This is a genomic window from Clostridium sp. AF34-13 (genome assembly GCF_003477845.1).
In the GTDB taxonomy this organism is placed as follows: Bacteria; Bacillota; Clostridia; order Lachnospirales; family Lachnospiraceae; genus Butyribacter; species Butyribacter intestini.
The window spans coordinates 115343-165213 of sequence record NZ_QUEB01000005.1 but is presented as its reverse complement, the minus strand read 5'-3'; the positions used below and the strand labels follow the sequence as shown (position 1 = coordinate 165213).

Annotated in this window: 31 protein-coding genes and 1 riboswitch (1 of these 32 cut by a window edge); of the genes, 25 read left to right on the top strand and 6 right to left on the bottom strand. The window is 37.2% G+C overall.

The genetic code is table 11. The features are described from left to right. Window positions 1-620 precede the first annotated feature (620 nt). Window positions 621-860: a hypothetical protein gene (locus DWZ63_RS06030; protein WP_055944931.1), complete on the top strand. Its 240-nt coding sequence runs from the start codon at window positions 621-623 to the stop codon at window positions 858-860. 151 nt (window positions 861-1011) lie between these two features. Here the strand turns inward: DWZ63_RS06030 and DWZ63_RS06025 are convergent, their stop codons facing one another. Continuing rightward, window positions 1012-2202 carry a serine hydrolase gene (locus DWZ63_RS06025; RefSeq protein WP_055944929.1) on the bottom strand — a complete coding sequence of 397 codons (1191 nt, stop codon included), beginning with the start codon at window positions 2200-2202 and terminating at the stop codon, window positions 1012-1014. A 465-nt stretch (window positions 2203-2667) separates the two neighbouring features. Here DWZ63_RS06025 and DWZ63_RS06020 point away from each other — a divergent pair, with 465 nt between their 5' ends. The 5 genes from DWZ63_RS06020 (at window position 2668) to DWZ63_RS06000 (ending at window position 9541) form a co-directional block, all read left to right on the top strand. Then, window positions 2668-3099, top strand: a complete 432-nt coding sequence (locus DWZ63_RS06020) for a hypothetical protein (protein WP_022013221.1) — start codon at window positions 2668-2670, stop codon at window positions 3097-3099. Between the two features lie 82 nt (window positions 3100-3181). Continuing rightward, window positions 3182-4102, top strand: coding sequence for a hypothetical protein (locus tag DWZ63_RS06015; RefSeq protein ID WP_118499130.1), 921 nt, complete (start codon window positions 3182-3184; stop codon window positions 4100-4102). Between the two features lie 620 nt (window positions 4103-4722). Then, window positions 4723-7548, top strand: coding sequence for a glycoside hydrolase family 3 protein (locus DWZ63_RS06010; protein ID WP_118499128.1), 2826 nt, complete (start codon window positions 4723-4725; stop codon window positions 7546-7548). 77 nt (window positions 7549-7625) lie between these two features. After that, on the top strand, window positions 7626-8891 hold the full coding sequence (locus DWZ63_RS06005) for an AAA family ATPase (protein ID WP_118499126.1): 1266 nt from the start codon (window positions 7626-7628) through the stop codon (window positions 8889-8891). Then, on the top strand, window positions 8891-9541 hold the full coding sequence (locus DWZ63_RS06000; protein WP_055944914.1) for a retron system putative HNH endonuclease: 651 nt from the start codon (window positions 8891-8893) through the stop codon (window positions 9539-9541). Before DWZ63_RS06005 ends, DWZ63_RS06000 begins: the two co-directional genes overlap by 1 nt. Here the strand turns inward: DWZ63_RS06000 and DWZ63_RS15645 are convergent. Next, window positions 9534-9860 carry an ATP-binding protein gene (locus DWZ63_RS15645; protein ID WP_055944911.1) on the bottom strand — a complete coding sequence of 109 codons (327 nt, stop codon included), beginning with the start codon at window positions 9858-9860 and terminating at the stop codon, window positions 9534-9536. The two genes, DWZ63_RS06000 and DWZ63_RS15645, sit on opposite strands and share 8 nt — an antisense overlap. Before the next feature lie 334 nt (window positions 9861-10194). Here DWZ63_RS15645 and DWZ63_RS05990 point away from each other — a divergent pair, with 334 nt between their 5' ends. From DWZ63_RS05990 to DWZ63_RS05970, 5 genes are all read left to right on the top strand, one after another. Further along, window positions 10195-11541, top strand: a complete 1347-nt coding sequence (locus DWZ63_RS05990; RefSeq protein ID WP_118499124.1) for a transposase family protein — start codon at window positions 10195-10197, stop codon at window positions 11539-11541. Window positions 11542-11821: 280 nt separating this feature from the next. Then, a complete protein-coding gene (locus tag DWZ63_RS05985; protein ID WP_118499122.1) occupies window positions 11822-13741 on the top strand; it encodes a methyl-accepting chemotaxis protein in 1920 nt (639 codons plus the stop codon). Between the two features lie 512 nt (window positions 13742-14253). Continuing rightward, the gene (locus tag DWZ63_RS05980) at window positions 14254-17178 is read left to right on the top strand and encodes a cellulase family glycosylhydrolase (protein WP_055944902.1); all 2925 of its coding nucleotides are present in this window, start codon (window positions 14254-14256) and stop codon (window positions 17176-17178) included. A 466-nt stretch (window positions 17179-17644) separates the two neighbouring features. Then, window positions 17645-19219, top strand: coding sequence for a DEAD/DEAH box helicase (locus DWZ63_RS05975; RefSeq protein WP_055944899.1), 1575 nt, complete (start codon window positions 17645-17647; stop codon window positions 19217-19219). Between the two features lie 21 nt (window positions 19220-19240). Continuing rightward, a complete protein-coding gene (locus DWZ63_RS05970; protein WP_055944896.1) occupies window positions 19241-19963 on the top strand; it encodes a metallophosphoesterase in 723 nt (240 codons plus the stop codon). 60 nt (window positions 19964-20023) lie between these two features. Here the strand turns inward: DWZ63_RS05970 and DWZ63_RS05965 are convergent, their stop codons facing one another. Further along, entirely contained in the window at window positions 20024-21991 is a 1968-nt protein-coding gene (locus DWZ63_RS05965) for a sugar-binding domain-containing protein (RefSeq protein WP_118499120.1), read from the bottom strand. Window positions 21992-22169: 178 nt separating this feature from the next. Next, entirely contained in the window at window positions 22170-24788 is a 2619-nt protein-coding gene (locus DWZ63_RS05960; RefSeq protein ID WP_055944888.1) for a response regulator, read from the bottom strand. A gap of 621 nt (window positions 24789-25409) precedes the next feature. Between DWZ63_RS05960 and DWZ63_RS05955 the strand changes: the two genes are divergently transcribed. Further along, window positions 25410-26069: a hypothetical protein gene (locus DWZ63_RS05955; RefSeq protein ID WP_147354234.1), complete on the top strand. Its 660-nt coding sequence runs from the start codon at window positions 25410-25412 to the stop codon at window positions 26067-26069. A 20-nt stretch (window positions 26070-26089) separates the two neighbouring features. After that, complete coding sequence (locus DWZ63_RS05950; protein WP_055944881.1) at window positions 26090-26341, top strand: hypothetical protein; 252 nt, start codon at window positions 26090-26092, stop codon at window positions 26339-26341. Window positions 26342-26712: 371 nt separating this feature from the next. On the opposite strand, the gene DWZ63_RS05940 is transcribed toward DWZ63_RS05950, so the two are convergent. Then, complete coding sequence (locus DWZ63_RS05940; protein ID WP_118499118.1) at window positions 26713-28107, bottom strand: glucosaminidase domain-containing protein; 1395 nt, start codon at window positions 28105-28107, stop codon at window positions 26713-26715. A gap of 197 nt (window positions 28108-28304) precedes the next feature. Further along, window positions 28305-28400, top strand: a riboswitch (SAM riboswitch). 222 nt (window positions 28401-28622) lie between these two features. Here DWZ63_RS05940 and metK point away from each other — a divergent pair. The 9 genes from metK (at window position 28623) to DWZ63_RS05895 (ending at window position 42543) form a co-directional block, all read left to right on the top strand. Continuing rightward, window positions 28623-29810, top strand: a complete 1188-nt coding sequence (gene metK / locus DWZ63_RS05935) for a methionine adenosyltransferase (RefSeq protein WP_022013239.1) — start codon at window positions 28623-28625, stop codon at window positions 29808-29810. 659 nt (window positions 29811-30469) lie between these two features. Beyond that, window positions 30470-32935, top strand: coding sequence for a cellulase family glycosylhydrolase (locus DWZ63_RS05930; RefSeq protein ID WP_055944873.1), 2466 nt, complete (start codon window positions 30470-30472; stop codon window positions 32933-32935). 137 nt (window positions 32936-33072) lie between these two features. After that, complete coding sequence (locus DWZ63_RS05925) at window positions 33073-34509, top strand: CCA tRNA nucleotidyltransferase (RefSeq protein ID WP_347474832.1); 1437 nt, start codon at window positions 33073-33075, stop codon at window positions 34507-34509. Between the two features lie 367 nt (window positions 34510-34876). Next, window positions 34877-37024: a glycoside hydrolase family 13 protein gene (locus DWZ63_RS05920; protein WP_082440759.1), complete on the top strand. Its 2148-nt coding sequence runs from the start codon at window positions 34877-34879 to the stop codon at window positions 37022-37024. Between the two features lie 7 nt (window positions 37025-37031). After that, on the top strand, window positions 37032-37301 hold the full coding sequence (locus DWZ63_RS05915) for a hypothetical protein (protein ID WP_022013779.1): 270 nt from the start codon (window positions 37032-37034) through the stop codon (window positions 37299-37301). Window positions 37302-37594: 293 nt separating this feature from the next. After that, entirely contained in the window at window positions 37595-38551 is a 957-nt protein-coding gene (locus DWZ63_RS05910; protein WP_055944867.1) for an ABC transporter permease, read from the top strand. After that, entirely contained in the window at window positions 38545-39339 is a 795-nt protein-coding gene (locus DWZ63_RS05905) for an ABC transporter ATP-binding protein (protein ID WP_055944864.1), read from the top strand. The genes DWZ63_RS05910 and DWZ63_RS05905 overlap by 7 nt, the downstream gene beginning before the upstream one ends. A gap of 96 nt (window positions 39340-39435) precedes the next feature. Further along, entirely contained in the window at window positions 39436-40344 is a 909-nt protein-coding gene (locus DWZ63_RS05900; RefSeq protein ID WP_055944860.1) for an alpha/beta hydrolase, read from the top strand. A gap of 111 nt (window positions 40345-40455) precedes the next feature. Then, window positions 40456-42543, top strand: coding sequence for a methyl-accepting chemotaxis protein (locus DWZ63_RS05895; RefSeq protein ID WP_055944857.1), 2088 nt, complete (start codon window positions 40456-40458; stop codon window positions 42541-42543). A 170-nt stretch (window positions 42544-42713) separates the two neighbouring features. Here DWZ63_RS05895 and DWZ63_RS05890 read toward each other — a convergent pair whose 3' ends face one another. Next, window positions 42714-44642, bottom strand: coding sequence for a GGDEF domain-containing protein (locus DWZ63_RS05890; RefSeq protein ID WP_055944854.1), 1929 nt, complete (start codon window positions 44640-44642; stop codon window positions 42714-42716). A gap of 537 nt (window positions 44643-45179) precedes the next feature. On the opposite strand from DWZ63_RS05890, the gene uvrA reads away from it, so the two are divergent. The 3 genes from uvrA to DWZ63_RS05875 all read left to right on the top strand — a co-directional run. Further along, complete coding sequence (uvrA, locus tag DWZ63_RS05885; protein WP_055944852.1) at window positions 45180-48023, top strand: excinuclease ABC subunit UvrA; 2844 nt, start codon at window positions 45180-45182, stop codon at window positions 48021-48023. An 83-nt stretch (window positions 48024-48106) separates the two neighbouring features. Further along, window positions 48107-48697 carry a 5'-deoxynucleotidase gene (gene yfbR / locus DWZ63_RS05880; RefSeq protein WP_055945642.1) on the top strand — a complete coding sequence of 197 codons (591 nt, stop codon included), beginning with the start codon at window positions 48107-48109 and terminating at the stop codon, window positions 48695-48697. 462 nt (window positions 48698-49159) lie between these two features. Continuing rightward, window positions 49160-49871, top strand: partial view of a class I SAM-dependent methyltransferase gene (locus DWZ63_RS05875; protein WP_055944849.1) — the 5' portion only. It continues 167 nt past the right edge of the window; the window shows 712 of its 879 coding nt (coding positions 1-712); it begins with the start codon at window positions 49160-49162; its stop codon lies off the right edge, out of view.

Genomic DNA, 49871 nt, shown 5'->3' with positions numbered 1-49871 from the left:
ATTCATGATAAGTCTCCTTTTTTAGAAATAAGTAACAGTTCAGCCTTGCATTTCTTACATTCATAAACCTGCCAGCGAGCTGTCAGTTGCTGCTTTGCAGCTTTTGTTTACTCATTTCAGAAATGAAAGGCTATTCTACCATAAAAAGCTACTTAACAATACAATGAACAAGCTCATTGTATTGCCAATTATCTTTTTATGGCTGAACTGTTACAGAAATAATATTATAGGTAATTGCGAAACTAACTATATGTTATATCTGCACAATTTAATCAAGATTTATGATAGTTTCGCATTTATCTGAAATAATACAATGTTTAGTTAAATTTGTAATCTGCATCATAATATATAATATACTATACTTTTGTGCTGCGTACCATTCCAAATTGAATTGAAATTTAGCTGAGTAGGGATTAAATGTATTTGTTATTGTTTGTGTCTGCGGTGTTGCAGGCGGAAAATTCTTATATTTAATATAAAGACAGAAAATTTGCCACTTGATATTATAAATATAATATTGTAAAATAAATATAAGTAAAAAGTTGGAAAAAAGCAAATCTGAATCTTGTATCGTCTGGCAGATTTGTTTAGAAAAAGATGGTGCAGAAAAGAGGCGAAGGATGAAGATTACAAATATTCCGGACATCAACGACTTTTTTAAGGTGGTTGACAAATGCAAAGGGCGTGTAGAACTTACATCATCAGAGGGAGACAGAATCAATCTTAAAAGTAAACTTACACAGTTTGTGGCAATGGCTCAGCTTATGAACACGACATATGTAAAAGAACTTGAGATAGTAGCATCAGAACCCGAAGATGCAAACAGACTCCTTGATTATATGATGAAAGGAAAAATCTGATACATTTATTTTATATGAATAAGGATAATGAATAAAAGTAAAAACAGAGAGTATGAACATTTAATTCATACTCTCTGTTTTTACTAAGATAAGTGCTGAAAATAAAGAATTAATATGTTTCAATAAATTATGGTCAGGAATACTGATAGTGTTATAGTGCCGAATAAACAATATCTCTTATAACCTGAATATCCCTGTAGCCGTTGCCGCCGCATTTTTGTATTACATAAATGATGGCAAGATTTTCTTTTGGGTCCATTGCGACATAACTTCCAAGCCAGCCGTCCCATCCAAATTCACCCTCTGAGCCAAAACTCTGGCTTGCAGGAACATCCATCATTACACGCATGAGATTTCCGTAGCCGTAGCCTTTGATAGTATCCCAGTCATACATTTCAAGCTGTTTTGGTGTGAGATTGTTTCTTGTCATTATCTCAACTGTTTTTCTGCCGAGTATGCGTACATTTCCAAGCGTTCCCTTACCAAGCATCATATTTACAAATTTTGAATAGTCATCTATCGTAGAGACAAGTCCTGCTCCGCCAGACTCAAAAAGCGGTTTCTTTTTGTGCATATATGTAAGTCCCAAGTGCTGCCAGGTGCAAGGCTCCATTGTCTGTGTTTCAGGCATATACTGGTAGTTTTGCATAAAACGGTTTTGTTTTTCTATAGGAACATAAAAGTCAGTTTCAGTCATTCCTAGTGGCTCAAATATTGTTTCCTTAAGGTATTCGCCATATGTCTTGCCGGTTACGACTTCAATCACCGCACCTAGAACATCGGCACAAAAACTGTATCTCCAGCCCTCGCCCGGCTGAAATTCAAGTGGCTGCTCACCGATAAGTACGGCAAGGTCATATGTAGATATAGGATTTCCGGCTTCGACATCGGCATAATACTTATCTATCATATTTTGCATTTCTTTTCCGGCAGGGAATGAAGCATCAGGGTAAGTAAGACCTGCTGTCATATTGAGAAGATCCTGAATGACAACTTCTCTTTTTGCAGGAACATAGCCTTTTTCAGTGAGAACAGTCTGGTTTTTAAAACTAGGGATAAAGTTGCTTACCGGGTCTGAGAGAGCGATAATTCCTTTTTCAACAAGTGTCATAACGGCAACTGCCGTGACCGGTTTTGTCATAGAATAACATCTGAAAATTGAATTTCTTTCCATCGGAATATGATTTTCTTTGTCTGCTTCGCCATATTCATTTCTGTAGACTTCCTTGCCGTCTTTTATAATACAAATGGCTGCTCCGACATTGCAATCAGGGTCTTTTGAGTTTCCTATAAGTGTTGATGATATGGCATCATCAAGTCTTTTTAAAATTTCTTTATTCATGGTTTTCCTCGATTCTTATTTAATGTACTCTAGAAATTCTTTATTCAGAAGATTTCGGGAGTATATTTTATTCATGCGAAAGCAGAGTGAGTATGGAACAAATAAATTTGTTCCATCTGAGCGTGCTCGCAAGGGCTTTGCCCTCATTTCAGAAATGAAAGGCTATTCTACCATAAAAAGGTACTTAACAATACAATGAACAAGCTCATTGTATTGCCAATTATCTTTTTATGCCTGAACTGTTACATTAAAAAAAATAAAATTTTTATATTTTATATTTTATCACAACATGATGGAAAAAAATACTGTATTTTTGACATTTGAATAGTAGTATAAGTTAGATAAAAAAATACATAATACTTATAAAGTGTTAATGGTTAAGTAATTATGAAACTACTTATAGGTTATATTTGTACAATTTAATCAAAGATACCGAGAGTACATGGTATTACAAAGGAGGTTCATATGATGGGGACAGGTATGAATCATTTTCAGGTTTATCTGATAATGTTTTTGACGGGTGGTTTTCTTTATTGTGGAATTGAAATTTTATACCGGGGATATTCCCATATTTCAATGCTGCTGGCAGGCGGATTATGCTTTATGCTCGTAGGAGCTGTTGAAAATTTGTTAGGTGATGGGGCATCGCTTATAGGGCAGATGATTATATGTGGTCTTATGATAACCGGTGTTGAATTTGTAGTCGGTATGATAGTCAACAGGCAGATGCATCTTAATGTGTGGGACTATTCCGGGCAGCAATACAATCTTAAAGGGCAGATATGTCTGCTATATACAAATTTATGGATTTTATTGTCATGTCCGGTGATAGTATTGCATGATTACATGGAATATATACTTTTGGGAAGTCAACTGCCGAATTATAAGATTTGGTGACATTTTAATAGGTCATTGCGAAACTACTTATAAGTTGTTTCGCAAACGCCTAATGATAGTTTAAGAATGAAAGGGGATTTTTATGGGGAAGTTTATAACTAATTCTTTTAAGTTAAGAAAAGCAGATGAGAGTAGGAAGAATGTTCCTTTTGAATATTATGCCGTTTTTTCGGGAAAGGAATTTAATATTCCAGTCGTCGATGTTTTTAGGAAAGGAAAAATATTTGGCAGCAGTCTTGATTTTGCAAAGGTGGTTTTTCTGCCTGTTGGGGCAAAATCTTATGAAAATGCGTTAGATATGGGACAAAAGATTGTAACATCAATAAAAAAGAAAATAAGATATGGGACTATGTCATCAATCGAGGAAAATGATGATATTTTGACAAGGGACATAAGAGGTTATCTCTATGATATTTTTGATGTTATGGAGATGATGTCATCGGCAGTAAAAAGCTGTGGGTTTAAGATGGGAGAGGATGTTGTATTTATGCTTGATGCGGGAGCAGGGAGATTATATAGGAAAGAAGCGGATATGTATTATTTTCCGGGGGAGAGTTTTAAGAGAAAAGATAAGTTAAATACCCAGGGAGATGAGAGGAAAACATGGCAGAATTATATAGAAAAAGAGGTCGGCTGTCAGTGTGAGGGAGTGGAGTATAGGACTTGCTGTGACAGCCCTGCTTTCAGTATGGAAAGTCTGTGTGACAGGGAAGTGCCTGACTATGAGAGAGGTGTTGACAGAGCTTTTTATCCGATGGTGTCAATGTATGAGAGAGACAGTGAGGATATTATGGAAAATATTCTGCCTGAGACACCTGATACAAAGGCGGTGTCTGTTCTTCGCACAGCTTCGGAGATGACAGATTATTATAAAAAGCTGTGCGACAGATTTCCGGTGATTGCTATATCCGGGGCACTTGCCGTGAATGATGTAAAGGGGTGGGAGATACTTGATGATAAATTGGGGGACAGTGTGGTTTTTCTGGATGAGGGTGTTTTCTAATGAATATAAAGAACGGACGCCGTGAATAAAGGTATTATTCCACGCTCATGGACGCTTTCGCTCGGAGAACATTCGCCGCGGTACATAAGCGAGCTTCAAAACGCTCGCCAAGTACCGATGATGTTCTAACACCATTCGGTCGGAATAATACCCCTTATTCACGGCTGTGTATCGCAAGGATTTATATATAAAGTTTGATATTATTAAATTTTGGTATTACATAAAAATAGTAAACGAAAATTACCTTTATAAGCAGGCAGCATAGCCTGCTACAAATAGCCGTTTGACAAAAAATTTAGTTTTTAGAAAAAGTTGAGATATAAATATACAAAAAATAATAAGTTTATGGTTTTATTTTGGGATGAGATATATTAGAATACATTATGATTTGTGTGGAAATTTCTGAGATGTGATGGTAGAATTGTAGGTTTGAACAGTAACTATAATATTCGGAAATAAAAAAATTTGAGGAAAAAGTATATATATTTACTGAGGATAGCGTGAAAAATAAAATTTTTCACACTCAGGATTTGTGTCTGCGTACACTTGACACAAATCTTATATATGAAATATAGATTAGTTCACATTATACAAAAAATGTGTGCAGAAATGAGGTTTTTATGTTTGAGTTAAATGAGAAAAATTATGCGAAAGCTGCCAGACAGGCTGTAGCTGAGGGATGTGTACTTCTTAAAAATGAGGGCGGTGTGCTGCCGCTTGTTAAAGGGACAAAGACTGCGGTTTTTGGTATTGGAGCTTTTTATTATTATAAGGGCGGTCTTGGCTCAGGTGGTCTTGTTAATACAAAGTATGTTGTCAGTATTCTTGATGCTTTGAGAAAAAGTGAGGATATTAGTGTGGACGAGTGCATTTGTGAGGAGTATGAAAAGTGGATAAAGGAAAATCCTTTTGATGAGGGTAACGGCTGGGGAAGTGTTCCATGGTCGCAGAAAGAGATGCCTTTGTCAGAGGAGTTTATCTGTGAAGCTGAAAAGAGAAATGATGTGGCAATCGTTATCATAGGAAGAACAGCAGGTGAGGATCAGGACAACAGAGCCGATGAGGGCAGTTATTATTTGACACAGACTGAGCGTGAGCTTATTAAGAATGTTACTGAAACTTTTGAAAAGAGTGTTGTTTTGTTAAATGTCGGAAATATAATCGACATGAAATGGGTGGACGAGTATAAGCCGTCTGCTGTTATGTATGTCTGGCAGGGCGGTCAGGAGGGCGGCAACGGTGTCCTCGATGTTCTTGACGGAACGGTTAGTCCGAGCGGAAAGCTGACTGATACCATTGCTTATAATATAGAAGATTATCCGTCAGCATCATATTTTGGAGATGCTGACAAGAATTATTATGTGGAAGATATTTATGTAGGTTATAAATATTTTCAGACTGTTGCCGCCGATAAAGTGATGTATCCGTTTGGTTTCGGTATGTCATATACGGATTTTGAGATAAGCGGCAGTGTAAAAAATGTTGATGAAAACAGCGTTGTTGTGGATACAGCCGTGAAAAATACCGGTGATTGTGAAGGAAAAGAGGTTGTACAGGTTTATATCGAAGCTCCTCAGGGAAAACTTGGAAAACCGGTGCGTACATTTGCCGGATATGCAAAGACTAAAGAGTTAGCTGCAAATGAAAGTGAAAATATAAGTATCTCATGCCCTAAATCATATTTTGCATCGTATGATGACGCAGGTATTACAGGACATAAGTCTGCGTTTGTGCTTGAAGCCGGTGAATATAAAGTTTATGTGGGAAACAGTGTTGCTAAGGCTCAATGTATCGGAAGTTTTTCGCAGGAATTTCAGGTGATAGAACAGCTTGAGGAAGCACTTGCACCGATTGAGGAATTTGAAAGGATGCATCCGGTTTCAGAAAACATTGAAGAACAGACAGTAGAAAATAGTAATGAGAATATTGAAATACAGTCTGCAGAAAAAAATCAGAAAAATTCATGTGAATACAGTATGGGATTTGAGAAAGTTCCTTTAAGAACCATAAGCCTTTCGGATAGGATTGAGAGTGAGATGCCTGAGGAGATATTATTTACAGGTGATGAGGGGTATTCGCTTAAGGATGTTGCAAATGGAAAGATAGATATTGATACATTTATCGGACAGCTTTCGGATGAAGACCTCATGTGCCTTATGAGAGGTGAGGGAATGTGCAGTATGAAAGTAACCCCTGGAACTGCTGCCGCATTTGGTGGTCTTACACCGTCGCTTGAAAGATTTGGAATACCTGCACTCTGTTGTGCTGACGGACCGTCGGGAATAAGAATGGACTGCGGAACTAAGGCATTTTTACTTCCTATAGGAACATTACTTGGGGCAACTTTCAATGATGAACTTATCGGGGAACTTTTTGAATATTTCGGTGCCGAGATGAAATATAACCGCATTGATACTATTTTAGGACCGGGCATGAACATACACAGACACCCTTTAAATGGAAGAAATTATGAGTATATTTCGGAGGACACGATTCTTACCGGAAAGATATGTGCGGCAGAGCTTAAAGGACTTCACAGAGCGGGTGTGGAGGGAACGATAAAACATTTCTGTGCAAATAATCAGGAATTTCGCCGTGCTGATGCAATGGGTGTGATTTCAGAGAGAGCACTCAGGGAAATTTATTTAAAATGTTTCGAGATAGCGATAAAAGAGACTGGATGCAGCTCGGTAATGACTACATACGGACCATTTAACGGACTCTGGACATCAGGGAATTATGACCTTTGCACAACGGTTCTCAGAAAAGAATGGGGATTTGACGGTATTGTTATGACTGACTGGTGGGCGGTTGCAAACTGGGAAGGAGAAAAGCAGGACAGAAAGAACAGGGCTGCAATGGTTCAGGCTCAGAATGATATATTTATGGTATGCCCTGATACTGAAAATGAAAATGCCATCGACAATATAAAAGCACAGTACACGATAGGTAATATAACAAGAGGGCAGCTTCAGAGAAATGCAAGGAATGTACTTAAATTTGCACTTAGAAGTCTTGCAATGCAGATAAAGCTTGGAAAAATTGACCTTGCGGAGTACGCACCTGAATGGGATACAAGTTTCAGACCTGACGGAGAACTTGAAATAATCATAGCAAAAGGCAGCCATATCGAGGTATCAGCCGAACTTGCAGAAAAGGTGCTTTATGATGATGGAATTTACTTTAATATAGCAGATACAATGGCAGGAGATTACAGTGCAGTTATAAATATAACTTCACAGCATAACGAGTACACGCAGATACCTATATCCGTATTTATAGACAATGATTATCGTGGAACTATCACATTCCAGGGAACGAATGGAAAAGAAGATGAGAATGAAATTTCCATTGGAAAACTTGGAGAAGGAGAACATTATGTCAGAGTGGCTTACAGACCGCATGGCATAACGATGAATAAGATTGTTATAAAGAAGAATGATTAGAGTGGTGTTTGATATTTGCCTGACATGATAACATATGATATTATTTTTGTATTGACGGTGATTTAAGGAGAAGATGTATGAACTTATCTAATGTTAAAATAAAAAATTTTCGTAATATTGAAGAACTGGACATTAAATTTAAACCCGGATTTAACTTGATTAAGGGGAAAAATGGAAAAGGAAAAACATCTGTTTTAGAGGCGATAGCTGTCGGTCTTGGAGGTTTTATAGGTGGAATAGCAGATGTTTCCACAAGGCATTTCAATATTGATGAGGTAAGAACTGAATATTTAAAGATAGGTGACGGTTCTTACAGCAAAAAATATCATGTACCTACGGAAGTTACGATAGCAGCACAGTTATACGGTGAAAAATATCAGTGGACGAGAGGAAAGAGCAGTATTAAGGCATCGAGAAGTACAACACAGCCAAGAGACATATGCCGTAAAGCGGAAGAAATGGCTGAGGATGATAATGTAGAACTTCCTATTCTTGCGTATATAGGGGCGGGCAGAGTATGGAATCAGATGAGACAGAAATGGGAGAATCCATTTAGAAAACATTATTTCAGAACAGTGGGATATACAGATGCACTTATTGAGGCATCTAATGAAAAATTGTTGATGAGCTGGTGTGTCAAGATGGAGCAAATATCATGGCAAAAAGAGAAAAAAATAGCAGAGTACGAAGCTGTTAAAGCCGCAGTAGCTAAATTTATGGATTTTATGGAGGAAAAAGAGGGGCATATTGTATTTTATGATAAACAGGAAGAACAGATGATGTATAAGTCGGATGAACTGATACAGCCGATAGAACATCTCAGTGCAGGTTATCAGTCTTTAATTTGGACAGTATTTGATATTGCATATAGAATGGCAGTACTAAATCCATCAAAGCTTGACAAGATTGCAGAAACAGCAGGCGTTGTTCTGATTGATGAAATTGATATGCATTTACATCCCAGATGGCAATGGAATGTTGTTGGGGCATTGATCAGCACATTTCCAAATGTTCAATTTATTGCGGCAACTCATGCACCAATATTATTTGCATCACACAAAAATATATGGATTATAGATGTGGATGAGGAGGAAGTAAGGTATTCAGAGTCGCATTATGGTATGGATGTTAATACTTCTATGCAGTATTATCAGAATACAAGGGAAATCCCGGAAAAAGTAAGACAAAAAGTTGAATTATTTAATGAAAAAATGGATGATGAAAAATATGAAGAAGCTGAAGTTATTTTAAAACAACTTGAAATAGAAACAGCTCCGGCTCATCCGTTGTTAGTAGAACTGCGTACAAGATTTGAATTTGAAAGTACAGATTGGGAGAAGTAATGATATATATAAAGAAAGGGAAAGAACCTGCATCCTTAACTAAATATAAAAAACAAAAATTTGCTTATTATGATGGGTATAAAGAAAAAGATGATTTACGAAAAATGCTTTTAAAAGAGCAGGGGTATCTGTGTGCTTATTGTATGAGGAGAATTGATATAGAGCACATGAAAATAGAACATTGGTTTCCTGAAAATGAGCTGAGTGATATAGAAAGATTAGACTATAGAAATATGCTTGGATCATGTGAAGGGCATATTGATGGAACAAACGGAAAAAAAGATGATACATGTGATTCGCATAAATCAGGGGATAAAATAACAGTAAATCCATTGGATAGAAGTACATTGTGTTCTATAAAGTATAATTCTGATGGAGAAATTTATTCAGATAATGAGATTATTGAGAAAGACATTGATGTTGTATTGAATCTGAATTCTGAAAAGCACCTGCTTAAGCTAAATAGAAAAAGTATGCTAAAGCAGGTTAGAGAAGAATTGTGTAAAATGCAAAAAAGAGGAATATGGGGCAGAAGTGTGTTGGAAAAAGTAAAAAACAAATACATAAATGCAGATGAAAACGGTTATAAAAAAGAATATGCGGGTGTTGCAATATGGTATATAGATAAAAAATTAAATAGTACTACATAAAAATAATAATCTGTATTTTTTTTCCATCATCGCTTTTAGCATGAATCGTTCCGCCATGCAGTGTGACAATGCTTTTTGCGACAGAAAGACCGATTCCTGAGCCACCCGGGGCAGAACCACCGGGACCTCCGTTTGTGTCTCCATCAGGCTTTGCAGGAGGAGTGCCCTGCGGCATCCCACTTGGTGGAGTCATGTTATCGCTTGTGTTTACGGTCTCTGCATTTGCATTTTTGGCGGTCTGTTCAGGAACAAGCTGTATTGTACCTATGACAAGAGCAGACGATAATCCCATTGCTAATATACCTTTCCAATTTCTCATAAAAATCACAACCTTTCTAAATTTTGGTGACAGTTTAAAAATGTAAGGCTAAACTGTCTATGCTTTTGTTTTTTGATATTTCATGTGCATTAAAATTATCTGTTGTTTACACTGTAAGTCTGAGCAGCAGGGTAATATGTTGTTTGGTTATATCCGTATAATACAATGCAAAGTTAAAATGAACTTAAAAAGTAACAGCTCAGCCATAAAAAATTAAAATATCAGCGATGAAGAATAAATTTTTTTCGCATTAAAAATCGCTAGTATTTAACAAAATATCTTCTGATGATGTAAAATAGTTATAAAAAGTTTACGCATTGGGAGGTATTTTGATATGAACAAAAAGGAAAAAAGAAAAATCAAAGAAAAAGACAGAGGTATTGTAGATATTGCTGTTATAGCAAATCATTTTTTTAAAGACCTTCTAAAATGGATAAATGAAATGAACGATCCTAGGCAACGGGGGTATATTAAATACGAACAGTCAGATTTTATTATACTTGGTATTCTGAAAAATATATGCGGTGTGGAAACAATGAGGCAAATGGATGAAAAATTTAATAAAGAAAACTGCATAAAAACATTGAAAATGATATCTGGGGACAAAGAATTATCAGAAATGCCACATTACGATACAATAAATTATTATCTTGAAAAATTATCTCCAGAATGTTTAAGAGGTTTAAGGAAAAAGATGATTTATAGTCTGATACGGAGAAAAAGTTTTTATAAACATCGTTTATTAGATAAATATTGGAGAATAATACTTGATGGGACAGGACAGTTTTATTTTAAAGAAAGGCATTGTGAAAACTGTCTGTGTGTGAAAAGAAAGGTATCAGATGGTAGTACGAGAATATTTTATTATCAAAAAGTTCTAGAGGCAAAAATAGTAATGAGTAATAAGGTTGTCTTAAGTCTTGATACAGAATTTATAGAGGGTGAACAGGAAAATATAAGCAAACAAGATTGTGAGCAGAATGCAGGAAAAAGAATTTTAAGCAGAATAAAAAAAGAATATCCAAGACTGCCAATTTGTATACAAGGTGATGCATTATATGCAACAGAGCCGATAATGAAGATATGCAGAGAAAACAAATGGGTGTATATATTTACTCATAAAGGAACAAGACAGAGATTGTTACAAGAAAACTATGAGCTGTTAGAAGAGGGAAAAGACAAATATATCATTGCCAATGTATGCCAAGAAAAAGGAGAAGGAAAATTTGCAAACAATGTAGGAAAACTGGCCGGAAAAACAGAACAAATGAATATATTAGAGTATAGTTTTGAAACAAAAGAAAAGAATGGATTAAAGAGGAAGAGAATGGAATGGGTAACGAATATAGAGATAACAAGGAGAAATTTAGAAAAACTGATAACAGCAGGAAGAGGGAGATGGAAAATAGAAAATGAAGGATTTAATAATCAGAAAAATGGAATATACAAGATATCCCATATAAATAGCCGAAACAGTAGGGCAATGAAAAATCACTATCTGCTAACGCAGATATCAGATATAATAATGCAGCTTTATCTGTCGTGGAATAAATACATAAAAGAAATAAAACAGAGCATAAAAAATACATCTTTAAGGTTATTGGAAAGTTTTCGAAGAGACCCAATAATAGATGAAGATGTAAAACAAATCACCAAATATATAACGATACATTTGGAATAAATATATTATACACAAAATAAATAAAAAAATCCATATAAAATTTGGGAAACTATGCCTTGTGACTGTGGATAAAGACATGAAATCAATGTGGAAATGTTGAAATAGAAAAATATTGTAAAAAAATGAGATATTGTAGATGATTACAAAAATTTATTCTTCACTGCTGTTAAAATATGAATTTAAATGGAAATATTTAAAGATATATAGTATAATAAAAAAGACAGGTGTATTCCTATCGGCAGATATCTAGAGTACATTAAATAATAAAGGGGGAAAATACATGAAATTAAGCACTAAAATAAGTATTGTATTCAGTTTGACAATTATTATACTGGTTTATATTATCGGTACAGAGGCATGTTTATATAGTTATAGTTCAACTATTTCTCTTGTGGAAAAAAATTCAAGGTCATCGGCAAAGACAACAGCAAGGGATATAGAAGCACTTTTGCAAAATTACAAAAACATTGCTAAAGCTTCAGGTTCCGATATTACATTGATTGGAAATGTTCCTAATGAAGTAAGAGTGAAAAAGGTTGAACAGCTTGCAAAACAATATGGCTTTACGAGCGGAAATCTGTTAAATAAAAAAGGTGTGAGTATTAAGGATGGCACAGACTTTAGTGATAGAGATTATGTAAAAGCAGCACTTAATGGAAAAACCAATATTTCAGATGTCACATTAAGTAAATATACAAATACATATGGGATAAGCATAGCAGCACCACTTATATCATCTGGCAGGATTATAGGTGTGGTTTATTATAGAGCTGATGTTGATTTTATGAATGATATTGTAAAACACATTTCTGTAGGTCAAGGAAGTTATGCTTATATACTTGATGAAAATAACAATGTCATTGCACATAAAAATGAAAAATATATAATGAACGATAAGTATAAGGAGATGATTCCTAAAGATATTAAAAACTGTATATCTTCACAGAATGGCAGCATGACCTGTTCTTATGGCGGTGATAAATATATATGCGGCTATTCAAAGATAGATAAAACGGCAAATTGTCGTGTTGTTATAGCATCACCGGAATCAGCATATAATTCGGATATACTCAGATTTGTCAAAAAACTTGTTATAAGTGATATTATAGCACTTATAGTAGCCATAATAGTAGCACTTATAATAGCAAGAGTGATAAGCAGACCAATAGTAAGGGTGAAAAATCTATTGTCAGCATTGGCACAGGGAGATTTGTCAGTGCAGCTTAACGATACCAAAAATAAAGATGAGCTTGGCATACTTCAAAATTCGGCGGTATCGCTTAACAGGATGCTTTCGGATATGCTTACACAGTCGGGGGATGTTCTTTCAAAGATGGCAGCATATGACCTTACATCCGAGGATATGAGAGAATATCCGGGTAAGTTTAATGAGCTTGCAGCTTCGATAAATTCAATCAAGGCTATTTTAAGCAATATGATATTAAATATACAAAATTCATCTGTCAATGTTGACGGTGGTTCAAAGCAGCTTGCAGAGGCGGCTTCAATGCTGTCGGAGGGTACTATGGCACAGGCATCTTCATTACAGAAACTTGTTACGGATGTGGAAAATGTAGCACAGAATATAAATGCAAATTCCGATAAGACTATTTTTGTTAATGAAAGTCTTGGTAATCTTGACAGCGAGATAAAAGACGGAGATCAGAAAATGCAGGAACTTTCCAATGTCGTAAGAACAGTTGAGGAAATGTCCGAGGACATCAAAAAGATAGTAAATACGATAGACGGTATTGCTTTCCAGACCAATATCCTTGCATTAAATGCTTCTGTAGAAGCAGCAAGAGCAGGAGAAAGTGGAAAAGGTTTTGCTGTTGTAGCACAGGAGATTGGTACACTTGCCACAAAGAGCAGTGATGCTTCTAAAAAGACGGCAGAGCTTATAGAAAAATGTATAAAAGGAATAGAAAGTGCAAAAGAGTATGCAGATATAACATCAGATTCACTTGCAAAGATTGTGTCAGATTCAAACAATATTGCAAATGCATTTGATGAAATGTCTAAGGCAAATGAGATACAGGCAAAAAATGCCAACGATATAAGAAATGAGATAGAAAATATATCTCAAGTAGTTCAATCCAATACGGCTACGGCACAGCAGACGGCAGCCTCAACGGAGGTTCTTTCAGAGCAGGCGGCGGCACTTAAGGATATGACAGGAAGATTTAAGGTTGATTACTAAAAATTAGTTTAACGATATCAGTAAAAGTTTTGAGATACCTGGTGGTTTACAAAAGCATATATATCATAATAAAAGATTAAGCCGTAAAAAGACATAAAAATATACTATTTATGACATTGTTATGACTTGAAAATTTACTTTAATATAGTCAGGGAATTCAAAACAGTCTTAAATATTAAATTGCTGATTACAACCATATTGTAAGCAGCAATAGTGATGGAGCTGTTACATTATTATGTGGCAGCTTCATTGCGTATGTGAACGGTAAATAAAGATGACTTTTAGTATAGTCAGCAAAAAGTATCCTGTTTGCCGCAAAACGGCAGATTTGTTAGTTTTTTAATGTAAAACACAACTGATTATCAAAATGAATTGTTAAATAAAAAATGTTAATATAAATTAGGATGATACGTGGACTGACATCACACGCAGGTCGGGTGACATGTCGTATCGAAGGTAGAAAAAACAATATTTGGGCAAAACAATAAAATATGACAAAATAGGAGGCATTTATGAAGAAATCATTAAAAAAGATAATGACATTTGCTCTTTCGGCAGCAATGGCAGTTACCGGTATGTCAGGTACAAGCTTTGCATCTGCTGCAACAAAGACAAATGAAGGCGGAGCAGTTATGGCTTCATCAACAAACGAGGTTGAGACGCCTGACAATCCATCACCATATACAGACCTTTCAGCAGGTGAGATAATATCAGAAATGGGAACAGGATGGAATCTTGGAAATACATTAGAAGGACACCAAAATTATGCGGTTGGGGAAACTGTATGGCAGGGTGCAAAAACTACAAAGGCATTTGTAAAATATGTACATGATGCAGGCTTTAATACAATCCGTATTCCGGTCACATGGGGAAATATGATAAATGCTGACTATTCAATCAATGAAGAGTGGATGAACAGGGTTCAGGATGTAGTTGATTATGCTACAGCAGAAAATATGTATGTTGTATTAAATATTCATCATGACGGTACAGACAATAATTCAGATTATAAGGGTACTTATGGTGATGAAAAATATAGTCATGGCTGGCTTGACATTACATCTGATGATGAGACAGTATGGAGTGGAGTTAAGACAAAGTTTGCAGGAGTGTGGAAGACGATTGCAGAAAGATTTAAAAATTATGATGAGCATCTTATACTTGAATCAATGAACGAGGTATATATTCATGGTCAGGGCTGGACGGCAGATGCGGAGTCAATATCTAAACAGAACAAAAAGATAAATGAACTCAACCAGATATTTGTTGACACTGTGAGAGCAACAGGCTCTAACAATGCCAAAAGATGGCTTACGGTGTGTTCATTAAATACAAATATCAAATATGCATTAGGAAATTATTCAACAAGCTTTGAAATTCCAAAGGACAGTGCGGCAGGAAAAATTATGGTAACTGTTCATGATTATGATGCATATAACAAAAATTCGGTAAATGAAGCAACAGATGCATCGTATGCAAATCAGTTTAAACAGCTTAAGAGTAAATTTGTAGACAAAGGTGTGCCGGTGCTTGTAGATGAGTATGGTTTCCAGACAAAGATTATTCCGGATGCAAGAGCGTGCAAATTTGAGGGTGTAAACTACCTTGCAAAGAAGTACGGAATGGTTGTTGTTGCATGGGACAACAACGGAGCAGGCTCAGGAGAGTCGTTCAGAATTTTAAACAGATACTTTAATAAGCCATATTCCGTAAAGACGGTATCCGCTATTATGAGAGGATACTTTGTAGATACAGAGGCTCCTCAGTACAGATTTGATGCTTCTGACGGAGAACTTGCGATTATAAAAATGACATCTGTCAAAACAGATACAGATGATGTGACTCTTAAAGTTGGAGAGAAAAAGCAGATAACAGCAACAACAGAACCTGCCGGGAACAATGATGTAGTTCTCTGGAAATCTGATGATTCCAGTGTAGCTTCAGTTTACAATGGAAAGATTACGGCTACTGGTGTCGGAACAACAACAATCCATGCATATTCACAGGCAGATGCATATGACAGCAGTACAACGACAAAAGTTGAAAAGACAATAAAAGTAACTGTTGAAAAGACAGACCTTGCAAAAGCAACAACAGCTATTACTACGGATTTTGACTCATATAAACTTGAGGAAAAACAGTCTGCATTTATAAATGCCATTGCGAAAGCGGCAGACGGAAGTGCAAATGGTGCAGCAATAAGATATTCTTCATCAAATGAAAAGATTGCAACTGTATCACGCAATGGAAAGATAGCAGCAACAGGTACAGGTGTTGCAGTAATCTCAGTAATAACAGCAGATGGCTTTGAAAAGAGCATAAATGTGACTGTAGGTTCAGTTACGGAGAGTGCTTATGAGACAAACCTCGGACTTCGTCTGTACTACTTTGATGAGGCTGCAAATTCATACAACTACACGGATGTTGCCACGGACAGAGTAGCTGTTAAAGCAGACGGTGAATACACATTGACGATAGATGCAGATAAGGATTTAAACGATATAGCTAAAAAAGCACTTGCAGATGCAAACGGAAATGCCTGCATTAATCACATAGCATCACTTTATATAATGGATGCAGATGTGGCGTCACAGAAACTTACAAAATCACAGGTTCAGAGTGGTAATATCATATACAAAAAATTTGTTGTTAATGACACTAAAGAAATTGAGATAACAAACAAAGAAGCTAAGTCAGTAATGAGTGGGACAACATTTGATACCGGAAATCCTTTAAATGTATGGGATGGTTCAGTGATTTCGTCAGGAATAGAGTCAAAGACAAGCAGCGAGGGTGCACAGTATCTTGACTTTGCAAGTGACTTAGGAAGTGTAAAAAAGATAAGTGTAACATTTACATTATCAGGACTTTCAAGTATGGCGGCATCCAAAGATGATGAACAGCCTGACAGCAAACTTGATGAAGATGATGACAATCCAAACAAAAATGACAACAGCAATAACGGAAGTAATGATAATAAGAATGACAATACAAACACAAGTGAAGCAAAGAATGTTAAGATTGGAAATGTTACATACAAATATATCAAGTCATCAAACAAGATAACAGGTGTTGAGTACGCATCAAACTCAAAGAAAGCATCACTTAAGACAGTAAGCATACCTGCAACTATAACAGTAGGAAAGACAAAATACAAAGTAGTAAAGATTTCAAATTCTGTATTTAAAAATGCAAAGAAACTTACTACGGTTACTATCGGTTCAAATGTAAAACAAATAGGAAAAGATGTATTTAACGGCTGCACAAAACTAAAGAGTGTTAAAGTAAACTCTAAAGTCATAACAAAAGTAGGAGCAAATACATTTAAGAAAACAGCTTCAAAGCTTGTGATAAAAGTTCCTTCGGCAAAACTTTCTTCATATAAGAAGATATTCAAAGGAAAAGGTCAGAGTAAAAAGGCTGTAATCAAAAAATAAAAAGAGTAATTTATTTATAAAAATTTGCAAACACCCTCTTATAATATGTTTTATAAGGGGGTGTTTGTGTTGAATGAAGTTTGTTTCTTAACGAAAGCAAACAGCGTTGACTGTATAGTTTTAAAGCAAGCTGTTCAAAAATGGAGATTAGTGTAAAAAATTTACTGTTTATTCATTATTTCCGGTTGAATTTGTGATATAATAAACTCCAAAATCCAGATGCGTTGCATCTGTCGCACTTCGTGCTATAAGATTTTGTCGTTCACAAATTCGGTGCAGGAGAACAAGCTCTCCCGCATTGCGAATTTGTGATATAATCGACGAGTTTATTTGGGTTACTGCTCACTTGCATAGCTTGACGGCAGTGTCAGGTATGTGAGTGGGCAGTAATGTCGTTTTTTGCAAATCTATAACTGTACGGTAGATTTGCATATGTGTGCGTCGTACAGAGATTGGAAAATAAAAGATGAATTTTGAAGAATTATGTTTGGATACGCGTATATTGAGAGCAGTTACGGAGATGGGTTTTGAGCAGGCGAGTCCTATTCAGGCACAGGCGATACCGGTTGCCATTGAAGGAAAGGATATGATAGGGCAGGCTCAGACGGGAACGGGAAAAACAGCAGCGTTTGGAATACCGCTTTTGCAGAGAGTAGATCCTCACAACAAGAAGCTGCAGGCAGTTGTACTTTGTCCGACAAGAGAACTTGCGATACAGTGTGCAAATGAGATGCGTAAATTTGCTAAATTTATGCACGGAATAAAGGTACTTCCGATATATGGAGGGCAGGATATCACAAAGCAGATACGCTCGCTTAAAGGTGGAACACAGGTTGTTATTGGAACACCGGGACGAGTTATCGACCATATAAGAAGACATACATTGAAAATGGCAACAGTAGGGACGATAGTTCTTGACGAGGCTGACGAAATGTTAAATATGGGATTCAGGGAGGATATAGAAACAGTGCTTCAGACACTTCCTGAGGAGCACCAGACACTCCTTTTCTCAGCAACAATGCCAAAGCCTATTATGGAGATAGCAAAGACATATCTTAAAGAACCTGAGATAATCAAGGTTGTAAAGAAAGAGCTTACTGTTCCGAAGATAGAGCAGTATTATTATGAAGTAAATCCGAGAAAGAAAGCGGAAGTACTTTCAAGACTTCTTGATATGTATGATCCGGAACTTTCACTTGTATTCTGTAATACAAAGAGAAAAGTAGATGAACTTGTTGAGGACTTAAAAGGTCGTGGATATTTTGCGGCAGGACTTCACGGTGACCTCAAACAGAGCCAGCGTGACAGGGTTATGAATGGTTTTAGAAACGGAAGAACAGATATACTCGTGGCAACGGATGTGGCGGCAAGAGGAATAGATGTTGACGATGTTGAAGCGGTCTTTAACTATGATGTGCCACAGGATGATGAATATTATGTGCACCGTATCGGAAGAACAGGCCGTGCAGGAAGAACAGGTCGTGCATTTACGCTTGTTGTCGGAAAAGAGATATACAAACTTAAGGATATTCAGAGATATTGCAAGACAAAGATAAAACGCCAGCCGATACCGTCAGTAAATGACATTACGGATATAAAGGTCGAAAAGGTGCTTGAAAAGATAAGCGGAATAATCGAGCAGGACAATCTCGGAAAGATGATAGATATTCTTGAGGAGCATCTTGAGGACAGTGATTACTCGGCAATCGAGGTGGCAGCAGCACTCCTTTCTATGGAAATGGGAGATGCAGTGCTTGACAATAATTCAGGTGAAGAATTTGGAGATACCGGAGCAGAGCCTGGAATGGTACGACTTTTCGTAAATATAGGAAAGAAAGACCGTGTCAGGATAGGTGATATTTTAGGTGCAATCGCAGGCGAATCCGGAATGCAGGGAAACCTTGTCGGAGCAATAGATATGTATGATAAATATACATTTGTCGAAGTGCCGAGAGAGTATGCAGCAGATGTAATTGAGGCGATGAAGCACGCAAAGATAAAAGGCAGAAATGTAAATGTAGAACCAGCAAATAAGAAATAATGTATATATGGAGTTTTGATTATGTCACTGTATGCAATAGGGGATTTACATCTTAGCTTTGAGTCGGATAAATCTATGGAAAGGTTTGGTGACGAGTGGAAAGACCATCCTAAGAAAATAAAGGATAACTGGCATGATATTGTAAAGGAAACTGATACAGTAGTTATTACAGGTGACCATTCGTGGGGTAAAAGGCTTGAGGATAGTATGAAAGACCTTGAGTTTATAGCAGGTCTTCCCGGTAGAAAGATTTTGCTTCGTGGAAATCATGACAGATTTTGGAACAAGACAAGTAAGACTGACAGCCTAAATGAACTTTTTGTAGGGAAACTTTTATTTCTACAGGACAATTTTTATGAGTATGAGGATGATAAGAGCGGGAAGAAGTATGCACTTATCGGTTCTAAAGGTTTTTCGACGGATGAGTATTGTTTTCTGGCAGAGGATAAGATAGAAAAAAGGTTTAAGAATGAGAGAAAAAGACTTATAAAGTCATATGAAGCCGCAAGGTGTGCAGGATATGATGACTTTCTTATGTTTCTTCATTATCCACCGACAAATGTGCATGAAAAAGAGGGGATGTTTACTGAGCTTGCACGGGAGTTTGGTGCAGAGCAGGTGGTGTACTCGCATCTTCATGGAAAAGAAAGATTTGATTACAGTATAATAGGAGAACATGACGGTATAAATTATACACTTGTTTCGTCAGATTATCTTGATTTTAAGCCAAAGCTGATAAAGTGATGCTTTGGCTTAAAATATCAGTAAAATGGGTCTGTCGGTTTATTGACATTTTATATTATGTTATGTCATTTTATTGAACTTCCTGTCATAAGTAAGGATTCCGTTTAATTCATTTTCAATATCAGAAAGCTGTGTGTATATACTTGCACAAAGCCCATGTGGGATAAGAGAGGAGATTTCTTTCTCTCTTTTCTTATAGCGTCTTTTTAATTCTTTTGAATTTTTACAGTCACCATAACCGTAACATTTATTGGCGGTATTATGGTGCTTTATTATCTGCGTATAGCCGCCGTACTCGGTAAGTGCATAAGCACGGTTTTTTTTCTTAAAAAGACGGAGAGGGAAAAAGTAATTGTGTATGCTTTTGATGTCACCGCCGCCCTGGTCAAACCATCCGCTTGCCTGGTCTATAAGCCTTGAATTGTCGGCTTTTCTTACAAGTTTTGTGATTTTGTTTGTCTCAAACTGTCCCCAGCCCTCATTGAATATCACCCATGCTGCGATTGAAGGATGATTTGAGAGCGTGTCAATCGTCTGCATAGTTTCTTTTATAAATTCTTTTCTGCCTTTTTTGGAAGTTCTTGCAAAAAGATGATTAAAATTATCGCTGCAGGAAATATCAAAAAGGCTCATAAAAGTGGCGAGATAGGTCACAAACCATGATTTGTACCTGCTGCCGCTATTAACCATATCCTGCCAGACTATCATGCCGAGACGGTCACAGTGGTAGTACCAGCGGTTATTTTCTATCTTGATATGTTTTCTGAGCATATTGAAACCGAGAGATTTCATGGTCTTAATATCATATATAAGTGCGTTGTCACATGGAGAAGTATAAAGTCCGTCAGGCCAGTAACCCTGATCTAAAACACCTTTTTGAAAGATTGGTCTGTGGTTAAGACAGATGCGGGGAATATCATTTGAATCTTTTTCTATCGTAAAAGTACGGAGTGCGAAATAGCTTTGTACATAATCTTTTCCCAAATTTACTGAAAAAGTGTAAAGGTATGGGGTGTCGGGAGTCCATGCTTTAATATCGAGCTCGTCAAGTGGGATTTCAATAAAAGTGTCACTTATGCCGTAATATGTAAATGGAGCGTAAGGGCTGTCTTTATATAATTCATCGTAACTGTCGTTTTTTTTGTTGCTGTCAGCTTGTGTTTTATTGTCAGGTATGTCTATATAAATACCCGGATTGTTGATACAGACTTTGATTTCATTTGTTTTTGTTGATTTGTGTCTGTGAAGGTGTGTCTTGTCACTTGAAATTTTAGTATCATTTTTGTTAATCTGACAGTTATCATGTTTTTTTTCTGTTTCTGATATATAATAAAGATTTTTTACTGTATTGTCGGAGTTTGTGACAACTTTAATACGCAGTACCTTTGTATCAAGATCTGGTTTTGCAATAATCTTTTTGATATATATTTCCGGTACATATTCAAGCCATACAGTCTGCCATATACCGCTCTGTGCAGTATAAAATATTCCCTTTGGGTTAAGTGACTGCTTACCTCTTGCGTGATATGAAGTGTCAGAGAAATCTTTCACACGCACGGTCAGTCTGAATGAAGTTTTTGTGGCAGTGCTTTTTAAAATATCGGTTATATCAGCATCAAATGGGAGATAGCCGCCTGAGTGGGAACAGACTTTTATTCCGTTTACATATACGCTGCATATTTGGTCTACTGCTCCAAAATGGATTATAAATCGTGAATTGTCTGACAACCTGTTTATATCAAATGTAACTATTCGTTCGTACCAGAGATATTCGTTAGGTTTAAGCTGTCTGTTGACACCTGAAAGAGGTGCTTCGGGTGAAAAAGGAACGAGAATATCACCGTCAAAACGCACCGGTCTTTTATTAGAAGCTGTGAAAGCATACTTCCATATACCGTTTAAATTTACATAGCTGTCAGCGTCACGCTTTAAAAGAGGTCTTGGGTACTCTGTTAAAACATTGTTCTTATCAATATTTCGTCCCCATGTTGTATAAAGTTTTTTTTCAAATCTGCTGTTTTGTTTCATGCTATCTCCATTTCTGTACACATTTGTGCATATCAAGTTTTTAACCACATAAAATCAACTTATTTTGCTCGGAAACAAATTGTTATTTTCTGTTTTGTAGTGGCTGCTTAATGTACGAGCCTTGTGACAAAATATTGTCGATGCAGTATTTATCACACTATCATTGTTTTATGTTACATTATGAAATATCAGGCTTTGTGACAAGTTCCTCAGGAAGATATTTGAGTATCATCGCTTCGAGTTTTGCCGCCTGCACCGGCTTACTCAGATAGTCACTAAATCCGATGCCGAGATATTCTTCTTTTGCTCCCATTATGGCATTGGCGGTGAGCATGATAACTGTTGTATCTTTGTTAGGACTTTCTTCAAATTCTTTCATATGTTTGTAAGTTTCGATACCATCCATATCAGGCATCATGTGGTCTAAGAAAATAATATCATATTTATTGTCCTTAATCATTTCAAGTGCCTCAGGACCTGACATTGCAGAGTCAACCGATATTTTAGTTCGTTTAAGGAGTGCCTTAAACACATTGATATTCATTTTTACATCGTCAACGACAAGAACTTTAGCATCAGGTGCGGTAAATGAAGCTTTTTTCTTCTTTTTATCAGGTGTTGCATTGTATTTTTCGGAAATATCGCCTATCTTTAAATCAGAAACAATTTTCTGAGGAATACTTACTTCAAAAACAGAACCCTCACCGTATTTGCTTGTGACATTTATCTTGCCGTTCATAAGTTTTGTTAGCTGTTTTGTGATGGCAAGACCAAGCCCCGTCCCCTCTATATGTTTGTTTTTGTTCTCATCAAATCGTGAAAATGAGTCGAAAAGGTGTGAGATGTTTTCAGGCTTAATGCCAATGCCTGTATCTGATATAGTGAAAGTTATTATTATATTTTTTGCAGGCTGTAATCTGGTAACATTATTATTGTTATGTATAGTTTTATTATCTGTATCACTAATATTATCATAATAAGGCATAGTTTTATTTTCAATATCAGAAGTATTATTGTTTTCTGTACAGTCATTTGTTTTCGTTTTCTTATTATTGTTTATGGCATCGGCATTTTGTTGCTCAGACATACCGACTTTTAATGTGACAGAGCCTTTCTCAGTATATTTTATTGCATTGTTTAATATGTTTACGAGTATTTGTCGTATGCGTACCTCGTCACCGTACAGTTTGGCAGGGAGGTTTTTGTCACTATCGACATTAAGTGCAAGTCCTTTTTCTTTCGCCTTGCCGAGAAGCATATGATAAACATCATTTATAAGAGAGGAAAGTGCATAGTCACCTTGAACAAGTTCAAGTTTGCCTGTTTCTATTTTTGAAAAATCAAGAATATCGTTTATAAGTGATAAAAGTGTCTGGCTTGCAGACTGGATATTTCCAGCATATTCGAGAATATCTTTATCATCGCTTTCACGAAGTATCATCGTGTCCATTCCGAGAATAGCATTGATAGGAGTTCGTATTTCATGCGACATATTGGCAAGAAATACGCTTTTTGCTTTTGCGGCGGCTATTGCCTCAGCCTTAGCTTTTTCGGCTTCCTCATTTGCGATAGTAAGTTCCTGATTTTTCTCCTCGATTACCTGAACTTCCATCTGCATATGACGGGCATTTTCGGCAATGCTCGCACTGTAACCTCGGATTACTTTTAATATATGTACAAATACCATAAGGAGAGAGAAGATAGTCATTCCAAAGCGGCTGTATTTGCCAAAATCACCGATATGGATAGTATATGTACGGATAAGGTCTGCAGCACTGCCACCTATAAAGGCTAAAATTCCGAGAAATTCCAATGCGAATAATTTATCTTTACCTTTTCGTATCGTGCAGATAAGTGAAAAGAGTATTGCCATACCTGATATAAATATAAGAATATGTGATACAAAAGCCATATTCATAAAATCAAATACTCCAAGAATCTGTAATGTAAGCTGGCATGCTACATTTGTCAGAGTAAGAAAAAGTAATATATAGAAAATTTTCTGGAATTTTTCCTCAAGATTGTTAATGTAGTACATCTGCATAAAGACAGGCCAGAGCATAAGTACGAGGAACACAAGATTTGAGTAAAGCGTCTGGTTTCCATAGAAAACATTCAGTGATTTTGTTTCTATTGAGAAGTAAATCGTACCGAAAATACACATAAAGCCAAGGTAACTTATACCGTCTCTTGTCTGTCTTGAAAATGCCTGAATAAAAGCGAGCATAAAAAGCGTAATGCCGCAGGCAAGTATTATGATGCACATAGCAAAATTGCCAAGGTTTGATTTAAGGAGATTTAATATAGAAGTATCTCGCTTCGAGATAGTAATGCCTGTAATGTTAGAGGCATAGTTGTCGTACGGCGAGATCATTTCAATCTCAATTTTTCCTTCTGTAAGATTTTCGGGAATGTCGATAAAATTTGTGACACTACCCGGAGTCTTGCCGAAAGGTCTTGAGTCGTTGACACCAAATTCATAAACCTGTCTGCCGTCTATCGTAACACGGAACTGTTTATCAGCGGACAAAAAGGACATAGTCATACCACTGTATTTTTTGGGAATGGTATTGCTGAGTATTATTTTCTCACCGGCTTTTGACTTTTCACTGTATGGAAGTGACTTAATCTTTTGGGAAGAACCGTCTTGTCTGGTGATGATCCATCCGGTATTAAAATCATAAATCTCGCCTTTTGACAGGGTCATATTGTCAACATTTGAATTGATAACCACGACTAAAAGCACGATTATCTCTATCGCAAGAGCGACCCATATAAGTTTTTTTAGTATTTTCATAGTTCTCCTTACATAATGTAGTGTATTTAGGTGATTGCGAAACTCGTTATAGGTTGTGAATTTTTGTGTAACATATACAATATCAACACAAGGCACGCTCTCGCTGCCCGACACTCGTAGCGGTACATAAAGCTGTAAAAAACGCAGCTTAAGTACCGACGGTGTCAGAAGCACCTTGCTTATGATATGTAAAGTTGCACAAAAAAATATAGCCTACCTAGAGTTTCGCAATTAACTATGTAGTGTATTACTGATTTTTAGCTAAATAGCAATGATACATAAGCTATTGTTAGTAATAATATACACAAAATGGGGATATAAGGCAAGGTGGTTGTGGTGCCGAATTATTTTCGCAGTGGCATAATCTATTCTTTGGGTGCTTTCTTGGCAGGCAACATAGAAATATATGTTTGCTTAATTATTTTTATGCCTGCTTTTATCTATCAGCATTTGCTTATAAAACAGATACTGTCTTATTATAATAAGGAATATAAGGATAAGTTGAATTGATGGGAAAGCATAAAAAACTTGACTCGAACATATGTTTGTGATATGATTTTAGGTAGGAAAGTAAATTTATTTAAAAATGATGATATGGCTGAGTTTGTTTTTGAGTGTAGTATGTTTGTTATAATGAACAGATATAATGATTCTTACATACTTCCGGAAAAAATCTATTATAGTATTATTGTCAAAGATTATGCTCAATTTTTGGCAGATGTAGGAGCAGCAATAAGCCTATTATCAAATAATGTTATTTTTCGATTAAGAAATTATTTTGAAGAATTAAAAAGGAAAGGAGCAATATTTATGACAGGAAGAGTGATAAGGTTAAATCAACTGTTGGACAAGTTGGAGAAGGAACAAATAACGGAAGAGGAAAGGAAAGAACTAATAATGTTAGCGGACAACATGACAGAGGAAGAGTATCTGGGGGAAATGCCGTCCGAAGAGGAAGTTCTGGGATTTCCGACGGAAGCGGAGATAATAAGCGAGGAAGGTCAGTATGCAAAGATACTGATGGAGTACATATACGAGAACGATATAGAAATGTACACGATGCTTATGGGATTGAACAAAATGAAAGGCTTCGTGCATCAGAGGGTAGAGGAATTTCTGACGGAAATGTTCAAACTGGAGGATTTGTACACGAACGAACACAAGACGGAGAATATGCCATTTCCGAAGTATCTTAGCCTTTGCTATCAGGCGAGCAGTTACGCACGGGAGAAAGCAATGCCAATATTATTACAGATACCAGCGAGCATAGCGGGCATTTAGAAACATCTGATGATGATAAAGTGGCGGATAAATCTCCGGTTCTTATTGATAATGGGAAATTAGCAGGTGATTGTTCCATCAGCTATCCCGGCACCTGTAAATACACGGTAACTAAATCTGATGCAAAGAAAGGGACTGTTAAGGCTGCAGGAGTAAAGGGCAGTAAGAAAAGCCTTGTGATAGCAGACAGCATTAAGATAAACGGATATACACTTAAAGTAACGGCAATCGGAGATAAGGCTTTTAAAACAATAAGAAGACAACTTCTGTAAAGATAGGAAAGTATGTAAAGACTATTGGAAAGGATGCTTTCAGGAACTGTACCAAACTTAAGAAAGTAAGCGGCGGAAAAGCCGTGAAGAAGATAGGAAAGAATGCTTTCAAGAGTTGTAAAAAGGTGAAATTGCCGAAAAGTTTTAGGAAAATGTGAAATATATACTTTTAACACTTAACTGCTTTAACAAAACAAGAAAAAACCTCATAAGTTCGCACCTTATGAGGTTTTGTTTTTTGTGCCAGTATATAGCACTATCATCTTTTAATATCTGACTCAATTATAACACATTAAATCAGCTATTACAAGTATATCTTTTTTTGCTTCTTTTTATGCCTGTTTCGTTCTTTTTATTTACCATAAATAGAATCATCCGAGTGACTCAATTCCCGGATTTGCTATCTTGTTCATAATACGGAATGCAATATTTTCGCATTTCCATCCCCATGTCTTTGATGCCGAGTATTTTTTATTTACTCCGTCAAAACCTGTTCCATGATAAAATGTCTGACCGGGTTTACTGTAATGTGTGGCAAGTCTTTCGGCTGTCATAAGGATATTTTTTTCTTTGGTGTCGGCATTTATTCCTTTTGCAGAATCGCTGTAGACACCGAGACCGGTGAGATTGTTGTCTTTTACGGCACGCTTGCTTTTGCCCCAGCCTGATTCAAGGGCTGCTATTGAAGTCATGGCAATGGCATTTATGCCATATTTTTTTTCTGCCTTGACAAATGCAGGTGCAAGTTCTTCAAGCTTAGTTCCCTCAAGTGCATTCTTTAAGGTTTTTGTACTTACATTTGATGGTTCAAATATGTTATTAGAGTTTATTGAAACAACAACATATTTTGAAACTGTATTTTTGACTTTTTTCGTATCTTTGATTTTTTTCTGCATATTTTTTACTTTTGTAGTATTTTTGTTTATTGATGACTTAATAGCTTTTTTTGAATGTTTAATATTCTTCTTTATAGATACAGTATCCATAAGTCCAGAAATTTTTTCAAAATCAGGTAATACGGTATTATCATCGGAAGATGTTTTTGCCGTTTTTGATGAAACATTCTGGTTGAGATATATGCTAAGTGATGAGTCATATTGTTTAGCATATGATTTTAACGACTGTGATGGTTCAAAAACATCTGAAACAGTTACACAGTTGGTTTCTTCAATGGCATTGTCTTTAAGTGTGTTTATTGAAGATAACTGTTTTTTCTTTGATAATATTACGCGTTTCGTGCGTGAAGCCTTGCTCTGTGCAGTCTGAAGCTCAGAAGAAATTTTATTTAATTTTTTCTGAAGATGTTTCATTGTGACAGTTACAGTCTTGCCTATTATTGGTTTGTAATGTTTTGGCTCCTGATTTTTGTTTTTATTCTTTTTTGATTGGGTATTTTTTTTACTGCTTCCTTTTTTAGTGGAAGCGGTTGAAGTATTAGTCTTTTTTATGGTTGTTTTCTTAGACTGTGAAGTATTTTTGCCTGAAACCGGCTGCTCACTGTCTGCCTTATTGCCTGTTGTGTTTGAAACTGTATTATCTGAACTGTTGTCAGTGTCAGCAGTTTTTTCATCAGATTGTTCATCGTTATCTGATGTCTGCTCATTACTGTCCGATGTATCAACAGAACTTATAGAAACGCTGTTATCTGCATGAACGGTAGACAATGAGTTTATGTGGCTGCTAACCGGGATGAATACCAAAGCACAAGTAAGACTTATGGCTGAAATTTTAACTAAGTTGTTTCTTGAAAATAGTTTTTTTCGCATAAAAACCTCCTAAAAACTAAATATGTATTCATTTATAAGTAAAAATTATATTTATTGATTATAACACATTTCAAAGAAAAAATCAAAAAGATATACAAAAATAATACAAATAATTTCTTTATTTATGTACAATTTTATTACTTGATTTTATCTGATAAATGATGTATGATAACCATGTTTGTATAAAATAATAAATACTCTTATTCCGAGTGGCGGAGAGTGAAGGCTCTGTGAAACCACGGCAACCCCATACAGGAAGGTGCCAATCTAAGCGAGAAATCGAACAATAAGAGGAGTTGAGATATATCAAGTCCATCGAGTTGTATCGGTGGACTTTTTTTGATGCATAGGAAAATGCTCTTAATGTAGTGTGATGCCAGGGCAAAACGCTGGTTTTGCCATTTTTACCCTACACAGTGATATGTCGCTTTTTCCTCAAGATAAGAGTACAGCCGTATCTTTGCACTGCCTGATACGGACTGAAAGGTACAGAGCAGTGCAGAAAAGAGGATACGATGGAGAAAAGATTATTTACATCTGAATCAGTAACAGAAGGACATCCTGACAAGATAAGCGACAATATTTCGGATGCGATACTTGACGCACTTATGGAGCAGGATCCCATGAGCCGTGTTGCTTGCGAGACAGCTATCACGACAGATTATGTGCTTATCATGGGTGAGATTACGACTAAGGCAAAAGTTGACTATGAAAAGATTGCAAGAGAGACAATAAGAGAAATCGGATATGACTCTGACGAGAAAGGTTTTAACTGTGATACCTGTAAGGTAAATGTTCTTCTCGACTCACAGTCAGCAGATATTGCAATGGGTGTTGACAAGGCACTTGAAGCAAAAGAAAATCAGATGACGGACGAGGAACTTGAGGCAATCGGTGCAGGCGACCAGGGTATGATGTTTGGTTATGCAACAAACGAAACAGACGAATATATGCCTTATCCTATCGCACTTGCACACAAACTTACAAAGAAACTTACGGAGGTCCGCAAAGACGGAACACTTCCTTATCTTCGTGCTGACGGTAAGAGTCAGGTTACTGTTGAATATGACGAGAATGGCAGACCTGTTCATGTAAATGCGGTAGTTATCTCATCACAGCACGCTGCTGAGGTTTCGCAGGAACAGATACATGAGGACATCCGTAAATATGTTATTGACCCTGTAGTTCCACAGGAACTCACAGATGAAAATACAAAGTATTTTATAAATCCAACAGGTCGTTTTGTTATAGGTGGACCAAACGGAGACAGCGGACTTACAGGCCGTAAGATAATCGTAGACACATACGGCGGATATGCCCGTCACGGCGGCGGTGCATTCTCAGGAAAGGACTGCACAAAGGTTGACCGTTCGGCAGCATATGCAGCGCGTTATGTTGCGAAAAATATTGTGGCAGCAGGACTTGCCGACAAGTGCGAGATACAGCTTTCATATGCCATCGGTGTCGCACAGCCTACATCAATAATGGTTGACACATTTGGAACAGGAAAACTCTCAGATGAGAAACTTGTTGAGATAATAAGAGAAAACTTTGACCTTCGTCCGGCAGGAATAATCAAGATGCTTGACCTTAGAAGACCTATCTACAAACAGACGGCAGCTTACGGTCACTTTGGACGCAATGAGCTAAATCTTCCATGGGAGCAGCTTGATAAAGTGGAGATACTTAAGAAATATTTATAAAAAAGAATAAGTTGATGATTTTTTAGAAACAAAAAGCTGATAGAGTTATGGACTATGTTGTATAGGAATATAGCGTAGCCATAGGTTTATCAGCTTTTTAAATCTCTGAAAATAAAATTGTAAATTGAAAAAGATAACGGTATATTTCATAAATGCTTTATGAAAGAGAAAAGTATCCTGAGTGAAGAATTTGCAATATAATTATTATAAATTAATATTTATTTATAATGGAAATATGCATATTGATTTCTATTTATTAAAGCAACTGTTACTAATATTTTAAGTATTGTATTTAATCTTTATATGATAAAATTATTTTGATACTCATTACATAAAAAATTAAAGTGATTGCGAAACTAACTATATGTTGTGTCAATTGCACAGCTATAACAAATAATATCGTCGGCACGCTTTCGCTATGTTGTCGTTCGTAGCAGTACATAAATCAGCAAAAAACGCTGCCATAGAAATGAATGCTACAGCTCGAAAATAAAATTTTCTCGCTGTTCGTTTCACTCATATAATTTTCATTTAGAGTGCAAAGTGCTGACGACGACAAAAATGCCGACGAACACTATTTGTTATATCTGCACAATTTAATCAAGATTTATGACAGTTTCGCAAACGCCCAATATTAAAAAAGATAAAAGGAGAAAAGTATGAGGTACAACAGAAGATTAAAAAAATATTGTAAGAGACTGACAGCGGCAGTTTTGATAGCAGGAATGACGATTACAGGAAGTTATTATGGTGATTTTTCAACATATGCCAAAACTGGTAAACAAAAAGTTACTTTAAATGCAATATCAAAAAAGCTTCAAAAGGGAAAGACTTTTACATTGAAAGTCAAAAATGTTCCCAAAAATATCAAATCAAAGAAGATTAAATTTACGAGTAGCAAAAAGAGTGTTGCTTCAGTTACGGCAAAGGGCAAGGTAAAAGGAAATAAGGTTGGAAAATCCGTTATCTGGTGTAAGGTTTCCTATAAGGAAAAAAAGAAGATTAAAGGAAAGACAAAGTGGAAATCCTTTAGCAAAACACTAAAATGTAATGTAAGAGTTGTGGCAAAGAAGGTAACACCGACAAATACGCCGAAGGTGAGCGAAAATCCGATGGTGACAGCTAAGCCAACAGCGACAGCGGGTCAGACCACGACAGCTAAGCCAACAGCAACAGCAGGTCAGAATACAACAACAGAGCCGACAGCAACAGCAGGTCAGAATACGACAGCTAAGCCAACAGCAACAGCGGGTCAGGATACGACAGCTAAGCCAACAGCGACAGTGGGTCAGACCACGACAGCTAAGCCGACGGCAACAGCAGGTCAGAATACAACGGATAAGCCGACAGCGGCAGCGAGCCAGATACCTGGGGCTGCTCCAACGGCAGCAGTAAGCCCGACACAGACAGTTCCCCCGATAGCAACAGCAAGTCCGACACCGACAGCAACGGCAAGCCCGACACCGACAGCCACTCCGACAAGAAGACCTGCCACGGAAACAGCTTCCGAGGCATATCAGATGGTTCACGACCTCGGACTTGGCATAAATCTCGGAAACACAATGGAGAGTGTGTCACGTTACAAACTTGGCAGTGTTAATGCCTATGAAACTTGCTGGGGAGCACCGACCACGACTAAGGCAATGATTGACGGTATGAAAAATGCAGGTTTTAAGACGATAAGAATACCTGTGGCATGGTCAAATATGGTTTCAGATGATGGAAATTATACGATAAGTGATGGTTATTTTAACAGAGTTGAAGAAATCATGGGTTATGCCCTCGACAATGATATGTATGTTATAGTAAATATCCACTATGACGGTGGATGGTGGGGACAGTTTGGTGCGTGCAAAAAGGACTCTGCCGGAAATACAGTTGCCGATGAGACAAGGCGTGCCGCTGCATGGAAACGATATGAGAGTTATTGGAAACAGATTTCTGAAAGATTTAAAAAATATTCAGGTCATGTTATTTTTGAGAGTGCAAACGAGGAACTTGGTACAAGATTAAATGATGCACTTAACTCAAACGGTTACGGATTTACAGAAGACATGAGCAGCGATGATATTATTTCAGGAAATCTGACAGAAGATGAAAAATACGCTCTTGTCAATCAGATAAATCAGAAATTTGTCGATATAGTGCGTGCATCAGGCGGAAATAATGCAAACAGATTTCTTCTTATAGCAGGATATGATACCGATATATCAAAAACCTGTGACACAAGATACAAGATGCCGACCGATACTATAGAAAGTCATCTTATGGTTTCAGTTCACTACTATTCACCATATGGTTACTGTGATATAGCAAAACCTTCAAAAGAAGGGTATATTGCATCGTGGGGAAGTAATGATGAGATAAGCACGCTTAAAAGTGACTTTAAGAAAATGAAACTTCAGTTTGTCGATAAAGGTTATCCTGTGATTATAGGTGAATACAATGTCTGCGATACTAAAAATTCCGACGGAACATATACAAGAAAAACAGGCAGGGAAGTGTTTATAAGAAATGTATGCGAATATGCACTTGCAAATGGAATGTGTCCTGTTTTGTGGGATACGGGTATGGGTTACAACCGTTCACAGTGCAGAATGTCAAATGACATTGATAAGGAATTGTTTGAGGGACTTTATAAGAAAGCTGAGAGTGGAACAGCATATGTGCCTGATGAGACAAAAAATGAATATGTATGGACTGGAAATATAGGTGCATCAGGCTGGAATGCAGTGGCACCGGTTGCTACTGATGATGACTGGAATCTGCCTGTTAGTTCTGTTGGAGCTGCATATCAGATTAGTGGCATAGACTGGACAAAATTTACAAATCCGTATCTTGAGATAAAGATAAATTCGCTTACAGCGGGCAGCGGCGGTAGTGTAGACTACAAAGTGGCTAATAAAGTAAATGAAGATAATCCATACTATAAATATATAAATACCTCTGATGCAAAGGCAAGTGGAACATTTAAGCTGAGTACAGGAGAAATGTTAAAGATTGATTTGTCAAAAGACGGGCTTTCGGGTTATGATAATATATATATTGGCATGGTTGATAAAGGTTCTAACGCAGTAGCTTTTAATGCCAATGTTACTATTACAATAAAAGACAGCAGCAATTAAATAATTTATTGTGGCAAATGCAGATGGTAATGTGCATTTACATACAGATTATTATCTGGCGGATTGCCCTTAACCTGAGATTTTTAGGATATTTTTTGCGGCAGGCTGTCTGAAAATGAGGTGAAATAAATTTGAAGATGATATTACCTAAAAATGTTTCATATATTATTAGTAAACTTGAACAGGCAGGATTTGAAGCCTATGCGGTAGGCGGCTGTGTGAGGGACACTCTGCTTGACAGAAAACCGCAGGACTGGGATATTACGACCTCCGCAAAACCTTTACAGATAAAGGAGCTTTTTAAAAAGACTATCGACACGGGGATACAGCATGGCACGGTCACTGTCATGCTTGACCATGTCGGTTATGAGGTGACAACTTACAGGATAGACGGTGAATATGAGGATAACAGGCATCCTAAAAAAGTAGAGTTTACAGACAATCTCAAACTTGACCTTGAAAGACGCGATTTTACGATAAATGCCATGGCTTATAACGATAATAGAGGGCTTGTCGACGAATTTGGGGGTATTAAAGACCTCAAAGATGGTATAATAAGATGTGTTGGTGATGCGGGTCAGAGATTTGACGAGGACGCACTCAGGATGTTAAGGGCAGTGAGGTTTGCAGGACAGCTTGGTTTTGCCATCGAGGAAAAGACAAGAGAAGCTATCGTTGAGAGAGCAGACCATCTTAAAAATATAAGTGCCGAGAGGATAAGAGTTGAACTTACGAAACTGCTTGTTTCTAAAGAAGCAGGGCGGATAAGGGATGCATATAAAACAGGCATGACAAAATATTTTCTGCCTGAACTTGATGCTGCGATGCAAACTGAACAGAAAAATCCGCATCATATCTACACGGTCGGAGAACACAGCATATGCGGTATAGAGCTTATGAACTGTTTCTTTGGGATTACTTCTGATGAAAAGATTTATGATAAGATACCTGAGAATGTACTTGAAACGGCAAAAAAACTTGCCGCTAAAATGGATAAAAAACAGCAGACGGTTTTGTGCATGACGATGCTTCTTCACGATATAGCAAAACCAGCAGTCATGACAGTCGATGAAAAAGGAATCGGTCACTTTATCGGTCATCCGGCACAGAGTGAGAAAATGGCAAAGAAGATAATGAGAAGGCTTACTTTTGACAATGACTCTATATCAAAAGCGTGCAGGCTCATAAGATTTCATGATTACCGTATGGAAGATAAGAGCAGGGCTTTCAGGCGTGCCGTGTCAAAGATAGGTGCTGACATTATGGATATGCTTTTTCTTGTTGAGTATGCCGATGTTCTGGCACAGAGCGATATGCAGCGTGATGAAAAACTTGCAAAGATAGACGCAGGTGTTAAGAGATTTGAATATATTATGGCAAATGCACAGCCTTTGTCGATAAAAGACCTTGCGGTGACAGGTTCAGACCTTATAGCCGCCGGAGTAAAACCGGGACCAAAGATGGGAGAGATACTTAAGGCAATGCTCGACAAGGTACTTGATGAACCTGAACTGAACACGAAAGATGGTCTGTTAAATTATCTAAAATGTAACAGTTCAGCCATAAAAAGATAATTGGCAATACAATGAGCTTGTTCATTGTATTGTTAAGTACCTTTTTATGGTAGAATAGCCTTTCATTTCTGAAATGAAATAAACAAAAGCTGCAAAGCAGCGACTGACAGCTCGCTGGCAGGTTTATGAATGTAAGAAATGAAAGGCTGAACTGTTACTCTAAAATGTGAGAACGGCAATAAAAATGTTGAGGAGAACGAAGATTTATAGTAAAATAACTGTAAATGTGTTTAGCACCTGTTACATTGTAAGGGATAATGATAACTTATGATGTGGCATAAGTATTAAGTTAGTTTCACTACTTCTATTTATTTTGGAGCAAAGATAAATAGTATTATAAATAAATTGCTCGGAAATGGGGATTATTATGGATTTAAATGTAAGGCTTGCGAAGATGACAAAAGCTATGAAGACACAGCTTTTTATCGACAATCTTACAACGATATTTAACCCACAGGCTCTTTTTAGTGATGGTACGGCACAGTATCGTATTCCGCCTGAACCAAAAGCAAATGAGAGTGTAAAGCTCAGATTCAGAACCGGCAGGGAAAATATTGACAGAGTGGTTCTTGTTGTGTGTACTGATACGCGCATCGAGATGAAGAAAGTATATAATGACAGACTGTTTGATTATTATGAGAGTATGGTCGAACTTTCTGACAAGATGATAGATTATTATTTTGAGGTGACGAGCGGAACGGTCACTGTCTATTACAACAGCGTAGGTGTGTGCAGCGGAGTTGAGCCGTATTATAATTTTACGATAACACCATCATTTCACACTCCTGACTGGGCAAAGGGTGCAATATTTTATCAGATATATGTTGACCGTTTTTATAACGGTGACAGGTCAAATGATGTTGAAAAAGATGAGTATGTCTATATAGGTGAGGGTACAGACAAGGTTACTGACTGGTTTAAGTATCCGGCAGCAATGGGGGTAAGGGAATTTTACGGCGGAGATATAGCAGGAGTATGGCAGAAACTTGATTATCTGCAGGAACTTGGTGTAGATGCGATATATTTTAATCCGATTTTTGTATCACCGTCAAATCACAAATATGATATTCAGGATTATGATTATATAGATCCTCATTTCGGAAAGATAGTTAAAGATGAGGGTGAAGTGCTTCACAGGGACGAAAATGGAAATCTCATGTGTGACGGTACTTACCCAAACAAATATGCAACAAAATATGTGTGCAGGGTTACAGACAAAGAAAACCTTGAGGCGAGCAACCGTTTTTTTGCTGAGTTTGTCGAGGAAGTTCACAAAAGGGGCATGAAAGTTATTCTCGACGGAGTTTTCAATCACTGTGGTTCTTTCAATAAATGGCTTGACAGAGAGTGCATTTATGAGGATGCCGAGGGTTATGAAAAAGGAGCTTATATATCCGCAGACAGTCCTTACAGGACTTTCTTCAGGTTTAATGAAGATATGTGGCCGTACAATTATCACTATGATGGCTGGTGGGGACACGATACACTACCTAAGTTAAATTATGAAGATTCACCGCTTTTATTTGACTATATCATGCATATAGCGAGAAAATGGGTTTCACCGCCGTACAATGTTGACGGCTGGAGACTTGATGTGGCGGCAGATCTTGGTCAGTCACAGGAGTACAATCACTATTTCTGGAAAGAGTTTAGAAGAAATGTCAAGGAAGCAAATCCTGAAGCTATCGTTCTTGCAGAGCATTATGGTGATCCGACAAGCTGGCTTCAAGGTGACCAGTGGGATACCGTTATGAACTACGATGCGTTTATGGAACCTATCACATGGTTTTTGACAGGTGTAGAAAAGCACAGTGATGAGTACAGGGAAGATCTTCTTGGTAATGCTGATGCGTTTTTCGGTTCTATGCGAAATTATATGACAAGATTTAATACACAGTCGCTTCAGGTTGCCATGAATGAACTTTCAAATCACGATCATTCAAGATTTATGACGAGAACAAATCACAAAGTCGGAAGAACGGCAAGTGTAGGACCTCAGGCGGCAGATGAGGGCATAGATAAGGCTCTTTTCAGGCTTGGTGTCATGATACAGATGACATGGCCGGGAGCACCGACTATATATTATGGCGATGAGGCAGGACTTTGCGGTTGGACTGACCCGGATAACAGAAGAACTTATCCATGGGGCAGAGAGGACAATGAACTTATAGAGTTCCACAGACAGCTTATAAGGATACACAAGGATTATCAGGTGTTTAAGACCGGCTCGATAATGTTCTTAAAAGGTCAGTATAAACTTATAGGTTATGGACGATTTGATGAAAATGATAAGATAGTTGTTATGATAAACAGCAGCGATGAGGTTCGTGAAGCTGACATACCGGTATGGCGAATGGGAATTATACAGGAGACACGAATGGCAAGACTGATGCTTAGTGACAGGGAAGGTTATTCAGATGAAGCAAAGGTATATCCGGTCGTAAATGGACTTATCCATGTTGAATGTCCTCCGATGTCGGGAATGATAATAAAAGATATAGAAAGCATGGGATAGATGAGATATGGGAAAGATAAGAGACTGGATGCACGGCAGTGGAAGAAAAACCGTCATAGCAGTTGTGACAGTTATTGCGGCTGCAATAGTCATACATTATTTTGTGGTGGAAAGGCATGGCAAATGGGGACTTGAGAGTGCCTACAGTGCAGGCGTCAATGAAACGGTATCACCAAAGCCACAGAAAGATTATTATGTCGGCGGCAGCAGTATAGGCGGAGTTGACAAAAATACGAAAATATCTACGGGTGATACCATAAAAAAGACTGATGAGTAGAGAGTGTGCGGTAGTTTCTCACAATAATTATATTGTATTGCTGCCGCAAAATAGGATAGCAATAACTACACAGCAAAAAAGTTGTCCGTTATTTATATATTTTCATTGCTTTTATAATTATAATTATAATATAATGTGATGAAAGGATTAAAAATATATAGCAATGTATGTTTACATACAAATTGCTTGACACAACAAACACTGACAATAACATTGGAGGTGTTTGTGGGGTTATAAAAATACCCCGGACGGAATAAAGTGCCGGATGTAAAAACGGCGGAACGGAGGAAAAAATGTACAGTTTAATTCCAGTGGTATGTGCACAGGATATCACAGCACTTGTTCGTGCACTGCCTGGTTCTGTAGCCCAGGGTCTTATCTGGGGAATTATGGCGATAGGAGTGTTTTTAACATTTAAAATACTTGATTTTGCCGATCTTACGGTTGATGGTACTATGGCAACCGGTGGTGTTGTTACGGTAATGCTTATATTGAAAGGATGGAATCCGCTTGCAGCAGTTGCAGTTGCATTTGTTGCGGGTATGCTTGCCGGACTTATAACGGGTATCTTACATACGGTACTCGGTATTCCGGATATTTTGGCAGGTATTCTTACACAGCTTTCATTATATTCGATAAATCTGAACATATCTGAAGGAAAAGCAAATCAGGCTGTAAATGTAGATATGTATAAACTCGTTGTTTCAGGCAGAGACAATCCTGCCGCGATAGTTACGGTCGTTATCATACTTTTGGTCGTTATCGCACTTATGTACTGGTTCTTTGGAACAGAGCTTGGTTTCACTATCAGGGCAACAGGATGCAATCCAAATATGTCAAGGGCACAGGGAATCAACACAAATGTTGCAAAGGTACTTGCACTTGTATTTTCAAATGGTCTTGTTGGATTTGCAGGCGGACTTCTCTCACAGTATCAGGGTAACTTCGATGTAAACATGGGCAGGGGTTCTATCGTTATCGGACTTGCTTCTGTTATCATCGGTGAGGTACTTGGAGAAGCTATATTCGGAAAGAAACTCAATTTCAGCGGAAGACTTGCATTTGTTGCTGTCGGAAGTATAATTTACTACATAGTTATCCAGTTTGTATTGTGGCTCGGTCTTCCTACAATAGATATGAAGATGTTCTCAGCTATGGTAGTTGCGATATTCCTTGCAGTTCCTTACCTCAGGGGAAAGGCTAAAAATTCATACAGAAAAGCCGCAAAAGGAGGTGCCGGAAAATGTTAGAGTTAAACAATGTGTATAAAACATTTAATCTTGGTACTATAAACGAAAAGAAGGCATTAAATGGTGTCAATTTAAAACTTGAGGATGGAGATTTTGTTACCGTTATCGGTGGAAACGGAGCAGGAAAATCTACCACTCTAAATGCTGTTGCAGGTGTATGGCCTATAGATTCGGGAAGTATTATTATTGACGGAGTTGATATGACAGGTCTTTCAGAGCATAAGAGAGCACCTTATCTTGGCAGGGTATTCCAGGATCCGATGAACGGGACAGCGGCGACAATGGAAATTATAGAAAATCTTGCTCTTGCGGCAAGAAGAGGACAGCGCAGAGGTCTTAAGTGGGGCGTTACTAAGTCTGAGAAGAAAAAATACAGAGAAATGCTTGCAAAACTTGATCTTGGTCTTGAAGATAGAATGACATCAAAAGTCGGACTTCTTTCGGGCGGTCAGAGACAGGCACTTACACTTCTTATGGCAACGATTAAAAAGCCTAAGCTTCTTCTTTTAGATGAGCATACGGCGGCACTCGATCCAAAGACCGCAGCAAAAGTGCTGGAATTATCAGATAAGATTATCGCTGACAATCATCTTACTGCTATGATGGTAACACATAATATGAGAGATGCGATAATACACGGAAACCGCCTTATTATGATGAATGAAGGAAAGGTTATTCTTGATATAAAAGGCGAGGAGAAGAAAAAACTTACTGTCGAAGATCTTCTTCAGAAATTTGAGGAAGTGAGCGGTGAGGAGTTTTCAAATGACAAGGCGTTGTTAGGATAGGTTTCAACAGAGGGATGTCACGAAAGAGTGACACCCTCTTAATAATATACATAAAAGTTTTATATTTACATAATTAAAAAAGGAAATGAGGAAAAAATGGGTCAGACTATTGCAAATGTATTTTATAAGCAAAGAGCAGACTTCTTAGAAGAACAAAAAGAAAGAGACAAAAGGCTTAAATTTCCGGATGATGTTGAAGAAATCAGAGATATTCCATATCTTAAAGATGGATTAAAAGCACACCATCTTGATGTCTACAAGTCTAAAATTATAACACCGGAGCAGGAGCATAGAAAGCTTCCAGTCATAATAAATGTACATGGAGGTGGACTTATTCTTGGAAATAAGGAGTTTAACAGATATTTTTGTGCCAAACTGTGTAAACTCGGATATATTGTATTCAGTGTGGAATACAGACTTGTGCCTGACTGTATGTTTTATGACCAGTGTGAAGATTTGTCAAGAGCATTAGATTTTATAAACGATAATCTTTCAAATTATAATGGAGATGCAGAAAGGATATTTGCAGCAGGAGACAGTGGAGGGGCGTGTCTGCTCACATACACTGCTGCGATGATGAAATGTGCCGGTATGGCAAATGGGGCAAAAGTAAAACCGGCTCAAATAGACATAAAGGCAATGGGACTTATAAGTGGAATGTTTTATACAAATAAATTTGATAAATTAGGATTGTTTCTTCCGAAATATCTTTATGGAAAAGATTATAAAAAGAGTGCATTTGCTAAGTATGTAAATCCGGAAAATAAAGAGCTGCTTAAAGCCTTGCCGCCATGTTTTCTTGTATCAAGCAGAGGTGACAATCTTAGAAAATATACACTCAATTTTTATAAAGCACTGAAACCGGTAAATACAAAAAGTGAATTGTTATATTTTAAAAAAGATAAAAAACTAACACACGCATTCAGTGTTTTTGAACCTGATTTGGCGGAAAGTTATGAAACGATGAAAAGAATGTCGGATTATTTTGCACGAATCATTGTATAGTTTGAGGATAAAATTGAAAACTAATTATTTGTTGTTCTTATAGAGTGAATAAAATTTAACATTGATTTTGCAATTATCCGAACAGTTATAATATACGGAGGTAAAGCTGTTATGGATTATAATGAAAATGAATTTAAAGAAAAAGCAAACAGAAAAGCAAGGCGTATATGGTTTGTTTTTGCGATACTTCTTTCAGCAAATTATGGTTCGGATGTATCTAAAGGATTAAATACCGCATCATATTATTTTGTATTTCTGGCACTTTGCTGGATTCCGATAATAGCTGGCGAGATATTGCTTAGAAAAAAAGGCTGGGAAACGGATTTGTATAAATATGACCTTGTTGTCGGATATGGGATTTTTTATACTTTTGTCATAAGTACGACTGAGTCACCTATAGCATTTACATATGTATTGCCGGTGACAAGTCTTTTGGTATTGTATAAGAACCGTAAATTTATGATATATTGTGGAATTGTCAATTCTATAATAATCATTATAAGTTCTGTATATCATGTAATGGGTGGTTACAATTCGGCAGCAGATATGAAAAATTACCAGCTTGAATTTTCAGCTACAGTGCTTTGTTATATATGTTATGTCATGTCGATACATCATCTTAACGAATCAGATGGTGCAATGACAAACAGTATAAAGGCTGACCTTAAACGAGTTATAACTACTGTAGAGAAAGTTAAAAAGGCAAGTAACTCTATTATGAGCGGGGTTTCCGTTGTAAGAGAGATTTCAGTTGAAAATACACATAGTGCAGGTGTTGTTGCCGATGGAATGGTTACATTGACAGATAATAACACAAAGCTTGAAAATACAACCGATTCATCGGTGGAAATGACAACTGACATAAGTTCGCAGGTAGAACGCGTGGCAGAAATGATAGAGCAGATGGTCAGCCTGACAGCAGAGTCAACAGAACACGCAAAGACAAGTTCGACAGATCTTGAGAGTCTTGTGGAGACTACTCATGCTATGACAGATCTGGCATCTGATATGGGACAGATTCTTGAAAATTTCAGGGAAGAGTTTGAAAGAGTTAAGGCTGAAACAGGCAAAATTGAAGAAATAACTGAACAGACAACATTGCTTGCATTAAACGCTTCTATAGAAGCAGCAAGAGCAGGTGAAGCAGGAAGAGGTTTTGGAGTAGTTGCACAGCAGATAAGTTCATTAAGTACAGAAACACAGTCATCATCAGGAATGATAGAGGATGCACTTATAAGGCTTCAGGAAACATCAGACAAGATGACGGCTTCTATGGAGGAGACGATAAATCTTGTTCAGGAAACATACAAGAAAGTTACAAAGACCGGGAAAAATGTTGGCAAGATAAATAATGATTCAAAACAGCTTGAAAGTCATATTCAGGAAATTGATATTGCAATGAAAGAGGTTGAAAACTCAAATCATCAGCTTGTGGATAACATGGATAGTGTATCCGGAATTGTTTCCGATATGACGGGATGTATATCATATTCAAACGAGATGAGCAGCCGTATGCTTAGTAAATATGAAGAGTCCATGACAAATATTAATGATATTGAAAAAACAGTTGAAGCTCTTATGTGTGAACTTGGTATTGGTGGTTTTATGGGAGTTGAAGATATTATGCCGGGAATGAAAGTCCAGATAACGATGGATGGTGCATCGGCAGAAGTATATCATGGTGAAGTTGAAAAGCAGAAAGACGACAGGATAGAAGTAAATCTTCCTAAATTAAATAGCGATTTGGCAAAGGATAGATTATGCAGGATGCAGATTACGGTTGGAAATGTATTATATATATGGAAAGATGCGAAAGTTGTTTCGTCAGCTTCACAAAATTCACATTTATTTGAGATACTCGTGACATCAAGACCGAAGATAAAGAACCGCAGAAAGTATCCTCGTATGGATATAAGCAATAAGTGTAAGATATTTGTTGAAGAGACCGGAAAAGAGATTGATGGACAACTTGACAATATAAGTGCAAATGGTTTTGCATTGCTCACGAAAGAGTCTTATTTTAAGGAAAACAAAGGAGCAAAGATTAAGATAACCATAGAAGATTTTGATCTTCCAAAGCATAATGTTCTCGAAGGTAAAGTCATCAGGTGCTCTGAGAATGAAGGTGTGTTCATAGTGGGATGCCAGATGCCGGAGGACGACAATGAAATAAGAGAATATGTTAATAACAGTATTTAAGCAATATGCCAAAAACTCTCAGAATCTTTTGGTTCGTGATAGTTTTTGGCATATTGTTATTTTATTCTAAGATGAAGTAGACAAAAGCTGCATTGCAATGGATAGCAGGTTTCATAATATAAGAAATGCAATATCTGACTGTTACGATGCAGGATAGATACTGACAAGATTTATTGTTCTCTTAGTTGATGGTGAAGAACTTTATCTTTATACATTTCTTCGTCAGCAGCTTTTATAAAGTCATCAAGTGAAATCTCCGGAGTAGGAATCCCGGTTATTATGCCGATACTTGCACTTACATCATAAGGATGGTTATGCATTTTATTATAAATATTGATATTTTGATGAATTTTATCCCAAAAATCATTGGCATCAAGACCATCGGCGAGGGGACCTGCCATGACAAATTCATCACCGCCAAATCTTGCACAAGTCTCATCCTGAAAGCTTGAATTTATAAGTATGTTTCCTATTGCAGAGATAGCAATATCACCATCTGAATGACCATATGTGTCATTTATCTTTTTTAATCCGTTCAAATCAACAGAGATTGCGATAAAATGTTTTTCTTCATTTATGCACCGGTTAAAATCAGGCAAAACTTTTTGATAAAAACCGCGTCTGTTTAAAAGACCGGTAAGAGGATCATGTATATATTTATTTTCAAGACTGGATATAATATTTTGCTGTCTCTGGTGTACTTTCATGGTTTCAAGTGCAGTACTTACATTCATAAGAAACTGGTAGAGCTGTTCCATATTCATTTTGTCAGGTTCATACACTAAAGCCGCATATCCAATCGTATGATCCAGTACATGCAATGGAAGAAATAGTATATTATCTTCCTCTTCAAGCACGGATTCAATATTTGGCAGAAGATTTGAAGTTTCAAAGTCAGTCATTCCCTGCCATATGGTATCGTGTTTTGATAATACAACATCCATATGATTTGAATATCCGAAATGAAGTGATGCATTATCGTCCAAAATGTCGGACAATTCTTCATCTTCTGTCAGGAAATTATCAACAACGCAAAGCCAGAAACGATGGCTGAAAAAATTTTTTGCATACCGTGTTAGTTTGTCAAACATACCTTGAAATGAGGTGTTGTCGTTAAGGTCGGCAGTCATGTTTATCTGGTCTTTATTAAATTGAATCTGAGCGTCATACCTGTTGTTTAGGTTATATGAAAGGTTATTGTATTTTTTAATGCTGTCATAATGACATCCGCATGAACCGCCTATTATAACATTGGAATTTATATAGTTGGCGGCAGGAACTTCCTTATGATTAAAAATATCATTTAAAATATCAAATGCTTTTATAACTGCATTTTCATAATCATGCTGTGCGGTAGTGATAGCAGGATAGTGCTCGATAGCCTGTATCAGACCATCAAATCCGGTAATGGCTATTTCCTGTGGAAGGTCATATCCTGCATTGATAAGTGAATTGTATGCCGTGATAGCCATCGTATCATTGGCACAAGCTATTGCCTGTGGCATCGGAAGCTCACTGTTTATAAAATCTTTTATGACTTTTTTGGTAGGAATACTCCAAAATCCACCATATCCTATACGTTCTTCCTCAATAGGAATATTATGTTCTTTAAGAACTTTTTTATAAATGTCGATGCGTTCATCTGAATAGGCGTTTCCCTTTATACCGGCAATAAAATTGATGCAGGTATAATGGTGATCTTCTATAAGATGACATAATATTTTTTCAAGTGCAGTCTTATAATCAAAATTTATATTGTAGCAGCCCTCAATATAGTGGTCTATTGAAATTACCGGTATATTATTAAGTTTTGCGTGACGAATAAGATCATCACGGACGGCAGGACATTTTATCGTTTCCGGCAATATTATCATGGCATCTATGAGTTTATAATTTATAAGGCTGAATATACAACTCTCACCTATATCGTGTTTACCCTGTGAAGCTGCTCTGTACAAATCACTAAAGGAACGGAAAAATAGTATTTTGTAGTTGTTTTTTTTGGCATATTCAGTAAAATAATTCATATAGTATTTGATGGAGTCTGAATCAATTGCAGCACAACAGACAGCTATAATGCGATTTTTAATACTTAACATTTTTCACGACCTTTCCTAAATAAAATAATATGATGCAATGAAGCAATCCGTGGTGTCCGTTTTGGGACAAAGCACATTTTGTCCATGACATCATAATATCAGTTATATAAAAATAATTTGCCGATTTACATTCTTTTATTATAATAAAAAAAAGAAAGAACTGCAACAATATATTTGGAATTATTTTCGTTGTGGGTAACAGTTCAGCCATAAAAAGATAATTGGCAATACAATGAGCTTGTTCATTGTATTGTTAAGTACCTTTTTATGGTAGAATAGCCTTTCATTTATTATATGAGATAAACATAAGCTGCAAAGCAGCGACTGACAGCTCGCTGGCAGTTTTATGAATGTAATAAATGAAAGGCTGAACTGTTACCGCTGTGGATGATTTGATGCAGCGAATAATATATGAGTTTTTATTTAACAGTTAAAATGAAACGAACATATGTGCTTGAAAACATAAATATTTGGTGTTAAGATAAAAGAAATATTTATGTTGCAATGTTGATAAGATGATTTAGAAATGAGGTTTTTATGGCAAAACATGAGGAAGTTAAGAAGTATATAAAGATAAGAAAGGCATCTGAGCATAATCTTAAAGGTATTGATATTGATATTCCAAGGGATGAGTTTGTGGTTCTTACGGGACTTAGCGGTTCGGGAAAGTCATCTCTTGCATTTGATACAATCTATGCGGAGGGACAGAGAAGATATATGGAGTCTCTGTCTTCTTATGCCAGACAGTTTTTGGGGCTTATGGAAAAACCTGATGTCGAGAAGATAGAAGGACTTCCGCCGGCTATTTCTATTGATCAGAAGTCTACAAACAGAAATCCGCGTTCGACTGTAGGTACTGTTACGGAGATTTATGATTACTTCAGACTTCTCTATGCGAGAGTTGGAATACCACATTGTCCTAAGTGTGGAAAAGAGATAAAGAGACAGACGGTAGACCAGATATGTGATGAGATTATGAAGCTTGAAAAAGGCACGAGATTACAGCTCCTTGCACCTGTTGTCAGAGGTAGAAAGGGTGAACATATCAAAGTTTTGGAAAGTGCCAGAAAGAGCGGTTATGTAAGAGTTGTCGTTGACGGTCACATCTATGAACTGTCAGAGGATATAAAGTTAGAGAAAAATAAAAAGCATGATATAGAGATAATGGTTGACAGGCTTGTTGTAAGAGAGGGAATAGAAAAGAGACTTACCGATTCTATTGAAAATGTTATGAGACTTTCTGACGGGCTTCTTATAGTAGATATTCCGGGTAAAGAACAGATTAGATTCAGCCAGAGTTTTTCGTGTGCTGACTGTGGTGTGAGCATTGATGAGATAGAGCCGAGGACATTCTCTTTTAACAATCCTTTTGGTGCGTGTGAGGTATGCCACGGTATCGGTTATAAGATGGAGTTTGCCGAGGAACTTATGATACCTGATCCTTCGTTGAGTATCACAGATGGGGCACTTGTCGTAAACGGATGGCAGTCTGTTACAAACAAGACAAGCTATGCCAGATGTGTCCTTGATGCACTTGCTAAGGAGTATGGTTTTGATCTTGATACCCCTTATCAGGACCTTCCTGAAAATATCAGGCATATGCTTATGCACGGAACGGATGGCAGGAGTGTACAGGTACACTACAGAGGTCAGCGTGGCGTTGGTGTCTATGATGTTGTTTTTGAGGGAATTATCAAAAATGTCGAGAGAAGATACAGGGAGACAGCGTCAGAGAGCACCAAGAAAGAGTATGAGAGTTTTATGAGAATAACACCTTGTAAGGCTTGTAAAGGAAAAAGACTCCGCCCGGAAGCACTTGCAGTAACAGTTGGGGACAAAAATATCGCCCAGATAACTGAACTTTCAATAATAGAACTTAAAAATTACCTTGATAACCTTGAACTTACAAAAAATCAGTTAAATATAGGCAGGGTTGTACTTAAAGAGATAAAAGCAAGAGTTGGATTTCTCGTTGAGGTAGGTCTTGAGTATCTCTCACTTTCAAGATACACGGCGAGTCTTTCAGGTGGTGAAGCACAGCGTATCAGACTTGCAACGCAGATAGGTTCGGGGCTTGTAGGAGTTGCCTATATACTTGATGAGCCGAGCATAGGACTTCACCAGAGGGACAATGATAAGCTGCTCGGTGCGTTGATGAAGTTAAAAGACCTCGGAAATACACTTATCGTTGTAGAACATGACGAAGATACGATGCTTGCGGCTGACTATATAGTAGACATAGGACCTGGAGCCGGTTCACATGGCGGCAAAGTGATTGCGACTGGAACGGCAAAAGACATCATGGCTTGCAAGGAGTCGATAACAGGTGATTATTTAAGCGGCAGAAAAAAGATACCTGTTCCTGAGGTGAGAAAAGAGCCTACAGGCTGGATAAAGGTAAAAGGTGCAAAAGAAAATAATCTCAAAAATATAAATGTAGAGTTTCCGACGGGAGTTATGACCTGTGTTACGGGAGTTTCAGGTTCGGGAAAAAGTTCGCTTGTAAATGAGATACTTTACAAGTATATGGCAAAACAGTTGAATAGGGCGAGAACTATACCGGGACTTTGCAATAGTGTTGAGGGTCTTGAACAGCTTGACAAGGTTATCAATATAGACCAGTCTCCGATAGGAAGAACACCACGCTCAAATCCTGCAACTTATACAGGGGTATTTGATATGATAAGAGATTTGTTTGCCGCAACACCTGATGCAAAAGCGAAAGGATATAAAAAAGGCCGTTTCAGCTTCAATGTAAAGGGAGGAAGATGTGAAAACTGCCACGGTGATGGAATTATAAAGATAGAGATGAACTTTCTGCCGGATGTATATGTTCCTTGCGAGGTATGCGGCGGAAAGAGATACAACAGGGAAACGCTCGATGTAAAATATAAAGGCAAGAGCATATATGATGTGCTGGACATGACAGTGGAAGAAGCACTCACATTCTTTGAAGCAGTACCGACTATCAGAAGAAAGATAGAAACACTTTATGAAGTGGGACTTTCATATATAAAACTCGGTCAGCCGTCAACAACGCTTTCAGGTGGTGAAGCACAAAGAATCAAACTTGCCACAGAACTTAGCAGGAGAAGTACGGGAAAAACGGTATATGTACTTGATGAGCCGACAACAGGACTTCATTTTGCAGATGTGCACAAACTCGTTGACATATTGAGGAGACTTACAGAGAATGGCAATACCGTTATTGTGATAGAGCATAATCTTGATGTTATAAAAACAGCAGATTATATAATTGACTTAGGTCCTGAGGGAGGAGCAAAAGGTGGAACAGTCATAGCAAAGGGCACACCTGAAAAGGTGGCAAAAAGCAAGAAGTCTTATACAGGGGCATTTATAAAGAAGATGCTTGAGAGGTGATTGCGAATATCAGCTTACCTGACAGATTATGATGGTTTTGCAAATGCTTAGTGGGAGATAAAAAGTGGAGAGGAGATATGCTTATGGATAAGAAAAATGACAACTCATTTTTTGCCATGCTGTCGAGGATGAAATATATTGAAAGATGGGCATTGATGCGTAATTCGCTTAGGGAGAATGTCAGTGAACATTCTCTCGAAACAGCGATGGTTGCTCATGCTCTAGCCATTATAGGAAATTGCAGGCTCGGTATGGACTATGATATTGAGCATATAGCGTTGCTTGCAATGTATCATGACTGTACGGAGATTATTACCGGAGATATGCCGACACCAGTTAAATATTACAACACTGAAATAAAAGATGCCTATAAGGAGATTGAGGTAAATGCGGCGAAAAATCTTCTTTCAAGACTTCCTGAGGATATGGCTTTGGAGTATGAAAAATATCTTTTGCCAAAAGAGGATGCATCAGTTATGAGACTTATAAAAGCGGCAGATAAAATATCGGCTCTTATCAAGTGCATAGAGGAAGAAAAAACAGGAAACAGAGAGTTTAATCATGCGAGAGAGTCAACTTTTAAGGCGATAAGAGAATTAGAGTGCAAAGAAGCTGAGATATTCTGTGAGGAGTTTGTGCCGGAGTATGAAAAGACGCTGGATGAGTTGAACTGAGAATGAGTATTTCCACACTTCCAGTGCGTAGAATACTAAGCGGTAGGAAAAGTAAAGGTGATTGACGATTATATTTGAGTCAATTATAATATATCTGATTATGTGAACTAATAATGTACTCTCGGTATCTTCTCAAAACGAGTCATTTCGGCTGCATTTCCGATATACTGTTTCCATTTTCTCGTCGTACACACCGTGTACGCACTGCGAAAATGTCATTGTATATCAAAAATCCATCTCGAAATTCTTCGTTCAGAAGATTCCGAGAGTACATAATATAGGATAGGAGTGAATTATGAAAATATCTGTAAGTAACATAGGTCTGATAAATCGTGCCGATATTGAACTGGATGGAATAACTGTCATTGGCAGGGATTTTTGGAAGAATATGAAAAGAAATGCCGTTTGATTAATGATTAAGTAAGAAAAACTCTATGAAAAACACAGAAAATGAGGTATATTATGGAACAGGACGAGATATATGGAGAATTTGCCTATGTCTATGATGAGTTCATGGATAACATTCCCTATGAACAGTGGCATGATTATCTTCATGGTTTATTGATAAAATATGGTGTTACAGACGGAATAGTGGCAGATCTTGCCTGTGGTACAGGTACAATGACAAAGTTGCTTGCAGATGACGGGTATGATATGATAGGTGTCGATATGTCATATGAGATGCTTGAGGTTGCAAGGCAGAAGTATTGCTGTCAGGATTTTGATGAAATTCCATATGAAAGTGAAAGTAAGTCTGATAGTTTGAAGGATGCTATGGAGTATAACGCACAGGGACAGGAAACAGGCGAGAGTAAAAATGAGATACTGTTTTTAAATCAGGATATGCGTGAACTTGACCTTTACGGTACTGCCGCCGCTATGGTGTGTGTCTGTGACGGCATGAATTATATAACGGATGAAAATGATCTGCTTAAGGTTTTTAAAAAAGTAAAGATTTTTCTTGATTTTGGAGGAATTTTTATTTTTGACATGAAAACGGGACATTTTTATGAGAATATACTTGGCAGCAGGACGATTGCAGAGAACAGAGAGGATGCAAGTTTTATATGGGAAAATGAATTTCATAAGGATACAGGCGTCAATGAATATCTGCTTACGATATATAGTCTTGTTGATGATGAGAACGACCTTTTTGAAAGGTCGGAAGAAATTC

Coding starts and splice junctions, on each gene's coding strand:
- DWZ63_RS06030 (WP_055944931.1), top strand. CDS start 621: ATGAAGATTACAAATATTCCGGACATCAACGACTTTTTTAAGGTGGTT.
- DWZ63_RS06025 (WP_055944929.1), bottom strand. CDS start 2,202: ATGAATAAAGAAATTTTAAAAAGACTTGATGATGCCATATCATCAACA.
- DWZ63_RS06020 (WP_022013221.1), top strand. CDS start 2,668: ATGATGGGGACAGGTATGAATCATTTTCAGGTTTATCTGATAATGTTT.
- DWZ63_RS06015 (WP_118499130.1), top strand. CDS start 3,182: ATGGGGAAGTTTATAACTAATTCTTTTAAGTTAAGAAAAGCAGATGAG.
- DWZ63_RS06010 (WP_118499128.1), top strand. CDS start 4,723: ATGTTTGAGTTAAATGAGAAAAATTATGCGAAAGCTGCCAGACAGGCT.
- DWZ63_RS06005 (WP_118499126.1), top strand. CDS start 7,626: ATGAACTTATCTAATGTTAAAATAAAAAATTTTCGTAATATTGAAGAA.
- DWZ63_RS06000 (WP_055944914.1), top strand. CDS start 8,891: ATGATATATATAAAGAAAGGGAAAGAACCTGCATCCTTAACTAAATAT.
- DWZ63_RS15645 (WP_055944911.1), bottom strand. CDS start 9,860: ATGAGAAATTGGAAAGGTATATTAGCAATGGGATTATCGTCTGCTCTT.
- DWZ63_RS05990 (WP_118499124.1), top strand. CDS start 10,195: ATGAACAAAAAGGAAAAAAGAAAAATCAAAGAAAAAGACAGAGGTATT.
- DWZ63_RS05985 (WP_118499122.1), top strand. CDS start 11,822: ATGAAATTAAGCACTAAAATAAGTATTGTATTCAGTTTGACAATTATT.
- DWZ63_RS05980 (WP_055944902.1), top strand. CDS start 14,254: ATGAAGAAATCATTAAAAAAGATAATGACATTTGCTCTTTCGGCAGCA.
- DWZ63_RS05975 (WP_055944899.1), top strand. CDS start 17,645: ATGAATTTTGAAGAATTATGTTTGGATACGCGTATATTGAGAGCAGTT.
- DWZ63_RS05970 (WP_055944896.1), top strand. CDS start 19,241: ATGTCACTGTATGCAATAGGGGATTTACATCTTAGCTTTGAGTCGGAT.
- DWZ63_RS05965 (WP_118499120.1), bottom strand. CDS start 21,991: ATGAAACAAAACAGCAGATTTGAAAAAAAACTTTATACAACATGGGGA.
- DWZ63_RS05960 (WP_055944888.1), bottom strand. CDS start 24,788: ATGAAAATACTAAAAAAACTTATATGGGTCGCTCTTGCGATAGAGATA.
- DWZ63_RS05955 (WP_147354234.1), top strand. CDS start 25,410: ATGTTTGTTATAATGAACAGATATAATGATTCTTACATACTTCCGGAA.
- DWZ63_RS05940 (WP_118499118.1), bottom strand. CDS start 28,107: ATGCGAAAAAAACTATTTTCAAGAAACAACTTAGTTAAAATTTCAGCC.
- metK (WP_022013239.1), top strand. CDS start 28,623: ATGGAGAAAAGATTATTTACATCTGAATCAGTAACAGAAGGACATCCT.
- DWZ63_RS05930 (WP_055944873.1), top strand. CDS start 30,470: ATGAGGTACAACAGAAGATTAAAAAAATATTGTAAGAGACTGACAGCG.
- DWZ63_RS05925 (WP_347474832.1), top strand. CDS start 33,073: ATGATATTACCTAAAAATGTTTCATATATTATTAGTAAACTTGAACAG.
- DWZ63_RS05920 (WP_082440759.1), top strand. CDS start 34,877: ATGGATTTAAATGTAAGGCTTGCGAAGATGACAAAAGCTATGAAGACA.
- DWZ63_RS05915 (WP_022013779.1), top strand. CDS start 37,032: ATGGGAAAGATAAGAGACTGGATGCACGGCAGTGGAAGAAAAACCGTC.
- DWZ63_RS05910 (WP_055944867.1), top strand. CDS start 37,595: ATGTACAGTTTAATTCCAGTGGTATGTGCACAGGATATCACAGCACTT.
- DWZ63_RS05905 (WP_055944864.1), top strand. CDS start 38,545: ATGTTAGAGTTAAACAATGTGTATAAAACATTTAATCTTGGTACTATA.
- DWZ63_RS05900 (WP_055944860.1), top strand. CDS start 39,436: ATGGGTCAGACTATTGCAAATGTATTTTATAAGCAAAGAGCAGACTTC.
- DWZ63_RS05895 (WP_055944857.1), top strand. CDS start 40,456: ATGGATTATAATGAAAATGAATTTAAAGAAAAAGCAAACAGAAAAGCA.
- DWZ63_RS05890 (WP_055944854.1), bottom strand. CDS start 44,642: ATGTTAAGTATTAAAAATCGCATTATAGCTGTCTGTTGTGCTGCAATT.
- uvrA (WP_055944852.1), top strand. CDS start 45,180: ATGGCAAAACATGAGGAAGTTAAGAAGTATATAAAGATAAGAAAGGCA.
- yfbR (WP_055945642.1), top strand. CDS start 48,107: ATGGATAAGAAAAATGACAACTCATTTTTTGCCATGCTGTCGAGGATG.